This is a genomic window from Streptomyces sp. NPDC094032, from assembly GCF_040303965.1.
Taxonomy (GTDB): Bacteria; Actinomycetota; Actinomycetes; order Streptomycetales; family Streptomycetaceae; genus Streptomyces.
Genome location: NZ_JBEOUE010000006.1, coordinates 166,999 through 222,592 on the forward strand (window position 1 = coordinate 166,999; position 55,594 = coordinate 222,592).

General features: G+C 72.7%; 53 protein-coding genes, 1 tRNA gene, 2 pseudogenes and 1 riboswitch (2 of these 57 running past the window's edge). Of the genes and pseudogenes, 35 read left to right on the forward strand and 21 right to left on the reverse strand.

Annotated elements, in window-relative coordinates; genetic code table 11:
- Positions 1 to 199, reverse strand: the beginning of a protein-coding gene (locus ABTZ54_RS11855; RefSeq protein ID WP_351660455.1) for an SCO6745 family protein. 665 nt of this gene lie to the left of the window's left edge; the window shows 199 of its 864 coding nt (coding positions 1-199); the start codon lies at positions 197 to 199; its stop codon lies beyond the left edge, outside the window.
- Between the two features lie 138 nt (positions 200 to 337).
- Between ABTZ54_RS11855 and ABTZ54_RS11860 the strand changes: the two genes are divergently transcribed.
- Together ABTZ54_RS11860 and ABTZ54_RS11865 are read left to right on the forward strand one after the other, a co-directional pair.
- The gene (locus tag ABTZ54_RS11860; protein ID WP_351660458.1) at positions 338 to 1,309 is read left to right on the forward strand and encodes a GlxA family transcriptional regulator; all 972 of its coding nucleotides are present in this window, start codon (positions 338 to 340) and stop codon (positions 1,307 to 1,309) included.
- Positions 1,310 to 1,343: 34 nt separating this feature from the next.
- The gene (locus ABTZ54_RS11865; RefSeq protein ID WP_351660461.1) at positions 1,344 to 1,988 is read left to right on the forward strand and encodes a DJ-1/PfpI family protein; all 645 of its coding nucleotides are present in this window, start codon (positions 1,344 to 1,346) and stop codon (positions 1,986 to 1,988) included.
- Positions 1,989 to 2,012: 24 nt separating this feature from the next.
- Here the strand turns inward: ABTZ54_RS11865 and ABTZ54_RS11870 are convergent, their stop codons facing one another.
- The gene (locus ABTZ54_RS11870; protein WP_351660464.1) at positions 2,013 to 2,756 is read right to left on the reverse strand and encodes an enoyl-CoA hydratase/isomerase family protein; all 744 of its coding nucleotides are present in this window, start codon (positions 2,754 to 2,756) and stop codon (positions 2,013 to 2,015) included.
- Between the two features lie 219 nt (positions 2,757 to 2,975).
- On the opposite strand from ABTZ54_RS11870, the pseudogene ABTZ54_RS11875 reads away from it, so the two are divergent.
- Positions 2,976 to 3,443 (forward strand): annotated as a pseudogene (locus ABTZ54_RS11875) (ATP-binding protein); the annotation flags it as partial.
- A 103-nt stretch (positions 3,444 to 3,546) separates the two neighbouring features.
- Here ABTZ54_RS11875 and idi read toward each other — a convergent pair.
- From idi to ABTZ54_RS11890, 3 genes are all read right to left on the reverse strand, one after another.
- Entirely contained in the window at positions 3,547 to 4,155 is a 609-nt protein-coding gene (gene idi, locus ABTZ54_RS11880) for an isopentenyl-diphosphate Delta-isomerase (RefSeq protein ID WP_351660467.1), read from the reverse strand.
- Between the two features lie 142 nt (positions 4,156 to 4,297).
- On the reverse strand, positions 4,298 to 5,563 hold the full coding sequence (locus ABTZ54_RS11885; protein ID WP_351660470.1) for a bifunctional class I SAM-dependent methyltransferase/N-acetyltransferase: 1,266 nt from the start codon (positions 5,561 to 5,563) through the stop codon (positions 4,298 to 4,300).
- Positions 5,564 to 5,734: 171 nt separating this feature from the next.
- The gene (locus ABTZ54_RS11890; protein WP_351660473.1) at positions 5,735 to 6,676 is read right to left on the reverse strand and encodes a cation diffusion facilitator family transporter; all 942 of its coding nucleotides are present in this window, start codon (positions 6,674 to 6,676) and stop codon (positions 5,735 to 5,737) included.
- A gap of 391 nt (positions 6,677 to 7,067) precedes the next feature.
- On the opposite strand from ABTZ54_RS11890, the gene ABTZ54_RS11895 reads away from it, so the two are divergent.
- From ABTZ54_RS11895 to ABTZ54_RS11980, 18 genes are all read left to right on the forward strand, one after another.
- Complete coding sequence (locus ABTZ54_RS11895; protein ID WP_351660865.1) at positions 7,068 to 8,906, forward strand: DUF5941 domain-containing protein; 1,839 nt, start codon at positions 7,068 to 7,070, stop codon at positions 8,904 to 8,906.
- On the forward strand, positions 8,903 to 9,652 hold the full coding sequence (locus ABTZ54_RS11900; protein WP_351660476.1) for a phosphocholine cytidylyltransferase family protein: 750 nt from the start codon (positions 8,903 to 8,905) through the stop codon (positions 9,650 to 9,652). The genes ABTZ54_RS11895 and ABTZ54_RS11900 overlap by 4 nt, the downstream gene beginning before the upstream one ends.
- Positions 9,640 to 10,701, forward strand: a complete 1,062-nt coding sequence (locus ABTZ54_RS11905; protein ID WP_351660478.1) for an iron-containing alcohol dehydrogenase family protein — start codon at positions 9,640 to 9,642, stop codon at positions 10,699 to 10,701. Before ABTZ54_RS11900 ends, ABTZ54_RS11905 begins: the two co-directional genes overlap by 13 nt.
- Positions 10,679 to 11,458, forward strand: a complete 780-nt coding sequence (locus tag ABTZ54_RS11910) for a CDP-alcohol phosphatidyltransferase family protein (protein ID WP_351660481.1) — start codon at positions 10,679 to 10,681, stop codon at positions 11,456 to 11,458. Before ABTZ54_RS11905 ends, ABTZ54_RS11910 begins: the two co-directional genes overlap by 23 nt.
- 11 nt (positions 11,459 to 11,469) lie before the next feature.
- Entirely contained in the window at positions 11,470 to 12,354 is an 885-nt protein-coding gene (locus tag ABTZ54_RS11915; protein WP_351660484.1) for a glycosyltransferase family 2 protein, read from the forward strand.
- A 51-nt stretch (positions 12,355 to 12,405) separates the two neighbouring features.
- Entirely contained in the window at positions 12,406 to 13,335 is a 930-nt protein-coding gene (locus ABTZ54_RS11920) for an ABC transporter permease (RefSeq protein WP_351660487.1), read from the forward strand.
- A complete protein-coding gene (locus tag ABTZ54_RS11925; RefSeq protein WP_351660489.1) occupies positions 13,328 to 14,116 on the forward strand; it encodes an ABC transporter ATP-binding protein in 789 nt (262 codons plus the stop codon). Before ABTZ54_RS11920 ends, ABTZ54_RS11925 begins: the two co-directional genes overlap by 8 nt.
- Positions 14,117 to 14,246: 130 nt before the next feature.
- Entirely contained in the window at positions 14,247 to 14,903 is a 657-nt protein-coding gene (locus ABTZ54_RS11930) for a TetR/AcrR family transcriptional regulator (RefSeq protein WP_351660492.1), read from the forward strand.
- Between the two features lie 312 nt (positions 14,904 to 15,215).
- A complete protein-coding gene (gene hpnC / locus ABTZ54_RS11935) occupies positions 15,216 to 16,136 on the forward strand; it encodes a squalene synthase HpnC (RefSeq protein ID WP_502997234.1) in 921 nt (306 codons plus the stop codon).
- The gene (gene hpnD / locus ABTZ54_RS11940) at positions 16,133 to 17,083 is read left to right on the forward strand and encodes a presqualene diphosphate synthase HpnD (RefSeq protein ID WP_351660497.1); all 951 of its coding nucleotides are present in this window, start codon (positions 16,133 to 16,135) and stop codon (positions 17,081 to 17,083) included. Before hpnC ends, hpnD begins: the two co-directional genes overlap by 4 nt.
- A 190-nt stretch (positions 17,084 to 17,273) precedes the next feature.
- A complete protein-coding gene (gene hpnE / locus ABTZ54_RS11945) occupies positions 17,274 to 18,701 on the forward strand; it encodes a hydroxysqualene dehydroxylase HpnE (RefSeq protein ID WP_351660500.1) in 1,428 nt (475 codons plus the stop codon).
- On the forward strand, positions 18,698 to 19,798 hold the full coding sequence (locus ABTZ54_RS11950; protein WP_351660503.1) for a polyprenyl synthetase family protein: 1,101 nt from the start codon (positions 18,698 to 18,700) through the stop codon (positions 19,796 to 19,798). The genes hpnE and ABTZ54_RS11950 overlap by 4 nt, the downstream gene beginning before the upstream one ends.
- Positions 19,799 to 19,926: 128 nt before the next feature.
- Positions 19,927 to 21,909 carry a squalene--hopene cyclase gene (gene shc, locus ABTZ54_RS11955; protein WP_351660506.1) on the forward strand — a complete coding sequence of 661 codons (1,983 nt, stop codon included), beginning with the start codon at positions 19,927 to 19,929 and terminating at the stop codon, positions 21,907 to 21,909.
- Positions 21,909 to 22,571, forward strand: a complete 663-nt coding sequence (locus ABTZ54_RS11960; protein ID WP_351660509.1) for a phosphorylase family protein — start codon at positions 21,909 to 21,911, stop codon at positions 22,569 to 22,571. Before shc ends, ABTZ54_RS11960 begins: the two co-directional genes overlap by 1 nt.
- A gap of 7 nt (positions 22,572 to 22,578) precedes the next feature.
- A complete protein-coding gene (gene hpnH, locus ABTZ54_RS11965; RefSeq protein ID WP_351660512.1) occupies positions 22,579 to 23,601 on the forward strand; it encodes an adenosyl-hopene transferase HpnH in 1,023 nt (340 codons plus the stop codon).
- A 7-nt stretch (positions 23,602 to 23,608) separates the two neighbouring features.
- The gene (locus ABTZ54_RS11970) at positions 23,609 to 24,994 is read left to right on the forward strand and encodes an aspartate aminotransferase family protein (protein ID WP_351660515.1); all 1,386 of its coding nucleotides are present in this window, start codon (positions 23,609 to 23,611) and stop codon (positions 24,992 to 24,994) included.
- Positions 24,995 to 25,081: 87 nt separating this feature from the next.
- Entirely contained in the window at positions 25,082 to 25,720 is a 639-nt protein-coding gene (locus ABTZ54_RS11975; RefSeq protein ID WP_351660518.1) for a helix-turn-helix domain-containing protein, read from the forward strand.
- Positions 25,721 to 25,754: 34 nt separating this feature from the next.
- Positions 25,755 to 25,916, forward strand: a complete 162-nt coding sequence (locus ABTZ54_RS11980; RefSeq protein WP_351660521.1) for a DUF6126 family protein — start codon at positions 25,755 to 25,757, stop codon at positions 25,914 to 25,916.
- A 60-nt stretch (positions 25,917 to 25,976) separates the two neighbouring features.
- Here ABTZ54_RS11980 and ABTZ54_RS11985 read toward each other — a convergent pair whose 3' ends face one another.
- Positions 25,977 to 26,774 (reverse strand): tyrosine-protein phosphatase, encoded by a 798-nt coding sequence (locus ABTZ54_RS11985; protein ID WP_351660524.1) that lies wholly within the window; start codon positions 26,772 to 26,774, stop codon positions 25,977 to 25,979.
- Positions 26,775 to 27,147: 373 nt separating this feature from the next.
- A riboswitch (cyclic di-AMP (ydaO/yuaA leader) is annotated at positions 27,148 to 27,302 on the forward strand.
- 4 nt (positions 27,303 to 27,306) lie between these two features.
- On the opposite strand from ABTZ54_RS11985, the gene ABTZ54_RS11990 reads away from it, so the two are divergent.
- Positions 27,307 to 28,284, forward strand: a complete 978-nt coding sequence (locus ABTZ54_RS11990) for a peptidoglycan DD-metalloendopeptidase family protein (protein ID WP_351660527.1) — start codon at positions 27,307 to 27,309, stop codon at positions 28,282 to 28,284.
- A 161-nt stretch (positions 28,285 to 28,445) separates the two neighbouring features.
- A complete protein-coding gene (locus tag ABTZ54_RS11995) occupies positions 28,446 to 29,240 on the forward strand; it encodes an SGNH/GDSL hydrolase family protein (RefSeq protein ID WP_351660530.1) in 795 nt (264 codons plus the stop codon).
- Here the strand turns inward: ABTZ54_RS11995 and ABTZ54_RS12000 are convergent.
- From ABTZ54_RS12000 to ABTZ54_RS12020, 5 genes are read right to left on the reverse strand one after another with little or no spacing between them, the layout of a single operon-like run.
- A complete protein-coding gene (locus ABTZ54_RS12000; protein ID WP_351660533.1) occupies positions 29,227 to 30,096 on the reverse strand; it encodes an STM4011 family radical SAM protein in 870 nt (289 codons plus the stop codon). The genes ABTZ54_RS11995 and ABTZ54_RS12000 overlap by 14 nt on opposite strands.
- A gap of 11 nt (positions 30,097 to 30,107) precedes the next feature.
- Positions 30,108 to 31,451 carry an STM4012 family radical SAM protein gene (locus ABTZ54_RS12005; RefSeq protein WP_351660536.1) on the reverse strand — a complete coding sequence of 448 codons (1,344 nt, stop codon included), beginning with the start codon at positions 31,449 to 31,451 and terminating at the stop codon, positions 30,108 to 30,110.
- Positions 31,448 to 32,275, reverse strand: coding sequence for an STM4013/SEN3800 family hydrolase (locus tag ABTZ54_RS12010; protein ID WP_351660867.1), 828 nt, complete (start codon positions 32,273 to 32,275; stop codon positions 31,448 to 31,450). Before ABTZ54_RS12010 ends, ABTZ54_RS12005 begins: the two co-directional genes overlap by 4 nt.
- 35 nt (positions 32,276 to 32,310) lie before the next feature.
- Positions 32,311 to 33,441, reverse strand: a complete 1,131-nt coding sequence (locus ABTZ54_RS12015) for an STM4014 family protein (RefSeq protein WP_351660538.1) — start codon at positions 33,439 to 33,441, stop codon at positions 32,311 to 32,313.
- Entirely contained in the window at positions 33,438 to 34,397 is a 960-nt protein-coding gene (locus tag ABTZ54_RS12020; RefSeq protein WP_351660541.1) for an STM4015 family protein, read from the reverse strand. The genes ABTZ54_RS12015 and ABTZ54_RS12020 overlap by 4 nt, the downstream gene beginning before the upstream one ends.
- 212 nt (positions 34,398 to 34,609) lie before the next feature.
- Here ABTZ54_RS12020 and ABTZ54_RS12025 point away from each other — a divergent pair, with 212 nt between their 5' ends.
- Complete coding sequence (locus tag ABTZ54_RS12025; protein WP_351660544.1) at positions 34,610 to 35,728, forward strand: glycoside hydrolase family protein; 1,119 nt, start codon at positions 34,610 to 34,612, stop codon at positions 35,726 to 35,728.
- Between the two features lie 107 nt (positions 35,729 to 35,835).
- On the forward strand, positions 35,836 to 36,627 hold the full coding sequence (locus ABTZ54_RS12030; RefSeq protein ID WP_351660555.1) for an SIMPL domain-containing protein: 792 nt from the start codon (positions 35,836 to 35,838) through the stop codon (positions 36,625 to 36,627).
- On the opposite strand, the gene ABTZ54_RS12035 is transcribed toward ABTZ54_RS12030, so the two are convergent.
- Together ABTZ54_RS12035 and ABTZ54_RS12040 are read right to left on the reverse strand one after the other, a co-directional pair.
- Positions 36,612 to 37,319 (reverse strand): TetR family transcriptional regulator C-terminal domain-containing protein, encoded by a 708-nt coding sequence (locus ABTZ54_RS12035; protein WP_351660558.1) that lies wholly within the window; start codon positions 37,317 to 37,319, stop codon positions 36,612 to 36,614. The genes ABTZ54_RS12030 and ABTZ54_RS12035 overlap by 16 nt on opposite strands.
- 1 nt (position 37,320) lies before the next feature.
- Positions 37,321 to 38,499: a glutamate dehydrogenase gene (locus ABTZ54_RS12040; RefSeq protein ID WP_351660561.1), complete on the reverse strand. Its 1,179-nt coding sequence runs from the start codon at positions 38,497 to 38,499 to the stop codon at positions 37,321 to 37,323.
- A 119-nt stretch (positions 38,500 to 38,618) separates the two neighbouring features.
- Between ABTZ54_RS12040 and ABTZ54_RS12045 the strand changes: the two genes are divergently transcribed.
- From ABTZ54_RS12045 to ABTZ54_RS12070, 6 genes are all read left to right on the forward strand, one after another.
- Entirely contained in the window at positions 38,619 to 39,917 is a 1,299-nt protein-coding gene (locus ABTZ54_RS12045; RefSeq protein ID WP_351660564.1) for an MBL fold metallo-hydrolase, read from the forward strand.
- A 324-nt stretch (positions 39,918 to 40,241) separates the two neighbouring features.
- Positions 40,242 to 42,212, forward strand: coding sequence for a sensor histidine kinase (locus ABTZ54_RS12050; RefSeq protein ID WP_351660567.1), 1,971 nt, complete (start codon positions 40,242 to 40,244; stop codon positions 42,210 to 42,212).
- A gap of 7 nt (positions 42,213 to 42,219) precedes the next feature.
- A complete protein-coding gene (locus ABTZ54_RS12055) occupies positions 42,220 to 42,654 on the forward strand; it encodes a roadblock/LC7 domain-containing protein (protein WP_351660570.1) in 435 nt (144 codons plus the stop codon).
- 2 nt (positions 42,655 to 42,656) lie between these two features.
- Positions 42,657 to 43,028: a DUF742 domain-containing protein gene (locus tag ABTZ54_RS12060; protein ID WP_351660572.1), complete on the forward strand. Its 372-nt coding sequence runs from the start codon at positions 42,657 to 42,659 to the stop codon at positions 43,026 to 43,028.
- Positions 43,006 to 43,629 carry a GTP-binding protein gene (locus ABTZ54_RS12065; RefSeq protein WP_351660575.1) on the forward strand — a complete coding sequence of 208 codons (624 nt, stop codon included), beginning with the start codon at positions 43,006 to 43,008 and terminating at the stop codon, positions 43,627 to 43,629. The genes ABTZ54_RS12060 and ABTZ54_RS12065 overlap by 23 nt, the downstream gene beginning before the upstream one ends.
- Entirely contained in the window at positions 43,626 to 44,198 is a 573-nt protein-coding gene (locus ABTZ54_RS12070; protein WP_351660577.1) for a GAF domain-containing protein, read from the forward strand. Before ABTZ54_RS12065 ends, ABTZ54_RS12070 begins: the two co-directional genes overlap by 4 nt.
- A gap of 94 nt (positions 44,199 to 44,292) precedes the next feature.
- Here the strand turns inward: ABTZ54_RS12070 and ABTZ54_RS12075 are convergent, their stop codons facing one another.
- Positions 44,293 to 45,492 (reverse strand): acyl-CoA dehydrogenase family protein, encoded by a 1,200-nt coding sequence (locus ABTZ54_RS12075; RefSeq protein WP_351660580.1) that lies wholly within the window; start codon positions 45,490 to 45,492, stop codon positions 44,293 to 44,295.
- 549 nt (positions 45,493 to 46,041) lie between these two features.
- On the opposite strand from ABTZ54_RS12075, the gene ABTZ54_RS12080 reads away from it, so the two are divergent.
- Positions 46,042 to 46,404 carry an MmcQ/YjbR family DNA-binding protein gene (locus tag ABTZ54_RS12080; protein ID WP_351660583.1) on the forward strand — a complete coding sequence of 121 codons (363 nt, stop codon included), beginning with the start codon at positions 46,042 to 46,044 and terminating at the stop codon, positions 46,402 to 46,404.
- On the opposite strand, the gene ABTZ54_RS12085 is transcribed toward ABTZ54_RS12080, so the two are convergent.
- Together ABTZ54_RS12085 and ABTZ54_RS12090 are read right to left on the reverse strand one after the other, a co-directional pair.
- Positions 46,397 to 47,290: a transketolase family protein gene (locus tag ABTZ54_RS12085; RefSeq protein WP_351660586.1), complete on the reverse strand. Its 894-nt coding sequence runs from the start codon at positions 47,288 to 47,290 to the stop codon at positions 46,397 to 46,399. The two genes, ABTZ54_RS12080 and ABTZ54_RS12085, sit on opposite strands and share 8 nt — an antisense overlap.
- Positions 47,291 to 47,329: 39 nt before the next feature.
- On the reverse strand, positions 47,330 to 48,043 hold the full coding sequence (locus tag ABTZ54_RS12090) for a thiamine pyrophosphate-binding protein (RefSeq protein WP_351660589.1): 714 nt from the start codon (positions 48,041 to 48,043) through the stop codon (positions 47,330 to 47,332).
- Between the two features lie 126 nt (positions 48,044 to 48,169).
- Here ABTZ54_RS12090 and ABTZ54_RS12095 point away from each other — a divergent pair.
- Positions 48,170 to 48,243 (forward strand) — tRNA-Pro (locus tag ABTZ54_RS12095).
- Positions 48,244 to 48,379: 136 nt separating this feature from the next.
- Here the strand turns inward: ABTZ54_RS12095 and ABTZ54_RS12100 are convergent.
- Complete coding sequence (locus tag ABTZ54_RS12100) at positions 48,380 to 48,979, reverse strand: hypothetical protein (protein ID WP_351660592.1); 600 nt, start codon at positions 48,977 to 48,979, stop codon at positions 48,380 to 48,382.
- 34 nt (positions 48,980 to 49,013) lie between these two features.
- On the reverse strand, positions 49,014 to 50,261 hold the full coding sequence (locus tag ABTZ54_RS12105; protein WP_502997235.1) for an eCIS core domain-containing protein: 1,248 nt from the start codon (positions 50,259 to 50,261) through the stop codon (positions 49,014 to 49,016).
- Positions 50,262 to 50,561: 300 nt separating this feature from the next.
- On the opposite strand from ABTZ54_RS12105, the gene ABTZ54_RS12110 reads away from it, so the two are divergent.
- Both ABTZ54_RS12110 and bla read left to right on the forward strand, forming a co-directional pair.
- Positions 50,562 to 52,013, forward strand: coding sequence for a S53 family peptidase (locus ABTZ54_RS12110; protein ID WP_351660595.1), 1,452 nt, complete (start codon positions 50,562 to 50,564; stop codon positions 52,011 to 52,013).
- A gap of 132 nt (positions 52,014 to 52,145) precedes the next feature.
- Positions 52,146 to 53,121, forward strand: a pseudogene (gene bla, locus ABTZ54_RS12115) (class A beta-lactamase).
- Here the strand turns inward: bla and ABTZ54_RS12120 are convergent.
- The 3 genes in view from ABTZ54_RS12120 to ABTZ54_RS12130 are tightly spaced (at most 1 nt apart) and all read right to left on the reverse strand, a layout consistent with a single transcriptional unit that may run on beyond the window.
- Positions 53,110 to 54,156, reverse strand: coding sequence for a TolB family protein (locus ABTZ54_RS12120; protein WP_351660598.1), 1,047 nt, complete (start codon positions 54,154 to 54,156; stop codon positions 53,110 to 53,112). The pseudogene bla and the gene ABTZ54_RS12120 overlap by 12 nt on opposite strands.
- Positions 54,153 to 55,451, reverse strand: coding sequence for an MFS transporter (locus ABTZ54_RS12125; RefSeq protein WP_351660601.1), 1,299 nt, complete (start codon positions 55,449 to 55,451; stop codon positions 54,153 to 54,155). The genes ABTZ54_RS12120 and ABTZ54_RS12125 overlap by 4 nt, the downstream gene beginning before the upstream one ends.
- A gap of 1 nt (position 55,452) precedes the next feature.
- Positions 55,453 to 55,594, reverse strand: the end of a protein-coding gene (locus tag ABTZ54_RS12130) for an alkaline phosphatase family protein (protein WP_351660604.1). 740 nt of this gene lie beyond the right edge of the window; the window shows 142 of its 882 coding nt (coding positions 741-882); its start codon lies off the right edge, out of view; the stop codon is at positions 55,453 to 55,455.

Consider the following 55,594-nt stretch of genomic DNA (forward strand, 5'->3'; position numbering starts at 1 on the left):
TGTAGAAGGTCGCGGCGACGGTCCCGGCCCCCACGGCCCCGAGCGGGGCGCTGCGCGCGGCCAGCCGCATGGCGGCCGCGTCCTCGAAGCCGAGCTCCTTGAACTCCGTGTCCAGGTCGGGCGAGAAGAACAGCGGCGCGTGCAGCAGGTTCATCTGGTGGGCGCAGCGGCGGACCGAGAGGGGCGGCAGATTCGTCATGCGGCGCACCTTACCTACCGGCCGGTACGGAGGGAACGGCAGGATCGGGCCCTCCGTACTCCTTCAGGCCTCTCCATGGCAGAAAAGGTGGGCTGCCCGTCCTTGCGGCCGTGCGCGCGCCCGGCGAAGGATGGGCCCATGCCCCAACGACCCGTCCTCGTCGTCCTCTTCGACGGCGTGCAGAGCCTCGACGTCACCGGACCGGTGGAGGTGTTCTCCGGCGGCGGGCGGGTGGCCGGGGTCCCGGACGCCTATCCGATCCGCACCGCCTCCCTCGACGGCGGCCCGGTCCGCACGTGCAGCGGGCTGCGCCTGCTCCCCGACTCCGGTCTCGCCGAGGCCGTCGCCGACGGGCCCCCGCACACCCTCCTCGTCCCGGGCGGCGAGGGCACCCGCCACCCGGACCCCGCTCTGGTCGACTGGCTGCGCGCGCAGGGCCCGCGGGCCGAGCGGCTGGTCTCCGTCTGCACCGGGGCGCTGCTGCTCGCCGAGGCGGGCCTGCTCGACGGCCACCGGGTCACCACCCACTGGATCGCCTGCGCGCAGCTCGCCCGCGAGCACCCCGCCGTCGAGGTGGACCCCGACCGGATCTTCGTACGGGACGGGCGGCTCGCCACGTCCGCCGGCGTCACCGCGGGCATCGACCTGGCGCTCGCCCTCGTCGAGGAGGACCTGGGCCGCGACGCCGCCCTGACCGTCGCCCGTCACCTGGTCGTCTTCCTGCGCAGGCCCGGCAACCAGGCCCAGTTCAGCGCCCAGCTCTCCGCCCAGACCGCGCGCAGGGAACCGCTGCGCGAGCTCCAGCACTGGATCACCGAGCACCCCGACGACGACCTGTCGGTCGAGGCGCTGGCCGCCCGCGCCCGGCTGTCGCCCCGTCACTTCGCGCGCGCCTTCCAGGCCGAGACCGGCACCACCCCCGGCCGCTACGTCGACCGGGTGCGCGTCGAACACGCCCGCCGGCTCCTGGAGGAGACCACCCGCGGTGTCGAGGAGGTCTCCCGCGCGGCCGGCTACGGCACCCCCGAGGCCATGCGCCGCGCCTTCCTCAAGGCGCTCGGCACCGCCCCGGCGGAGTACCGCCGCCGCTTCCACGCACCCGTCCTCTGACCCGTACCGACCCCTCCCAGGAAAGGGAACGTTCATGCAGATCGCCGTCCTGCTCTACGACCGCTTCACCACGCTCGACGCCGTCGGCGCGTACGAACTGCTCGCCCGGCTGCCCGGGGCCGAGACCGTATTCGTGGCCAAGGAGGCGGGCCCGGTCCGCAACGACCAGGGCAGCCTCGCGCTCCTCGCGGACCGGACCCTCGCGGAGGTGCCGCACCCGGACATCGTCCTGGTCCCGGGCGGCCCCGACGCCCGCGAGGCCATGGCGGACCCGGAGATCCTGGCCTGGCTGCGCACCGCCGACGCCACCAGCACCTGGACCACCTCGGTCTGCACGGGCTCGCTGATCCTGGCCGCGGCGGGGCTCCTCACGGGCCGCCGGGCCACCAGCCACTGGCTCGCCCTCGACGAACTGGCCGCGTTCGGCGTCGAGTCCACCGGCGAGCGGGTGGTCTTCGACGGCAAGTACGTCACGGCCGCCGGGGTCTCCTCCGGCATCGACATGGCGCTGCACCTGCTCGGCCGGATCGCCGGCGACGAGACCGCGCAGACGATCCAGCTGCTCACCGAGTACGACCCGCAGCCGCCGTACGACGCGGGCTCCCCGGACAAGGCCCCGGCCGCGTTGGTCGCCCACTGGCGCGGCCAGGCGGCGAAGGCCCCGGTCCAGGGGCTGTAGGGCCGGTCCGAAGGACCCCGGGTGTCAGAGCCCGTACGTGAAGCGGGCCGCGCGGCCCTCCAGGAAGGCGGCGACCCCCTCGGCGGTGTCGCCGCTGCCGCGCGCCCGCTCCGCCCAGTGCGCGTCCCGGTCGGTGCGCCCGTCCGCGAACTCCTTGGCCGCCGCCTGGGTGAGCAGCGAGCGGGAGACGAGGGTCCGGGTGAACTCGGCGACCCGCTTGTCGAGTTCGCCCACCGGCAGGACCTCGTCGACGAGTCCGGTCCGCAGCGCCCGCTCGGTGTCGACGAACTCGCCGGAGAACAGCAGGTGCTTGGCGGCCGAGGGGCCCACCAGGGCGGCGAGCCGCCGGGTGGAGGAGGACGGGTAGACGATGCCCAGCTTCGCCGGGGTCACCCCGAAGCGGGCGCCCTCCTCGGCGAAACGCAGGTCGCAGGCGGCGGCGAGCTGGCTGCCGCCGCCCACGCAGAAGCCGCGGACCGCCGCCAGGGTCGGCTTGGGGAAGGCGGCGAGCGCCTCCTCGGCCCGTACCGCGAGCGTCTGCTGCTCGTCGCCCGGCTCGCGCAGCGTGGAGATGTCGGCCCCGGCGCAGAAGGTCTCGCCCGCGCCCGTCAGGACCAGTGCGCGCACGGCGGGGTCGGCGGCGAGCGGGCCGAGCAGCTCCGGCAGCGCCCGCCACATCGCGGCGGTCATGGCGTTGCGCTTGGCCGGGTTCGCGATGACGACGGTGGCGACCTCGTCGGCGACGGTGACGGTCAGCTGGGGCTCCATGCGCCGGATGCTATCCGGGCGGCAGTATCGTCACACCGGCGCACCCTCCGAAGGTGTCAGCAGTGCGTCAAGAGCAGTCGAACAACTGACGTTGGCATACTCACCCGATCAGAACGTGGCCGATAAGTGTCGACTTCTGGTCAGTAGCCCGGGGGACCCCGGCGGATTATCAAGACTCGACCCGTGGCGACAATCGAGCACGAGGGCGGGAGCCGGATGATGGACAGCCGCGGGAGCGTCCCCGCCCGGCCACCGTCCTACGAAGGGGTCTGGCGCTTCACCGCTCCCGCGGTCGACGTGTCCGTGCCGCAGGCCCGGCACGCGGTGCGCGACCTGCTGGCCCGTCAGTCCGTACCGGTCCACGAGGACACCCTCCAGGGGCTGCTCCTCATCGTTTCCGAACTGGTCACCAACGCGGTCAAGCACGCCGCGCTGCTCTCCCCGGAGATAGCGGTGGAGGTGGCGATCGGGGCGGAGTGGATCCGGGTGTCCGTCGAGGACAACCATCCGTACCGCCCCAAGGCGCTGGAGGCCGACTGGGGCCAGACCGGCGGGCGCGGGCTGCTGCTCGTGCGCGAGATCGCCCTGGAGTCGGGCGGCGCCTGCGACGTGGAGCACACCGCGACCGGCGGCAAGATCATCTGGGCCGCGCTGCCGCTGAACCCGTTCGTGCCCGGCCAGGCGCCGACGGGTCCTGTGGCACCCGTCGGAGCGGCGCCGGGCCCGCGGCCCGACGCCGTCCAGGGGGGCCCGGGACCCGCTCAGGGGTTCCCGGGCGCCCGCCCCGGGATCACCAGCCCCCGGCCGGACCCGTCAGCTCCCTGATCGCCGGACGCGCCGCGTCGAGCACCGTCATGAACCAGGCGGAGAACGGCGCGGACGCGTGGCGCTCGGCCAGCTCGGCCGCGGTCACGAAGTCGGTCTCGCCGACCTCCTCCGGATCCGGCCGCGGCCCGGACTGCACCAGGCCGACGAAGAGATGGTTGAACTCCTGCTCCACCAGGCCCGAGGCCGGGTCCGGGTGGTTGTAGCGGACCGTGCCCGCCTCCGCCATCAGCGAGGGCGAGACGCCCAGCTCCTCGAAGGTGCGCCGGGCGGCGGCGGCGAACGGTGCCTCGCCCGGGTACGGGTGGCCGCAGCAGGTGTTCGACCAGACGCCGGGGGAGTGGTACTTGCCCAGCGCCCGGCGCTGGAGCAGCAGCCGGCCCGACTCGTCGAAGAGGAAGACCGAGAACGCCCGGTGCAGCTGCCCCGGCGCCTGGTGAGCGGCCAGCTTCTCCGCCGTACCGATCGTGACGCCGTCCTCGTCGACCAGTTCGAGCATGATCGACGCGTCGGCCGCGGTCGGCTGCGTGCCGTTCGACGCGCTCTGGTCCACGGTGGCTGATGTGGTCGGCATACCCATCCTTCGCTTCGGTCCTCGCCCTCGCGGGGCGACCTCAGTCTGCCGCACAAAAGCGGCTTGTCCGTACTTCGGCGGCCTGACATGACCGCTCCCACCGCACCGGAGTACACCCGGTGCGGCGGGAGCGGCCGGCGGGTCAGACCCCGAAAGCCGCCGGATAGGAGATCGTGCCCCTGGTCACGGCCCCGGAACCGTCGAGATCCAGAGCCATCATGGCCTCGTCCGGAACCTCGAAGGTCGGCCGGATTCCATACTCGGACGCACGTACGAACCCGAACCGGGGGTAGTACTCCGGATGGCCCAGCACCAGGACGAGCCGCTCCCCACGCAGCCGCGCCGCGTCGAGCACCGCCCGCACGACGGCCTGCCCGGCACCCGTGCGCTGGTACGCGGGGGCCACCGCGACCGGTGCCAGGGCGGCCGCCGGGACACCGTCCACCCGGCAGCGGGTGATCAGCGCGTACGCGGCGACCGTGCCGTCCGGCGCCTCGGCCACGTGACTCAGCCCCGGCAGCCAGGCGTCCGGGTCCTCGCGCAGGGCGTCGACGAGACCGGCCTCGTCCGGCGTGGCGAAGGCCGCCGCGTTGATCTCCCGTACGAGGGGGATGTCGGCCGCGGTCTCCTCGCGGGTCCGCCACCTCGGGTCGGCGGGGCGCAGCACGAACCCGGCGTAGCCGTAGTCCGAGCCGTGCGCGCGGCGCAGCGCGATCTCGGCGCGGGCCCCGGCCACGGCCTCGGCCATGCCGGGCACCGTGAGGTCCGCCGCGTCGGCGTGCGCGGCGAGCGGACCGTAGTACTCGTCCCAGTCGCCCTCCGGCTGGAGGTGGGTGCCCAGGACGTGGAAGCCGGCCCCGACGGCCGCCGCCGCGTTCCGGGCGACGGTGCGGAGCCGGTAGTGCTCCTCCCAGAAGGCGCGGGCCTCGTCGCCCGGCTCCTCGGTGGTCCAGACGCACTCGGTGAGCACCAGGGTGCCGCCGGGGGCGAGGAGCCGGCGCCACTCGGCGAGCGCCCGGTCGAAGCCGATCACCCAGGCCGAGCTCTCGGCCCAGACGAGGTCGAAGGAGCCGTCGGGCAGCTCCTCGAGGGCGCCCATGTCGGCGCGCAGGTTGTGGATCCGGTCGTCGAGGCCGCGAGCGGCGGCCGTGCGGCGCAGCTCGGCCAGGAACGGCTCGTGCAGGTCGACGGCGGTCACCTCGGCGTCCGCCTCGGCGGCGAGCAGCAGCGCGGAGCGGCCGGGACCGCAGCCCAGGTCGAGCACGCGCGGGCGCTCGGGCAGCGGGCCCGCCAGGGAGAGCAGACGGCGGGTGGTGGCGTCGGAGCCCGGGCCCTGCCGCGGCAGACCGTGGTGCAGGGCGAAGAAGGCGTCGTGGAGCGCGGTGGTGGTGATGTCGTTGTCGGACAACGTGGGAAACCCTTTGGATGTGAGGGCCCCGGCCGACCGGAGGATCAGGTCAGCCGGAGACCCGGAGGCTGAGGGACGACCGGGCGCTGCCGCTGCGGGCAGCCTCCATCGCGACGGTCATCAACCTCAGCTCCTCTCCACACTCACGTTCGTACCCCGCCAGGCTAACAGTCAGAGGCAGAGCTTGGCCTCGTGCTCGGCGTGGCCGGCCGGCTCCAGCTGGAAGGTGCAGTGCTCGACGTCGAAGTGCGAGCCCAGGCAGCCCTGGAGGTCGTGCAGCATCTTCTCGTGGCCGATCGCGTCCAGGGTGTCCTGGCTCACGACCACGTGCGCCGAAAGGACCGGCATGCCCGAGGTGATCGTCCAGGCGTGCAGGTCGTGCACGTCCTCGACGCCCGGCAGGGCCAGGATGTGCGCCCGCACCTCCGCCATGTCCACGCCCTTGGGGGCCGCCTCCAGGAGCACGTCCAGCGTCTCCCGCAGCAGCTTGACCGTGCGCGGCACGATCATCAGGCCGATCACGATCGAGGCGATCGGGTCCGCGTAGGACCAGCCGGTGGCCAGGATGATGCCCGCCGCGACCAGCACCGTCACCGAGCCGAGGGCGTCGGCCAGCACCTCCAGGTAGGCGCCCCGGACGTTCAGGCTCTCCTTCTGGCCGCGCATCAGCAGCGACAGCGAGATGATGTTGGCGACCAGGCCGATCAGCGCGAAGACGATGGTCAGCCCGCCCTTGGTGGCGGCCGGCTCCATGAAGCGCTGGATCGCCTCGTACAGCACGTAGCCGCCGACGCCGAGCAGCAGGAGACAGTTGGCCAGCGCGGCGAGGATCTCGGCGCGGGCGTAGCCGTAGGTGCGGTTGACCGACGGCGGCCGGTTGGCGAAGTGGATCGCGAGCAGCGCCATTCCGAGGCCGAGCGCGTCCGTCGCCATGTGGGCCGCGTCGGCGATCAGCGCGAGCGAGTCGGACAGGATGCCGCCGATGATCTCGACGACCATCACGGAGAGCGTGATGCCGAGTGCGATCCGCAGTCGGCTCCGATAGGCCGCGGCCGCGGTGCCGGTGGGCGGCGGCCCCCCGTGACTGTGTCCGTGGTCGTGTCCAGCCCCCATGGCCATGCCTCCCGATGCGTCGTCCGCTGTGCCCCGATTCGCAAGTGAACTACGGGTGGGGGGTATGTGCAACACGGCACTGAACACCGTTGTCATATGCTCTGACCTGCGACGATGTGGCTGGGATCCGATCTTGACCACGGCTGCTCCACGGACGGTTTGTGAGGCGGGCCGCCGATCGCCCATGATGATCTCCGCAGGGCGCGACGCACCGGCACGGACGCTAGTGGACCCGGGGGAGTCCGCACCGCGAAACCTCGGTGAACTCGCCCTTCCGTCATCCGATAGCCTCAGCCGACGTGCCGCGCCCGGTGCCGGGCCGCACCGCCGCGCCCGGGCCGTGCCCCGGGCCCCGCCGGCCCGTCCGCCAGCTCCAAGGAGTGAGTCCGTCCTGTCGACCGCCATCCTCACCGGTCCGCCGGTACCCGGATCGTCGCTCGACGCCGATCTGCGCTCCCTCGGCTTCCACGTCGAGGTCGCCTCCGGTCCGCACGGGACGAGCGGCCTGCTCGCCGCCGTACCCGCCGGGCAGCGCGTCGCCGTCGTGGACCCCCGCTTCGTCGGCCACGTCCACGCCCTGCGGCTCGCCCTCACCGACCCCCGCTTCCCGGCCGCCGCCGCGCCCGGCGCCCTCACCGCGCAGCCCGAGGCCCGCCCGGCCCTGGTCCGCGCGCTGGCGGCCGCCGAGGCCGGAGCGCCGGCGGTCGTCGCCGGGCCCGCCGCCACCGCCCCGTACGACGTCGTGGACAACCTCCCCGACACCCTCGCCACCGCGCTCGACGCCGACGGCGTCGCCGTGCACCGGCCGGCGCTCGGCACCCTCGTCGCCGCCGTCCCCGAGGACGCCGAGGCCCGCCACCAGGCGCGGGCCGGCGTCGCGGCCGTCGACGACGAGGCCGTACGGCTGCGCAACGCCGTGAAGGCCCACGACGGCTTCTTCACCACCTTCTTCATCAGCCCGTACTCCCGGTACATCGCCCGCTGGTGCGCGCGCCGCGGACTGACCCCCAACCAGGTCACCACCGCCTCGCTGCTCACCGCGCTGATCGCGGCCGGCTGCGCCGCCACCGGCGAGCGCACCGGCTACATCGCCGCGGGCGTCCTGCTCCTGGTCTCCTTCGTCCTCGACTGCACCGACGGGCAGCTCGCCCGCTACGCGCTGAAGTACTCGACGATGGGCGCCTGGCTCGACGCCACTTTCGACCGCGCCAAGGAGTACGCCTTCTACGCGGGCCTCGCCCTCGGCGCGGCCCGCGACGGCGACGACGTGTGGGCGCTCGCGCTCGGCGCGATGGTCCTGATGATCTGCCGGCACGTGGTCGACTTCTCGTTCAACGAGGCCAACGCCGAGAGCACCGGCGCCGCCGCCAAGACCAGCCTGTCCGTCTCCAGCAGGCTCGACAGCGTCGGCTGGACCGTCTGGGCCCGGCGCATGATCATCCTGCCGATCGGCGAGCGCTGGGCGATGATCGCGGTCCTCACCGCTGTCACCACCCCCCGGATCGTCTTCTGGGCCCTGATCGTCGGCTGCGCCTTCGGCGCCTGCTACACGACGGCCGGGCGCGTGCTCCGCTCGCTGACCCGCAAGGCGCAGCGGACGGACCGGGCGGCGCGGGCGCTTGCGGACCTCGCGGACTCAGGCCCGCTGGCCGAGCTCGCGGGCCGACTGGCCCGCCGCACCGGGCTGACGGCGATGCCCCCGCTGGTCCTGGCGTTCATCGCCGCGGGCGTCCTGCTCCCCGCCGTCCTCGGCCGCCCCTTCGGGGACGGAGGGACCGTCGTCGCCGCCGTGCTGTACGTGATGTTCGCCGGCGCGGCCGTCGCCCGCCCCCTCAAGGGCGCCCTCGACTGGCTCGTCCCGCCGCTCTTCCGCGCCGCCGAGTACACCACCGTCCTCGTGCTGGCCGCCAAGGCCGACTCCGCCCAAGCGCTCCCCGCCGCATTCGGGCTGGTCGCGGCGGTCGCCTACCATCACTACGACACGGTGTACCGCATTCGCGGCGGCACCGGCGCGCCGCCCGCCTGGCTGGTGCGCACCGTCGGCGGCCACGAGGGACGCACGCTCGTGGTGGCCGTACTCGCCGCCCTGCTGGCGAACCGCGGCAACGACTTCACCTCGGCGCTCACCGCACTCGCGGTCGCCGTCGGCCTCGTGGTCCTCGTGGAGTCCATCCGCTTCTGGGTCTCCTCCGGAGCACCCGCCGTTCACGACGAAGGAGAAACAGCATGATCGGCCTCGTACTGGCAGCCGGTGCCGGACGCCGTCTGCGCCCCTACACCGACACGCTTCCGAAGGCCCTCGTGCCCGTGGACCGCGAAGGTGACGGCTCGCTGACCGTCCTCGACCTCACGCTGAAGAACTTCGCCGAGGTCGGCCTCACCGAGGTCGCGATCGTCGTCGGCTACCGCAAGGAGGCCGTGTACGCGCGCAAGGAGGCCCTGGAGGCCAAGTACGGCGTCGAGATCACGCTGATCGACAACGACAAGGCCGAGGAGTGGAACAACGCCTACTCCCTGTGGTGCGCCCGTGACGTCCTGAAGAAGGGCGTCATCCTCGCCAACGGCGACACCGTCCACCCGGTCTCCGTCGAGAAGACCCTGCTCGCCGCGCGCGGTGAGGGCCAGAAGATCATCCTCGCCCTCGACACGGTGAAGAACCTCGCCGACGAGGAGATGAAGGTCGTCACCGCCGAGGGCAAGGGCGTCCAGAAGATCACGAAGCTGATGGACCCGGCCGACGCGACCGGCGAGTACATCGGTGTCACCCTCATCGAGGCCGAGGCCGCCGAGGAGCTCGCCGACGCCCTGAAGGCCACCTTCGAGCGCGACCCCGACCTCTACTACGAGGACGGCTACCAGGAGCTCGTGAACCGCGGCTTCACCGTCGACGTGGCGCCCATCGGCGACATCAAGTGGGTGGAGATCGACAACCACGACGACCTGGCGAAGGGCCGTGACATCGCGTGCCAGTACTGACCCGGCTCATTCCCTCGCCGGTCGTCGTCGACATCCGCGGAGGAGCGCTGGACGACCTGTCCACGCTCCTCGCGGACCAGCGGATCTCCAGCAACGGCCGGATCGCCGTCGCCATCAGCGGCGGCTCCGGCCTGAAGCTGCGTGACCGCTTCGCCCCCGAGCTCCCGGACGCCGACTGGTACCCGGTGTCCGGCGGCACCATCGACGAGGCCGTGAAGCTGGCCGACGCGATGCGCGGCAAGCGGTACGACGCGGTCGTGGCCCTCGGTGGCGGCAAGATCATCGACGTCACGAAGTACGCGGCGGCCCGGGTGGGCCTGCCGCTCGTCGCCATCGCCACCAACCTGTCGCACGACGGCATCTGCTCGCCGATCTCCACCCTGGACAACGACAACGGCCGGGGCTCCTACGGTGTGCCGACCCCGATCGCTCTCGTCATCGACCTGGACGTGATCCGGGACGCCCCGGCGCGCTTCGTGCGCTCCGGCATCGGCGACGCGATCTCCAACCTCTCCGCCATCGCCGACTGGGAGCTCTCCCACCGCGAGACCGGCGAGAAGGTCGACGGCCTGGCCGCCGCCATGGCCCGCAGCGCGGGCGAGGCGGTGCTCCGGCACCCCGGCGGCGTCGGCGACGACGACTTCCTCGTCACGCTCTCCGAGGGCCTGGTGATGTCCGGCATCGCCATGTCGATCAGCGGCGACAGCCGCCCCTCCTCGGGCGCCTGCCACGAGATCAGCCACGCCTTCGACCTGCTCTTCCCGACCCGGGCGGCCAGCCACGGCGAGCAGTGCGGCCTCGGCGCCGCCTTCGCCATGCACCTGCGCGGCGCCGCCGAGGAGTCCGCGCAGATGGTCGCCACGCTGCGGCGGCACGGCCTGCCCGTGCTCCCGGAGGAGATGGGCTTCAGCGTGGACGAGTTCGTCCGGGCCGTGGAGTTCGCCCCGCAGACCCGGCCCGGCCGGTTCACCATCCTTGAGCACCTCGACCTGTCCACAGACCAGATCAGGGACGCGTACGCCGACTATGCAAAAGCCATCGGTAGCTGAGCTCCGCCCGGTCGTCCACCCCCCGGGTGTGAAGGACCGGCGGAGCGGCGAACACTGGGGCGGCCGCCTCTACATGCGGGAGATCTCCCTCAGGATCACCCGGCACCTGGTGACCACCCGGATCACGCCGAACCAGCTCACCTACGTGATGACGCTCGCCGGCGTCCTCGCGGCCCCCGCCCTGCTGATCCCCGGGATCCCCGGGGCGCTGCTCGGCGTGCTCATGGTCCAGCTCTATCTGCTGCTCGACTGCGTCGACGGCGAGGTGGCCCGCTGGAAGAAGCAGTACTCGCTGGCCGGTGTGTACCTGGACCGGGTCGGCGCCTACCTGTGCGACGCGGCCGTCCTGGTCGGCTTCGGCCTGCGCGCCGCCGACCTGTGGGGCAGCGGCCGGATCGACTGGCTGTGGGCCTTCCTGGGCACGCTCGCCGCGCTCGGCGCCATCCTGATCAAGGCCGAGACCGACCTGGTCGGCGTCGCCCGGCACCAGGGCGGACTGCCTCCGGTCAAGGAGGCGGCGTCCGAGCCGCGCTCCTCCGGCATGGCGCTGGCCCGCCGGGCGGCCGGGGCGCTCAAGTTCCACCGGCTGATCCTCGGGATCGAGGCCTCCCTGCTGATCCTGGCGCTCGCGGTCGCGGACCAGATCCGCGGCGACCTGTTCTTCTCGCGGCTCGGCGTCGCCGTCCTGGCCGGCATCGCGCTGCTCCAGACGGTGCTGCACCTGGTGTCGATCCTGGCCTCCAGCAGGCTGAAGTGAGGGCCGCGGTCATGGCGGAGCCGATGAAGCTGGGTGCCGTCGTCATCACGATGGGCAACCGGCCCGACGACCTGCGCGCGCTGCTCGACTCGGTGGCCCGGCAGGACGGCGAGCGGGTCGAGGTCGTGGTCGTCGGCCAGGGCGTCGAGATCACCGACGTACCCGAGGGCGTCCGCACGGTCTGTCTGCCGGAGAACGTGGGCATCCCGGCCGGCCGCAACGTCGGCATCGAGGCCTTCGGCCCCGGCGGCACCGACGTCGACGCGCTGCTCTTCCTCGACGACGACGGGCTGCTCGCCAACACCGACACCGCCGAGCTGATCCGCCAGGCCTTCACCGCCGATCCGAAGCTGGGCATCATCAGCTTCCGGATCGCCGACCCGGAGACCGGACAGACCCAGCGCCGGCACGTGCCGCGGCTGCGGGCCTCGGACCCGATGCGCTCCTCGCGGGTGACCACCTTCCTCGGCGGCGCCAACGCGGTGCGGACCAAGGTCTTCGCGGAGGTGGGCGGTCTTCCGGACGCGTTCTTCTACGCGCACGAGGAGACCGATCTGGCCTGGCGGGCGCTCGACGCCGACTGGATGATCGACTACCGTTCCGACATGGTGCTGCTGCACCCCACCACCCCGCCGTCCCGGCACGCGACGTACCACTTCAACGTGGCCCGCAACCGCGTGTGGCTGGCACGTCGCAATCTGCCCGCGCCCCTGGTGCCGGTCTATCTCGGCGTCTGGCTGCTCCTCACCCTGGCACGGCGACCCTCCGTATCCGCCCTCAAGGCCTGGTTCGGCGGTTTCCGGGAGGGCTGGACGGCCTCCTGCGGGCCGCGGCACCCCATGAGGTGGCGTACGGTGTGGCGGCTGACCCGACTGGGTCGCCCGCCCGTGGTCTGACATCGTGGTACCCGACTTGCCGCGCATCTTGAACACGAAAGTTTTCGACTTGTGAGTGACACATCCCAGGACGGTGGGGTCGTGACGAGCACCCGGCCGTCCGCAGACGACGGCCTGAGCGCTGCCGAGCTGGCCGCCAAGCACGGCCTCTCGGTCAGCGGCGCCCGGCCGGGGCTCGCGGAGTACGTCCGCCAGCTGTGGGGCCGCAGGCACTTCATCCTCGCGTTCTCCCAGGCCAAGCTCACCGCGCAGTACAGCCAGGCCAAGCTGGGCCAGGTGTGGCAGGTGGTGACCCCCCTGCTCAACGCGGCGGTCTACTTCCTGATCTTCGGCCTGATCCTGAACGCGGACCGGGGCATGTCGCGCTCCGTGTACATCCCGTTCCTGGTGACGGGCGTGTTCGTGTTCACCTTCACGCAGAGCTCGGTCATGGCCGGCGTCCGCGCGATCTCGGGCAACCTCGGCCTGGTGCGGGCCCTGCACTTCCCCCGCGCCTCGCTGCCGATCTCGTTCTGCCTCCAGCAGCTCCAGCAGCTGCTGTTCTCGATGATCGTGCTCGTCCTCATCGCGATCGCCTTCGGCAGCTACCCGTCGGCGTCCTGGCTGCTGCTCGTCCCGGCCCTGGTGCTCCAGTTCGTCTTCAACGCCGGTCTCGCCATGATCGTGGCGCGGATGGGCGCCAAGACCCCCGACCTGGCGCAGCTGATGCCTTTCATCATGCGCACCTGGATGTACGCCTCGGGCGTCATGTTCTCCATCCCGGTGATGCTGGAGGACAAGCCGGCCTGGCTCGCCGACCTGCTCCAGTACAACCCGGCCGCCCTGCACATGGACCTGGTCCGGTTCGCGCTCATCGACGGCTACGGTGGGTCCAACCTTCCGCCGCACGTCTGGTTCGTGACCCTCGCCTGGGCCGTGGTGATCGGCGCGGGCGGCTTCGTCTACTTCTGGAAGGCCGAGGAGAGGTACGGCCGTGGCTGACCACGACACCGAGGGCCGGGTGCCCACCGTCATCGCGGACGACGTCCACATCGTCTACCGGGTCAACGGCGGAGGCGGCGGCAAGGGCAGCGCCACCGCCGCCCTGAGCCGCATCATCAAGCGCCGGAAGGGCGACGCCGAGCGCGGCGTCCGCAAGGTGCACGCCGTGCGCGGTGTCTCCTTCACCGCGTACCGGGGCGAGGCCATCGGCCTCATCGGCTCCAACGGCTCGGGCAAGTCGACCCTGCTGCGCGCCATCGCGGGCCTGCTCCCCACCGAGAGCGGCAAGGTCTACACCGACGGCCAGCCCTCGCTGCTCGGCGTCAACGCGGCGCTCATGAGCGACCTGACCGGCGAGCGCAATGTGATCCTCGGCGGCCTCGCCATGGGCATGAGCCGCGAGGAGGTGAAGAGCCGATATCAGGACATCGTCGACTTCTCCGGGATCAACGAGAAGGGCGACTTCATCTCGCTCCCGATGCGGACCTACTCGTCCGGCATGGGCGCCCGGCTCCGCTTCGCCATCGCGGCCGCCAAGCAGCACGACGTCCTCATGATCGACGAGGCGCTCGCGACCGGCGACCGCAAGTTCCAGATCCGCTCCGAGCAGCGCATCCGTGAGCTGCGCAAGGAGGCCGGCACGGTCTTCCTGGTCAGCCACAGCAACAAGTCGATCAGGGACACCTGCGACCGCGTGCTCTGGCTGGAGAAGGGCGAGCTGCTCATGGACGGCCCGACCGACGAGGTCATCGCCGCCTACGAGCGGGAGACCGGCAAGTAGTCCCTCACCCGGACCCCCGGGACACGCCTCGGCCGCCCACCGGTATGACCGGTCCGGGCGGCTGACGCTTTTTGCGCGTGGCGGGACCGCCCGGAATGTTCATGCGGTCAACATCGGGCAGGATGAACGCATGTCAGCGATCTCGGGAGGCAAGACCTACCACCACGGCGACCTGCGCAACGCCCTCATCTGCGCGGCCGTCGACCTCGCCACCGAAGGAGGCCCCGAGGCGGTCGTGCTGCGCGAGGCGGCCCGCCGGGTCGGCGTCTCGCCCACCGCCGCCTACCGGCACTTCGAGGGGCGTGGAGAGCTCCTCGCGGCGGTCCGGGAGCACGCCCGCCGGGCCCTCGCCGACTCCATGGAGCGGGCCGCCGTCCGCGCCCCCGGCGCCGACGACCCGGCGCTCGCCGCCGAGGCCCGGCTCGCCGCCCTCTGCCGCGGCTACGTGGCCTTCGCCGTCGACCAGCCGGGTCTCTACCGGTCGGCCTTCAGCACCCCCCGTACGGCCTCCGCCGCGGGCTCCGGGGAGCTCGGCGCCGAGACCGGCCAGGACTGCCCCGAGGTGCGTGCCTTCACCCTGCTCGGCGGCGCCCTCGACGCCCTCGCGGCGACCGCCCGCCCGCCGCGGCCGCCCCGCCCCGCCGCCGAGGCCGCCGCGTGGTCGGCCGTGCACGGACTGTCACTTCTGCTGCTGGAGGGGCCGCTGCGGCGGCTGCCGGCCCAGCGCCGGGCCGACGTCGTCGAGTCCACCCTCGCCATGGTGGTCTCCGGGACGCGCGCCCAGTGAGGGTCAAGAACGCGTCAACTACCGCCGCGTACGGGAAGGTTGGCGAAACGCCGCGCGTTGTCGCGGAGCGCCCGGCCCCCGGTCGCGGCCCGGAGTCCCTTACGACGTAAGCTGTACCGGTCTGTTTCGCGGCAAGTGGGGTGATACCCCTCGGCGCCCCGACCGCCGGGCGGTGAGCCACGGGCAGAGGTCGGCGGCGTGTCCGAAATAGGATGGATTGGATCCGCAGTGTAGAACGGGAGATGTGACGGCCATGACGCAGAATCTCCAGCTCCACGAGGGTGTCGCCGTCCCCGCGTCGGGCAGCGGCCGGTGACGGGAACCCGGCAGGTGCCCCCTGACGCCTCCTCGCGCACCACGCTCGGCAAGGCCGCGGACGAGAACTTCCCCGTGGCCCCCTTCTTCCTGCCACGCGCCTGGCGTGACGACCTGATGGCCGTCTACGGCTTCGCCCGGCTCGTCGACGACATCGGCGACGGCGACCTCGCCCCCGGCGGCGCCGACGCGCGCCACCTCGGCGTCGCGCCCGAGCGGGCCGACGACCGGGTCGCGATGCTCGACGCCTTCGAGACCGACCTGCGGCGCGTCTTCGACCCCGCCGACGGCGAGCCGCGCCACCCGCTGCTGCGCGCCCTCGGCCCCACCGTCGAGCGGTGCCGGCTCGGTCCCGAGCCGTTCCTCGGCCTCGTCGCCGCCAACCGGCAGGACCAACTGGTCCGTCGCTACGAGACCTACGACGACCTCCTCGCCTACTGCGAGCTCTCCGCCAACCCCGTCGGCCGGCTCGTCCTGGCCCTCACCGGCACCGCCACCCCCGAACGACTGCGCCGCTCCGACGAGATCTGCACCGCGCTGCAGATCGTCGAGCACCTCCAGGACGTCGCCGAGGACCTGGGGCGCGACCGGATCTATCTGCCCGCCGAGGACATGAAGCGCTTCCACGTCACCGAGGACGACCTGGCCCGGCCCACCGCCGGCGCCTCCGTGCGCGCCCTGATCGCCTTCGAGGCCGACCGGGCCCGCGCCCTGCTCGACGCGGGCGCCCCGCTCGTCGGCAGCGTCACGGGGCGGCTGCGGCTGCTGCTCGCCGGCTTCACCGCCGGGGGATACGCGGCACTCGACGCGATCACCGACGCCGGGTTCGACGTCCTGCCCGGGCCGCCCAAGGCCACCAGACCGAGTCTGATGCGCCGGGCGGGCGCCGTCCTGCTCACGGCGCGGAGAGAGGGGTGAGCCGGACCGTGGAGGCACAGCCGCAGCCGACCGCACCGGTACAGGCCGCGTACAGCTACTGCGAGGCCGTGACCGGGCAGCAGGCCCGCAACTTCGCGTACGGGATCCGACTCCTGCCGATCGAGAAGCGGCAGGCCATGTCGGCGCTGTACGCGTTCTCGCGCCGGGTCGACGACATCGGCGACGGGCCGCTCGCGCCCGACGAGAAGGACCGGCGCCTGGAGGCGACCCGCGCGCTGCTCGGCCGGGTGCGCGCCGGGGAGGTCGAGGAGGACGACACCGACCCGGTCGCCGTCGCCCTCGCCGACGCCGCCCGCCGCTTCCCGATCCCGCTCGGCGGGCTCGACGAGCTCATCGACGGCGTCCTCATGGACGTGCGCGGCGAGACGTACGAGACCTGGGACGACCTCAAGGTCTACTGCCGCTGCGTCGCCGGGGCGATCGGCCGGCTCTCGCTCGGCGTCTTCGGCACCCAGCCCGGCGCCCACGGCGCCGACCGCGCCGCCGAGTACGCCGACACCCTGGGGCTCGCCCTCCAGCTGACCAACATCCTCCGGGACGTACGCGAGGACGCCGGCAACGGGCGCACCTACCTGCCCGCCGACGATCTGGCCAAGTTCGGCTGCTCCGACGGCTTCGGCAGCGACACCCCGCCCGCCGGGGCCGACTTCGACGGCCTCGTCCACTTCGAAGTGCGGCGCGCCCGCGCCCTGTTCGCCGAGGGCTACCGACTCCTTCCCATGCTGGACCGGCGCAGCGGCGCCTGCGTCGCCGCCATGGCCGGGATCTACCGCCGCCTGCTCGACCGCATCGAGCGCGACCCCTCGGCGGTGCTGCGCGGCCGGGTCTCCCTGCCCGGCCGAGAAAAGGCCTACGTGGCCGTGCGGGGGCTTTCGGGCCTCGACGCCCGGCACATCTCCCGGCGTACGGTCCGGAGGCCGGCGTGACGCGGGCCGGTGGCCGCGCGGCGGCGCGCGGTGCGGAGGCCGGTGTGGCGTCCGCCGGGGTCCGTGCGGCGCGGCTCCAGGTGACCCGTCCGGCAGCCGGGCCGTCCCCGCGCGCCGGAGGCCCGGCGGGGACAACCCGAGCCGTCCGTTCCGCGTCCCTGATCATGACGTCCGCAGGGGAGGCCGCCGGATGACCGCCGACGAGCGCTGTGCCACGACCGGGGACCCCGCCCTCCACGGCGGCGGCTCGCGGCCGCGTGCCGTCGTCGTCGGGGGCGGTCTCGCCGGGGTGACCAGCGCGCTCCAGCTGGCCGACGCCGGAGTCAGGGTCACCCTGCTGGAAGGGCGGCCCCGGCTCGGCGGGCTCGCGTTCTCCTTCCAGCGCGGCGAGCTCAGCGTCGACAACGGGCAGCATGTCTACCTGCGCTGCTGCACCGCGTACCGCTGGTTCCTCGACCGCGTCGAGGGCGCGCACCTCGCGCCCGTGCAGGACCGGCTCGACGTGCCCGTGCTCGACGTCGGCCACCCGGCCGGGCCCCGGCTCGGACGGCTCCGGCGCAGCGGCCTGCCCGTGCCCCTGCACCTCGCCAGGAGCCTCGCCACCTACCCGCACCTCTCGCTCGCCGAGCGCGCGAGCGTCGGCCGCGCCGCGCTCGCCCTGAAGAAGCTGGACCCCGCCGACCCCGCCCTGGACGGCATCGACTTCGCCACCTGGCTCGGCCGCCACGGGCAGTCCCCGCGCACCGTCGAGGCCCTGTGGGACCTGGTCGGCGTCGCCACCCTCAACGCCACCGCGCCGCACGCCTCCATGGGGCTCGCCGCGATGGTCTTCAAGACCGGCCTGCTCTCCGAGCCCGGCGCCGCCGACATCGGCTGGGCGCACGTCCCGCTCGGCGAGCTGCACGACACCCTCGCCCGCAAGGCCCTGGACGCGGCCGGCGTCCGCGTCGAGACGCGCACCAAGGCCGAGCGGATCGCGCGCGGCGAGGACGGGCGCTGGACCGTCCACACCCCCGGGGAGCTCCTGGAGGCCGACGCCGTCGTCCTCGCCGTACCGCAGCGCGAGACCCGCGAGCTGCTGCCCGAAGGGGCCCTCGACGACCCCGACCGGCTGCTCGACATCGGCACCGCGCCCATCCTCAACCTGCACGTCGTCTACGACCGCAAGGTCCTGCGCCGCCCCTTCTTCACCGCCCTCGGCTCCCCGGTCCAGTGGGTCTTCGACCGCACCGAGTCCTCCGGGCTCACCGGCGGCGGCCAGTACCTCGCGGTCTCCCAGTCGGCCGCCCAGGACGACATCGACGAGCCCGTCTCCGTCCTGCGCGAGCGCTACCTCCCGGAGCTGGAGCGCCTGCTGCCCGCGGCCCGCGGCGCCGGGATCCGCGACTTCTTCGTCACCCGGGAGCGCACCGCCACCTTCGCCCCGACCCCCGGCGTCGGGCGGCTCCGCCCCGGCGCCCGCACCCACGCCCCCGGCCTGTACCTGGCCGGCGCGTGGACCGCCACCGGCTGGCCCGCGACCATGGAGAGCGCCGTCCGCAGCGGCTTCAGCGCCGCGGGCGCCGCGCTCTCCGCCCTCGGCCGCCGTTACGACCATCCGCTGCAGGAGGCGGCATGAGTGTGAGTACCGGAACTAGAGGAGAAACCGTGCCGACTGTGCCCCCGGGGAATCCGGCGGTCGACACCGCGGACGTCGCCGCGCTGCTGGAACGCGGCCGCGCCCTGTCCACGCCCGTCATGCGGGCGGCCGTCGACCGCCTCGCGCCGCCCATGGACACCGTGGCCGCCTACCACTTCGGCTGGATCGACGCCCACGGCAACCCGACTGCGGGCGACAGCGGCAAGGCCGTCCGCCCCGCGCTGGCCCTGATCTCCGCCGAGGCCGCCGGCGCCGCCCCCGAGGTCGGCATCCCCGGCGCCGTCGCCGTGGAGCTGGTGCACAACTTCTCGCTGCTCCACGACGACCTGATGGACGGCGACGAGCAGCGCAGGCACCGCGACACCGTCTGGAAGGTGCACGGCCCCGCCCAGGCCATCCTGGTCGGCGACGCCCTCTTCGCCCTCGCCAACGAGCTGCTCCTCGAACTCGGCACCGTCGAGGCCGGCCGGGCCACCCGCCGGCTGACCACGGCCACCCGCAAGCTGATCGACGGGCAGGCCCAGGACATCTCGTACGAGCACCGCGAGCGGGTCACCGTCGAGGAGTGCCTGGAGATGGAGGGCAACAAGACCGGCGCCCTGCTCGCCTGCGCCGTCTCCATCGGCGCCGTCCTCGGCGGCGCCGACGACCGCACCGCCGACAAGCTGGAGGAGTACGGCTACCACCTCGGCCTCGCCTTCCAGGCCGTCGACGACCTGCTCGGCATCTGGGGCGACCCGGAGGCCACCGGCAAGCAGACCTGGTCCGACCTGCGCCAGCGCAAGAAGTCCCTGCCCGTCGTCGCCGCCCTCGCGGCCGGCGGCCCGGCCTCCGAGCGGCTCGGCGAGCTGCTCGCCGCCGACGCCAAGAGCAGCGACTTCGACACCTTCTCCGAGGAGGAGTTCGCCACCCGCGCCGCCCTCATCGAGGAGGCCGGCGGGCGCGAGTGGACCTCCCAGGAGGCCCGCCGCCAGCACGCCATCGCCATCGATGCCCTGCACGACGTGGACCTGCCGGCCCACGTCCGGGCCCAGCTCACGGCGCTGGCCGATTTCGTCGTCGTACGGAAGAGATGATCACCATCACTCTGATATGAGTGCGCAGTCGCCGGCCGGTGCCTCCCGGCACCGGCCGACGGCAGACCCGAAGAAGCAGATCAACGCGGAAGTACTCCGAAGTACACCGACTGCACGAAGGGGAAGCCATGACAGCGACGACCGACGGAAGCGCCGGGGCCGTGGGACCCCGGGCAGCCGCGGCCAGCACGACCGACAGCGGCACGGGCGGACTTGAGGAGTCCGCCGCCGAGGCCGCGGAACGCTCCGTACGGCACCTCCTCGGCCGCCAGGACGCCGAGGGCTGGTGGAAGGGCGACCTGGAGACCAACGTCACCATGGACGCCGAAGACCTCCTGCTGCGCCAGTTCCTGGGCATCCTGGACCCGGCGACCGTCCGCGCCGCCGCCCTCTTCATCCGGGGCGAGCAGCGCGAGGACGGCACCTGGGCCACGTTCCACGAAGGGCCCGGCGAGCTCTCCGTCACCATCGAGGCCTATGTCGCCCTGCGGCTGGCCGGAGACCTCCCCGACGCCCCGCACATGGCGCGCGCCGCCGCCTGGATCCGGGAGCGGGGCGGCATCGCCGCGGCCCGGGTCTTCACCAGGATCTGGCTCGCGCTCTTCGGCTGGTGGCGCTGGGAGGACCTGCCCGAGCTGCCGCCCGAGCTGATCTACCTGCCCTCCTGGTTCCCGCTCAACATCTACGACTTCGGCTGCTGGGCCCGCCAGACGATCGTGCCGCTGACCGTCGTCTCGGCCAAGCGCCCGGTGCGGCCCGCGCCCTTCCCGCTGGACGAGCTGCATGTCGACCCGGCCCGGCCGAATCCGGCGAAACGTCTTTCTCCCGTCGCCAGTTGGGACGGCTTCTTCCAGCGGGTCGACAAGGGCCTGCACCTCTACCGCAGGCTGGCCCCGCGCCGGCTGCGCGGGAGCGCCATGGACGCGGCCGCCCGCTGGATCATCGAGCGGCAGGAGAACGACGGCTGCTGGGGCGGGATCCAGCCACCCGCCGTCTACTCGGTGATCGCCCTCCATCTCCTCGGTTACGACCTGGACCACCCCGTCATGCGGGCCGGGATGGAGTCCCTCGACCGGTTCGCGGTGTGGCGCGAGGACGGCGCCCGGATGATCGAGGCCTGCCAGTCGCCGGTCTGGGACACCTGTCTCGCCACCATCGCCCTCGCCGACGCCGGGGTACGCCCCGACCACCCGGCGCTGGTCAAGGCGGCCGACTGGATGCTCGGCGAGGAGATCGTCCGCACCGGCGACTGGGCGGTGCGACGGCCCGGACTCCCGCCGGGCGGCTGGGCGTTCGAGTTCCACAACGACAACTACCCGGACATCGACGACACCGCCGAGGTGATCCTCGCGCTGCGCCGGGTCAAGCACCCGGATCCGGAGCGGGTCGACGCGGCCGTCGCCCGGGCCGCCCGCTGGACCGTCGGCATGCAGTCGAGGAACGGGGCGTGGGCCGCCTTCGACGCCGACAACACCAGCGCCTTCCCCAACCGGCTGCCGTTCTGCGACTTCGGCGAGGTCATCGACCCGCCCTCCGCCGACGTCACCGCCCATGTGGTGGAGATGCTGGCGTACGAGGGGAAGGCCGCCCATCCGCGCACCCGCCGGGGCATCGAGTGGCTGCTCGCCGAACAGGAGCCGAGCGGCGCCTGGTTCGGCCGCTGGGGCGTCAACTACGTCTACGGTACGGGCTCGGTGCTGCCCGCGCTGACCGCCGCCGGGCTGCCCGTGGGCCACCCGGCGATCCGGCGGGCCGTCGCCTGGCTGGAGTCCGTGCAGAACGAGGACGGCGGCTGGGGCGAGGACCTGCGCTCCTACTCGGAGCGCCAGTGGATCGGCCACGGCACCTCCACCGCCTCGCAGACCGCCTGGGCGCTGATCGCCCTGCTCGCGGCGGGCGAGCACACCTCGGAGGCGGTCCGGCGGGGCGTCGCCTGGCTCGTCGGGACCCAGCGGGAGGACGGCTCCTGGGACGAGCCGTACTTCACCGGCACGGGCTTCCCCTGGGACTTCTCCATCAACTACCACCTGTACCGGCAGGTCTTCCCGCTCACGGCGCTCGGCCGCTATGTGAACGGGGAGCCGGTGCTCCACGGCCCCGGGGGCGCCTGATGGCCCGGGACCCCGGCACGCCCGCCGTGCCGCCGCTGCTGATCGCCTGCGCGCTCGGCATCGAGCAGCTGGCGCTGCGACGCGGCGCGCGCGGAGCCGCCCGGGCGGGGGCGCCCGCGCCGGTGACCGTGGTGCGGACCGGCATGGGCCCGGCGCACGCGCGCCGGGCCGTCTCGCGGGCCCTGGAGGACGCGGCCTGGCGGGACGCGGCCGTCATCGCCTCCGGCTTCTGCGCGGGGCTCGCGCCCGGGATGCACCCGGGTGACCTGATCGTCGCCGACGAGACCCGCGGCCCCGACGGCGTCACCCCCTGCACGGGTACGGATCTCCTGGTGAAGGCGCTCGCCAGGGCCGTACCGGGGCGGACCGTGCACACCGGCCCGCTGACCGGCTCCGACCATGTGGTGCGCGGCCCCGAGCGGGCCGCGCTGCGGGCCGGCGGGGCCGTCGCCGTCGACATGGAGTCCGCCGCCACCCTGCGTACGGCGGTGGCGGCCGGCCCCCGCCCGGTTGCGGCCGTACGGGTGGTCGTGGACGCTCCAGAACATGAACTGGTCCGGATCGGCACGGTCCGCGGTGGAATATCGGCTTTCCGTGTTCTCCGTGCCGTCCTTCCCGCATTCTTCGAATGGCACCGTTCTTTGCTGCTCCCCAGGAGGTGAGCGAGTTATGGCCATGCCGCTCCGTCAGTCCATCAGGGTCGGGACCTACCTCTTCGAACAGAAGCTCCGCAAGCGGGAGAAGTTCCCGTTGATCGTCGAGCTGGAGCCGCTGTTCGCCTGCAACCTCAAGTGCGAGGGCTGCGGCAAGATCCAGCATCCGGCGGGCGTGCTCAAGCAGCGCATGCCGGTCGCCCAGGCGGTCGGCGCCGTCCTGGAGTCCGGGGCGCCGATGGTCTCCATCGCCGGCGGCGAACCGCTGATGCACCCTCAGATCCACGAGATCGTGCGCCAGTTGGTGGCCAAGCGCAAGTACGTCTTCCTCTGCACCAACGCGATGCTGCTGCGCAAGAAGCTGGCGGACTTCACGCCCTCCCCGTACTTCGCCTTCGCCGTCCACATCGACGGACTGCGCGAGCGGCACGACGAATCCGTCGCCAAGGAGGGCGTGTTCGACGAGGCGGTGGCGGCGATCAAGGAGGCCAAGCGGCGCGGCTTCCGGGTCACCACCAACTCGACCTTCTTCAACACCGACACGCCCCAGACGATCATCGAGGTGCTGAACTACCTCAACGACGACCTCCAGGTCGACGAGATGATGATCTCGCCCGCGTACGCCTACGAGAAGGCCCCGGACCAGGAGCACTTCCTGGGCGTCGAGCAGACCAGGGAACTCTTCAAGAAGGCCTTCGCGGGCGGGAACCGGCGCCGCTGGCGGCTCAACCACTCGCCGCTCTTCCTCGACTTCCTGGAGGGCAAGGCCGATTTCCCCTGCACCGCGTGGGCGATCCCGAACTACTCGCTCTTCGGGTGGCAGCGCCCCTGCTATCTGATGAGCGACGGCTACGTCCCCACGTACCGCGAGCTCATCGAGGAGACCGACTGGGACGCGTACGGCCGCGGGAAGGACCCCCGCTGCGCCAACTGCATGGCGCACTGCGGCTACGAGCCCACCGCCGTCCTCGCCACCATGGGCTCGCTCAAGGAGTCCCTGCGCGCGGTCCGGGAGACCGTCCACGGGGGCAAGGGGTGAGCCGGTCATGACGGGCGGGTTCGATCTGCGGGCGCTGCTCGCCGAGCGCGGGGGCGAGCGGTACGAGCTGCACGCCCGGTACCTCAACCACCAGCTCCCGCGCATGCTCCACACCATCGGCTTCGACAAGGTGTACGAGCGGGCGGAGGGCGCCCACTTCTGGGACGCGGACGGCGCGGACTATCTGGACATGCTCGCCGGCTTCGGCGTCATGGGCCTGGGGCGGCACCACCCCGTCGTCCGCAAGGCGCTGCACGACGTCCTCGACGCGCAGCTCGCCGATCTCACCCGCTTCGACTGCCAGCCGCTGCCCGGACTGCTCGCCGAGCGGCTGCTCGCCCACAGCCCCCACCTCGACCGGGTCTTCTTCGGCAACAGCGGCACCGAGGCCGTGGAGACCGCCCTCAAGTTCGCCCGGTGCGCCACCGGGCGGCCGAGGGTCCTCTACTGCTCCCACGCCTTCCACGGGCTGACCACCGGCTCGCTCTCGGTCAACGGCGAGGACGGCTTCCGCGACGGCTTCGGCCCGCTGCTGCCGGACACGGCGATCGGCCTCGGCGACCTCGACGCCCTGGAGCGGGAGCTGCGCAAGGGGGACGTGGCCGCCTTCGTCGTGGAGCCGATCCAGGGCAAGGGCGTCCACGAGCCCCCGCCGGGCTTCCTGCGCGCCGCCCAGGAGCTGCTGCACCGGCACGGCGCGCTGCTGATCGCCGACGAGGTGCAGACCGGCCTCGGCCGGACCGGCGACTTCTACGCGTACCAGCACGAGGAGGGCGTCGAGCCCGACCTGGTCTGCGTCGCCAAGGCGCTCTCCGGCGGCTATGTGCCGGTGGGCGCGACCCTGGGCAAGGACTGGATCTTCAAGAAGGTCTACTCGTCCATGGACCGGGTCCTGGTCCACTCGGCCAGCTTCGGCGCGAACGCGCAGGCCATGGCCGCCGGGCTCGCGGTGCTCTCGGTCATGGAGACCGAGGGCACCGTCGCCCACGTACGGCGGATCGGCGACCTGCTCGCCTCCCGGCTGAGGGAGCTCGTACCGCGCTACGAGCTGCTGAAGGAGATCCGGGGCCGCGGGCTGATGATCGGCATCGAGTTCGGCCGGCCGTCCTCGCTGGGCCTGCGCAGCCGCTGGACCATGCTCCAGGCGGCCCGCAAGGGCCTCTTCGCCCAGATGGTCGTGGTGCCGCTGCTCCAGCGGCACCGGATCCTCACCCAGGTGTCGGGCGACCATCTGGAAGTGATCAAGCTGATCCCGCCGCTGGTCATCGACGAGGCGGACGTGGACCGCTTCGTGACCGCCTTCACGGCGGTGATGGACGACGCCCACGGCGGCGGCGGGCTGATGTGGGACTTCGGGAAGACCCTGGTCAAGCAGGCGGTCGCGCAGCGCTGACCGGGGCGGCCCCGGGCCGCTCCCGCGGTCTTTTGCCTCTGGGGCAATAAATTTGCCTCAGAGGCACGATCCTGGCGGAATGGACGCATGGACCACGTCCCCGGGGAATCCTCCCCGGACCCTGCCGCCCCCAGCGCCACCGACATCCTGCCGGACGTCGCCCCGCAGCTGCGGGCCCTGCGCCGCCGCCGGGGGCTCACCCTGGAGGCCGCCGCCCAGCGGGCCGGTCTCTCCCCGGCCCATCTGTCCCGGCTTGAGACGGGCAACCGGCAGCCCTCGCTCCCGATGCTGCTCGCGTTGTCCCGTATCTACGGTACGACGGTCTCCGAGCTGCTGGGCGAGACCCCGCCCGAGCGCGACCCGGTCGTCCGGGCCGGCCGCTCCGAGCCGGTCGAGGCCGACGGCTGGATCTACCGCCAGGCCGGCGGCGCCGGGCGCGCCCTCCAGTGCCTGCGCGTGCACGTGCCCTACGCCACCCGCGCCGACATCGTGCGGGTCCACCCGGGCGAGGAGTGGATCCACGTCCTGGAGGGCCGGGTGCGGCTCGCCCTCGGCGACGCGGTGCACGTCCTCGATCCCGGGGACAGCGCGCACTTCGACTCGCTCACCCCGCACCGGATCGGCGCCGCCACCCGTACCGGGGCCGAGCTGCTCTTCGTCCACACCCTGATGCAGAGTCCCGTGGCCGAGCTGTGTCTCGGTGACGGCACCCCGCACCGGCGCTGACCCTTCGAGTCTCACGACCGTGGAAAGGATCGACATGTCTGACACGTCTGGGAGCTCCGTACCGGACACCGGCGAGGAGCGCGGCAACGGCAAGTTCCCCAAGGGGCTGGTGCTCCGGCTCTTCGCGTACCTGATCGCCGGCCACCTCTTCGCCGGCTTCCTCTACCTGCTGTTCGAGATGGGCGGCGGTCAGTAGGCGCCCGGTCGACCATGCGAAAGGGCCGCGGGGCACACTGCCCCGCGGCCCTCGCCGTTCCTACGCCTCGACGAGCAGGCGCTCGCGCAGCCGGTCCCGGGTCTCCGGGGTGAGCCGCAGCCCCTCCGTCAGATAGGCGTCGACCGAGCCCCAGGTCTCCTCGATGGTGTCGAAGGCGGCCCGCAGATACTCCACCCGCGCGTCGAAGAGCGGGCTCAGCAGCTCCATCACCTCGGGCGACAGGGCGTCCGCCGCGCTGGAGTCGCGCCGCACCTTGTAGCGGCGGTGCGGCTCGTTGGACTTCACGTAGTCCTCCTCGATCGCCTCGCGCTCGACGCCGACGGCGAGCAGCGTGATCGCGATCGACAGACCGGCGCGGTCCTTGCCGGCCGCACAGTGCATCAGGGCCGGGACGCTCTCCTCGGCCATGGCGTGCAGGACGCGGCTGTGCTCGGCGGTCCGCTCCACGATCATCTTCCGGTACGAGTCGGACATCCGGGCCGCGGCCTTGCCGTCGCCCAGGATCTCGCGCAGCTGCGTCAGGTCGCCGCCCTGCACCAGCTTCCAGAACTCCTTGCCGTCGGCCGGGTCGTTGAGCGGTATGTTCACGTTCCGCACGCCGGGCAGCTCGACGTCCGCCCCCTCCATGCGCCGGTCGGCCTCGTTGCGGAAGTCGAAGACGGTGTGCAGGTCGAGGGTGGCGAGAAACGTCGCGTCCTCCTGCGTGGCGTGCGCCAGGTGACCGCTGCGGAAGAGGCGTCCGGCGCGCACGCTCCGGCCGTCCACCGTCGGCAGCCCGCCGAGGTCGCGGAAGTTGCGTACGCCGGTCAGCTCGGGCTCGGTCGTCGTCTGCGTCACGGATGCTCCTGGTCTCGAAATGGGTTCCTGGGGCAATCATCCAGGTGAGAGGCCCCGACCGCACCCCCTCGGGCTGGAATGGGCGATCTGTCCGAATTAAACCCTTAGGGGTAACGCGCCCTGATACCGGGGGAGATGGGATTCGGGGCGTGAGCAGCGTCATAGACGTGACGGACCGTGGCTGATCGTCTTTTCCAAATTCCCTTCCGGAAAGGGAAATCGAGGGACCGTCATCCACGGAGGGTGACCGGAATTCCGGCCGGAAATCGCGCCCGCACCGCTGTCGTGAAAACGGTGGCTTGTTCGTGCCCACCCGCCTCGCATAGCGTCGCGCTCAATCCGGACGGACCGCCTAATCCTGCCGCCGACCGGAATCCGCACACCACCCGTACAAGGCAGGAGCGGGGGACCCAGGTACTACGCCGATCCCTCGAAGAAGGACGGCTCGGGGTGAAGCCGCGCGACCACGCGGCCGGACATCTCCAGTCCGAACCCGACAGCTCACCTCGCAGGCGACGGAGAGGAATCCGCCATGCCCGCGAAGGGTAAGCACCGCCGTCCCAAGGCCAACCCGATCACCCGCGGATTCGTCGCCGCAGGCACCGGTGGCGCCGTCGTCGCCCTGCCGCTCATCGGCGCGACCGGCGCGCACGCCGCCGAGCAGGCCGCCCCGGTCGCGAAGGCCCCGCAGGCCGTCACCGTCGCCGCCGCGACCCCCGCCCAGGCCCCGGCCGCCGCTCCCGCCGCCGCCCCGAAGGCGTACACCGTCGTCCGTGGCGACTACCTGTCCAAGATCGCCAGTGAGCACAGGCTCACCGGCGGCTGGCAGAAGCTCTACCGCGACAACCGCCAGGTCGTCGGCGAGGACCCCTCGCTGATCCTCCCCGGCATGAAGCTCACCCTCGGCGCCAAGGGCACCGCCACGGCGCACACGCCGAAGGCCGCCGCCCCCGCGCAGAGCACCGGTGACGACACCCGCGCCTCGCGCGGCAGCGAGCGCGCCTCGGCGTCCTCCTCTTCGTCTTCCTCGTCGTCGTCCTCCTCGGCCGCTTCCTCCTCGTCGTCGTCCTCGGCGTCCTCCTCGGCCGGCCAGACCTCCTCCACCGGCTGGGTCACCCCCATCGCCGGCGGCGGCGTCTCCACCCCGTACCGCGCCTCCGGCTCGATGTGGTCCTCCGGCTACCACACCGGCGTCGACTTCATCGCCTCCACCGGCACCACCGTCCGCGCGGTCGGCCCGGGCACCGTCTACTCCGCCGGCGACGGCGGCGCGTACGGCAACCAGGTCGTCATCCAGCACGCCGACGGCACCTTCTCGCAGTACGCCCACCTGTCCTCGATCTCCGTCTCCGCCGGTCAGACCGTCACCGGCGGCCAGCAGATCGGCCTCTCCGGCGCGACCGGCAACGTCACCGGCCCGCACCTGCACTTCGAGATCCGCACCGGGCCGGAGTACGGCTCCGACATCGACCCGCTGGCCGCCCTGCGCCAGCACGGCGTCAGCGTCTGACCCCGGAATTGCACGGATTCACCCCGGAGGCCCGGCACCCATGTGCCGGGCCTCCGGCGTATTCCGGCTTGGCGGAATCTTTATCGGTGGCATATGTCACCCGCCGTCAACCCCTCCTTACGGTCGCGTAGGTCACATCCGTAAGGGAAAGATGAGCTCCCGTGGCAGACGATTCGAGAACAAGAGACAAGAACGCATTCGGGTCGTACGCGGCGATCGGTGACAGCTTCACGGAGGGCGTCGGAGACCCCGGCCCCGACGGGACGTACGTCGGATGGGCGGACCGCTTCGCGGTGCTGCTCGCCGACCAGCTGCCGGAGAACGACGCCTTCCGCTACGCCAACCTGGCGGTGCGGGGGCGCCTTCTGGACCAGATCGTCGCCGAGCAGGTCCCGAGGGCGAAGGAACTCGCCCCCGACCTGGTGACCTTCTGCGCCGGCGGCAACGACATCATCCGCCCCGGCACCGACCCCGACGACGTCGCCGAGCGCTTCGAGCGCGCCGTCGCCGACCTGACCTCCGCCGTGGGCACCGTCATGGTGACGACCGGCTTCGACACACGTGACGTGCCCGTCCTGAAGCACCTGCGCGGGAAGATCGCCACGTACACCGCCCATGTCCGGTCCATCGCCGACCGCTACGACTGCCCGGTGCTCGACCTGTGGTCGCTGAAGTCCGTCCAGGACCGGCGCGCCTGGGACGACGACCGGCTCCACCTGTCGGCCGAGGGGCACACCCGGGTCGCGCTGCGCGCCGCCCAGGTCCTCGGCATGCCGGTGCCGGCCGACCCGGACCAGGCGTGGCCGCCGCGGCCGCCGCGCGGCACCCTGGAGGTCCGCAAGGACGACATCCACTGGGCGAAGGAGTACCTGGTCCCGTGGATCGGGCGCCGCCTGCGCGGCGAGAGCTCGGGGGACCACGTCGAGGCCAAGCGCCCCGACCTCATGCCCCTGTAGGCGGCGGCTCCGGGCGGCCGGCCGGTATCCGCTCCAGGACGCCGCCGGCGAACACGTCGTACAGCGGCAGCGTCTCCAGATGGACGTAGCCGATGTGGCAGTCGCAGACGGCGAGCGGGCAGGGGCGCGGGCGCAGCGCGGTCCGGTACGAGCCGTCGTAGAGGTTGCCCAGCTCGGCCCTGACGAAGTGGCAGCGCCGCACCGTCCCGTCGCCGTCCACCGAGACGACCGACTCGCCGGTGCGGCACGGCAGCCCGGCCGAGCGGTGCGGATGCCGGCTGTACGGGAAGAGGGGGTCGAGGGCCGTCCAGTCCTCGGCCTCCCCGTCGGTGTAGGTGTGGCCCTCCGCCGCGTTCACCCACAGGTAGACGCCGGCCGGCAGCTCGGCGCGCAGCCGCCGCGCGGCGGCCAGGTGCTCCGGCAGGCCGACGATCCCTACGCTGAAGCGGATGCCCTGCTCCGCGAGCGCGCGGCACTTGCCGAGGAAGCGCTCGTACGGGGTCTGACCCGGGTGGTACGTGCACCAGAGCGCCACCGTGTCCGGGTCGGCCTCCGCCAGCCACTCCGTACGGCAGCTCAGGTTGGTCTGGATCGCCACCCGCTCCACGTGCGGCAGCCGGGAGAGCTCGACCAGGGTCCGCCGGTACCAGGAGCGCACCAGGCCCTCGCCCCACGGGGTGAAGAGGATGCGCAGCCGGTCCTCCCGCCGGTCCGCCGCCCAGCCGGCGAAGCGCTCCAGGGCGGCCCGGTCCGCCGTCAGCGTCTCGCGGCTGTCGCGGCGCTTGGCGAACGGGCAGTACGGACAGTCGTAGTCGCAGGAGGCCAGCGGGCCCCGGTAGAGCAGGGTCAGATCCATCCCGGGCCCCGCTACTTCGCCTCGTACGCGGCCATCGCGGCCCGCACCGCCGGGGAGAACAGCTCGGGGCCGAGCCCGTCCGAGTGCGCGAGCCCCTCCGGGGAGAGCCGCAGCAGCCCGCCGGGCGCGTCCGTGTCCAGCCAGCCCAGCTCCTCGAAGCGGGCGAGCTCGGCCGGGAAGTCCGCGAAGGGCGAGCTGCCGAAGCGGTCCGCGTAGTCGGCGCCCGCCATGCCCTCGGCCTGGAGCAGCGACTGCAGCAGATGGCGGCGGCGGGCCTCGTCGGCGTCGGTCGGGCGGCCCACCTCGGCCCGGGAGAAGTCGGCCGTCTCCGTGTACGCGTCGATGATCGAGCGGATCTCGCGGGTGCCGACCGCGTAGTCGAAGGAGTAGTGCAGCCGCGAGGTGTACGAGCGGGCGCCGCAGCCGAGGCCGATCATGCCGTCGGTCTGGCAGGCGTGGTCGTCGGGTCCGAGCGCGGGCGCGTCCGCGCGCCGGAACATGCGCATCGACACCTGCCGGTAGCCGCGGGCGAGGAGGTGGTCCCGGCCGTACCGGTAGAGCCGCAGCCGCAGCTCGTCCCACTCCCGGTCGGCGTCCAGGCCCCGCGGCTGCCGGCCGAGGCCGGTGAGCGGGCGGACGTACAGCGGGTAGAGATAGAGCTCCTCGGGCCGCCAGCCGAGCGCGGCGTCGAGCGAGCGGCGCCAGGACGTCTCGGTCTGGCCGTCGATGCCGTAGATCAGGTCGATGTTGAGGACCGGGACGCCGGTGTCCCGGATCCGGCCGAGGGCCGCCTCGACGTCCGCCCGGCGCTGCGGGCGCACGGCCGCCCTGGCCTCCTCCTCGACGAAGCTCTGCACCCCGATGCTCAGCCGGGTCGCGCCCCGCTCGGCGAGGACCGCGAGCCGGTCGGCGGTGGCCGTGGCCGGGGAGGTCTCCACGGACAGCGGCACCGCCCGCAGATCGGCCCCCATCCGCAGCTCGGCGATGTCGCACAGCCGCTCCAGCTCGGCGGCGCTCAGATACGTGGGCGTGCCGCCGCCGAACGCCGCCGTGGCGAACCGCACCGGCGCCGCGTCCCCCAGCGCCTCGCGCACCGCCACGGCCTGCCGGTCCAGCGCGTCGAGATAGCGGGTGGTCAGCTCGCCGGGGGCGCCGATCCGGGTGAAGAGGTTGCAGAAGCCGCAGCGGACCTCGCAGAACGGTATGTGGGCGTAGAGGGAGAGCGCGTCCTTCGGCTCGTCGGCCCAGAGCGCGTCGAGCGGGGGCCGCTCGGGCAGCGGGCGGTACGCGGTCTTGTGCGGGTAGGCGTAGACGTAACTCCGGTAGGGGCGCGGGGTCTCGGTCGAGCGGGTCATGCGGTGTTCTCCATGCTGTCCGGGCCAGGCAGGATGAAATGTGCATACGGCACATTCCATACGCTCTCATGGCCGAGCCGGTGCCCGGTGAAGCCGTCGTCCCCGTACGCGGTGCCATGGTCCGAGCAGACGACGGCGAAGCAGTCGCGGCGGCTGCTCATGGCGGCGAACAGGCGCCCGATGTGCCGGTCGACGTACTCCAGGGCGGCGGCGTGGGTGGCCCGGGAGTCGCCCGCCTCGCTGGTCGCGCCCGGCTGGTGGAACCAGTTCGGCTGGTGCAGGGCGGCGACGTTCACGAAGAGGAAGAGGCGCCGGTCGTGGGGGAGGGCGGCGACGATCTCCTCGGCGCGCGCCACCTGGGACTCGAAGGAGGTCGGCGAGGCGACCCCGAACGAGGGCTCCCAGTGGCTCTCCTGGAAGAGCCCCGGCAGCACCGTGCCGAGCGGCGGCCGCCGGTTGAAGAAGCCGACCCCGCCCACGCACACGGTCCGGTAGCCCTCGTGGGCCAGCGCCGACACCAGGTCGGGCGTCTCGTGGAAGACATAGGTGCCGTCGGCGGTGGTCTCGCTGCCGGCGAACGACGCGGCGAAGAGCCTCGGGTGCGGTCCCGGCGAGGCCGGGGTGGGCAGGAAGCCCGCGAAGATCGCCTGGTGGGAGGCGTAGGTGAAGCTGCCGGGCGCGTGCCGGCGCTCCCAGACGCCGCCGGGCAGATGGCGCGCCAGGTTCGGGATGCGGCCCTCGGCGGCGAGCTCGGCCGCCACGTCGTACCGCAGGGTGTCCAGGGTGACGAGGAGCAGATCGTGACGGCCGACGATCCGGTTCATGTCCAGTGGGGGTGGGGGCGTGGGCGTGGGCGGGGTCACGGTCGGGGGCTCGTTCCTGTCGGGCGGGGGGTGCGTACGTAGGCGGCGACCTGGGTCGCGTAGGTGTCCAGGCCCTCCGCCCCGCTCCCGGGGAGGCCGGTGAGGCCGGGCAGCAGGTCGCCGAAGGCGTTGACCTCGCCCACCGCGAAGCGGCGCCAGCCGGTGGCGGGCAGCAGGTCGACGCCCACGCAGCGGGTGCGGGGGAAGGCGGCGGCGGCCCGCTCGCAGACCTCCAGGGCGTCGGCGAAGCGCCCGCCCGCCGCGCCGATCGCGGCCCGCGCCGCGTCCAGGTCGCCCCGGGCGCCGCCCAGATGCAGATTGGTCATGGGGGAGCGGCTGGTGCGCACGACGGCGTGGGTGGCGCGGCCGTCGACGACCACGACCCGCAGGTCGGCCGAGCGCCCGCCGAGCGAGGCCTTGGGCAGCCAGCGCTCCACGTGCAGGCCGTCCGGGGCGAGCGCGTCCACGGCGGCGGCGACCTCGCGCTCGGTCGTGTAGCGGCGCACCCGCAGCGAGTTGTGGAGACGCCCGTCGGCGCGCAGCTCGACCGAGGTGGTGGCCTGGATCCGGCCCGAGGCGGCCGTCTCCAGGGCGAGCACCCCGGAGGCCGAGGAGCCGTGCGCCGGCTTCACGAAGACCCGGCGCATCCCCTGACCGGCCGTCAGCGCGCGCACGTCCGCCCAGCCCCGTACGGGCGGGGCGGCCGCGCCCGAGGTCGGCGCGTGCGGCACGGGGACGCCGGCGGCGAGGAGCCGGGCGTGCCCGAGCCGCTTGTCGAAGAGGACGGCGAGCTCGTCCGGGTCGCCCAGGAGGACGGCGCCGTCCTCGCGCACGGTGGCGGCGAGCCCGCGCACCGCCGCGACGAAGCGCGCGTACCACCGTCCCGTGCCCTCGACCCGGGTCGGCTCCGGCACGCCCCTCAGCAGCCGGTCGACCTCCGGCTCCTCGCCGGGCGAGTCGAGCCGCACCAGCTCCCCGGGGTGGAAGCGGGCCCCGCCCCGCAGCACGTCGAGCCACGGCACGACCCGCGGCCGGGGCAGCCCGGCGGCGAGCGCCGCGTCCAGGAAGAGCCGCACCCGGCGGCCCTCCGGGTTGCCGACGACGGCGAGGGGCGGGGCGGTGCTCACTCGGCGACCGCCACGTACCGGTAGAGCTCGCCGTCGCCGTCGTCCTCCGGCACCTGCGCGTCGTCGAGGTCGACCGTCACCCCGTGCGGGGCGAGCGCGGCGGTCAGCCGCTCGGCGGTCTCCGGCGACAGGTAGTGGTGGGCCAGTCCGAGGCGGCGTAGATGGGTCAGCGGCTGCCCGGCGAGCAGCGCCTCCGCGCCCGCGTCGGTGAGCACGCCCAGGGACAGGTCGAGCTCCTCCAGGCGGGCGACGACCGGGGCGGTGGCCACGGCGGCGGCGACCACGTCCTGGATGTGGCTGTCGCGCAGCCCGAGCCGCCGCAGCGCGGGCAGCCGGGCCCCGGTCAGGATCGGCTCCAGGTCGGCGGGGGTCGCGTCCGCCCCGTACTCCTCGGTGCCGAGCCACAGCTCCAGATGGACCAGGGCGGGCAGCTCGCTGGCCGCGACGCCCCGCACGACCTCGGCGCCCAGGCCGCCGGACTCCAGCACCAGGGCGCGCAGCGCGGTGTGCCGCACGGGCGGGAACACCAGCCCGCTGCCGCCGCGCACGCCGAGCGCCAGCAGGCCCGGGTAGGCGGCGAGCAGCGGGGTGACGTCGGACTGGATGATCCAGGAGATCTCGCACTCCTCGCTGGTCATGTCGCCGAGGAACACCGCCTCCAGTCCGGTGAGCCGGTCGTTCGCGCCGATCAGCGCCTTCACGATCGACGCGGAGGAGGTGTCGTACGCCTCCTCCCAGCCGCCGACGACCACGGCCCGCACCCGGCCGGTGTCCACCGTCGCCAGGAAGCGCTCGAACAGCGGCTCCCAGGTCTCGTCCCCCGGGTCGGCGTACGTGGGCGCGGAGAGCCGCCAGGCCACGGTCGCGGGGTCGGGCAGCTCGACCGCGACGTCCGGCTCCGGGAACTCGAACACGGGCAGGCCGTGGAACTCCTGCAGGTGAACCCCAATGGTCATGAGCGCTCCATACTCCGCACGCCGGGCAGGCGTTGATCGGCTGATGCGAGAAGTTCTACCAAGGGGCACTGACAACGGGGGTGGCGGGATGACGTCCGTGGACGCGGGCGTGTCAGGGACGACATCCGATGATTCGTCAGATAATCATCGGAACTGATCTTCCTGTTGAGTGTCGACCGGTGTCCCCGGCCCGAGAGGAGGGGAGGCCTTCCGTGCCCGTCCGTCACGCCCTCACCGCCCTGCTGTTCGTGCTCGCCGTGGCCGCGCTGCTCGCCCCGGCCCCCGCCGCGGGCGCCGCGCCCGCGCGCGCCCCGCTCCCGCCCTCGTTCACCATCTCGGGGGTCGACCTGCACGACACCCAGATCGCCCGGTTCGGCGACACCTACTACATGTACGGTTCCATGTACGCCTGCGGCTTCGAGTGGAACGTGGCCAACACCCCCTGGTGCGGCTTCGGCGTCTCCACCGCGCCCACGCCGCAGGGGCCGTGGAGCACCCCCAAGGCGCTGTTCGACCCCACCACGATCGACCCGTGGACCGACGACTCCTGGCAGACCACCTGCGGCGGCACCGGCCAGGGCTGCTTCAACCCGCGCATGGTCCGCCGCACCGGATGGGGCCCCGACGACGGCGTCTTCGTCCTCTGGTTCAACAGCCCCCGGCACTACTCCATCAACGGGGCGAACGCCTACAACACGATGGGCTGCGCCTCCGCGGCCGGACCGTGCGGACGCGGCGTCAGCCCCAACGGCTCGTACCACAAGCCCGCGCTCACGATCTGCGTCGGCAACGGCGACTTCGGCTTCATCCAGTCCGGCAGCCCCGGCGGCCGGCCCGCCCTCGTCTGCACCCTGCCCGGCACCGCGCAGCTCAACATCGAGGAGCTCGACCAGTGGGGCAACGGCGGCACGGGCCTCGGCGTCCGCAAGGTCGCGGGACTGGGGCACATCGAGGGCCCGGGCGGCTGGTGGGACCCCCTCGCACGCCGGTACGTCCTCACCTACGCCGACCCCGCCTGCGGCTACTGCGCGGGCACCCCGATCGGCTACGCCACCGCGCCCTCGCTGTACTCGGGCTGGACCGCCCCGCGCAACGTGGGCTGGGGCGCGCCCGCGAACGGGCGCCGCGTCTTCAACGGCAACAGCTGCGGCGGCCAGCCGCGCACCGTGACCGTCCTCGACGGACAGCCCTGGCAGATCATCGACCTCTGGCTCGGCACCCGCAACGAGGCCACCGCCCCCACCCACCTCGTCCCGCTCTCCTACACCCCCGCACCCGGCGTCGCGGGCGACGGAAAGGTGTGGCGCCCGCCGCTCGCGCTCGCCTGCTGACGTCCGGAGAGGTGAAGGACGCGGGCGCCCAAGGAGTGGCGCTGCGCCCCTGGGGGCGGGGCCTGGTGGGATGTGCGCGCCGACAACCATCCCCGAAGGGACCGCCCATGACGCCCCGTCGCCCCGGAAGCACGACCGCCCGCACCCGCGTCCGTACCGTGCGCGCGCTCGCCGCCGGCGCCGCCCTCGGCGGACTGCTGCTCGGCGCCGCGGCCCCCGCCGTCGCCGCCGCGCCCGGGGGGACGGCCCGCCCCACCGCCGTACGGGCCCCCGCGCCCACCACCGTCACGGTCGGCGGGAGCGGCCGGGCGGCCGCCGCGCCCGACATCGCCGTGGTCTCGGTCGGCGTCGAGGCGACCCGCAAGACCGCCAAGGAGGCGATGGCCGCGCAGAACACGGCGGCCAAGGCGCTCCTCGACGCCCTGCGGCAGCAGGGCATCGCCGACCGGGACGTCCGCACCGAGAGCCTGTCCCTCTCGCCGGTCTACACCCAGACCGCCGAGGGCGAGAGCAAGGTGACGGGCTATCAGGCCGGCCAGAGCTTCTCGGTGAAGGTCCGGGACATCGACAAGGCCGGGCAGGTCGTCGGCGCGGTCAGCGACGCCACCGGGGACGCGGGGCGCGTCAACGGCGTCTCCTTCGACGTCTCCGACCCGACCGCCCTGCGCGCCAAGGCCCGCGAGGCCGCCTTCCGCGACGCCCACGACAAGGCCGCCCAGCACGCGAGCCTCAGCGGCCACCGCCTCGGCCGGCTGGTCTCCCTCACCGAGGGCGAGAGCGTCCGCCCCGGCCCCGGCGCGGCCCCGAGCGCCCCCGCCGACGGTGGCGACAGCGTCCCTCTCGCGCCCGGCGAGATCGAGGAGCATGTGACGGTCACGGCGGTCTACGAGCTGGTCTGAGGCGGGGCGGGAGGGGCGGCGTCGCGCCGGGGCGGATGGCTGGGGAGGGCCGGCGCCGGGGGCGCGCCCGTTCCCGCCCCCGCACCCGCCCCGTCGAGCGACCCGAGCCCCAGCTCCCGCGCGAGCGCCCCGTCCGCCCACTCCAGCATCGTCGCGCGGGGGAGCGAGCCGGCGTACGCCGTCGTCTGGACCGCCAGGCCGTCCAGGAAGGCGGTGAGGCGCCAGGCCGACGCGGCCGGGTCGGGGCAGGTGAACTCCCCGGACGCGGTGCCCTCGGCGATCACCCGGGCCAGCGCGGCCTTCCACTCCCGGTCGAGCGACGCGGCGACCTCGCGCAGCGCCGGGTCGCGCAGGGACGCCGCCCAGCCCTCGATCCACAGGCGCCAGCCCTTGGCCTGGCCGGTCGGCGCGTACCAGCGGACCGCCGCGCGCAGGCGGCGCACCGCGGTGGTCCGGCGGTCCAGCACCCTGCGCAGCCGGGCCAGGTCCCGCTCGGCCGCGTGGGCGAAGGCCGCCGCGACCAGCTGTTCCTTGGTCGCGAAGTGGTACAGGACCAGCGCGCTGCTGACCCCGAGCTCCGCCGCCACGTCCGCGACCCGCACCGCCGCGACACCCTTGGCCTCGATCCGGCCGACCGCCGCCCGCAGCAGCGCCTCGCGCCGCTCCGCCACGTCCCACCGCGCCCTCGCCACGTCAGTACCAGCCGTACCGCTCGGCGATCACCGGCAGCCGTTCCTCCACCAGCGCGTGCGCCGCGGCGCGCGGGGTCGTGCCGTCCGCCTCCGCCCGGTCCAGCATCAGGCCCACGAGCTCCCGCATCGCCCGCCTGACCCGGTCGAAGGCCGCCTCCGCGTCCGCCTCGACGTCGCCGAAGAGCGTCCACCACCACCAGGCGTTCGTACCGGAGTTGACGACGACGTCCGGCAGGACGGTGACCCCGCGCGCCGCGAGCAGCCGCTCGGCCTCCGGGAGCACCGGCATGTTGGCCGCCTCGACGATCAGCCGGGCCCGCACCCGCTCCTGGCCCGCCGCGTCCACGGCGTACGAGACGGCCGCCGGGACCAGCACCTCCGCGTCCGCTGCGAGCCACGCGTCCCCGGCCTCCTCGCGGTCCCCGGGCCGCAGCACCGCCCGGTCCACCGCGCCGTGCGCGTCGCGCGCCGCGAGCAGCGCCTCGACGTCCAGGCCGTCCGGGTTCACGATCGTGCCCTTCACGTCGGCCACGGCCACCACCCGCAGGCCCGCCCGGGCCAGGAAGCGCGCGGTGGCGCCGCCCATCGTCCCGAAGCCCTGCACCGAGACCCGCGCGCCGGCGTACGGCGTCCCCGCGCGGTCCAGGGCCGCCAGGGCCGCCTCGGCGACGCCGCAGCCGCCGACGAGCTCGTCCAGGCCGATCCCGTCCACCTCCAGGGCGAACGCGTCGGCGAGCCGTGCGCGGGCCGCGGCCTCGTCGTCGAGCAGCGGGTACACCGCCTGGATCGAGGAGACGAGCCCCGCCTCGGCCGCCGCCCGGTCCACCAGGTCCTGCGTCAGACCCAGGTCCTCGCCGGTGGTCCAGAAGCGCTCGATGTACGGACGCATCGCCCGCAGGTAGCGCACCAGCACGCCGTACGCCTCGGGGGACCGCGGATCGCAGTCGATGCCGCCCTTGGCGCCGCCCAGCGGCACGTAGCGGGCCGACGGGTCGTAGTGCAGGGCCTCCTTCATGGTCATTCCGCGCGCGAGCCCGGCGACCTCCTCGGCCGTGCACCCCTCGCGCATCCGCAGGCCGCCGCTGGCCACCCCGCGCACCAGCCGGTCCACGACCAGATGGCCGCGGCGGCCCGTCACGTGATCGGTCCATCCGACGCTCAACAGCGGGGCGGTGCTCATCGGCGTACTCCTCGGTACTCCCGGTCCTACTGAATGGCCGTTCAGTATCGCCGATCGTCCGGGCGCCGGATGCCACGGGCCGCCCATAATGAAAAGATCCTCGACTTTCAGGAGGTCCTGTGACCGGCACTGGCCCCGACCACTCACTGCGGGCACGGCTGCGCGCGCTGCGCCCCGAGGCCTTCGGCGCCGACCCGACGGGCGAGCGCCTGGCGCGCATCCGCCGGTCCCCGAACTTCGCGGACGGCGTGTTCCGGAACCCCGAGGAGGCCCGGCACCGGCCGTCCGGCTCCACGATGGAGTTCGCGAAGATCTATTTCGAGAAGGAGGCGCGGGCGCGCCGAGCCCCCACCGGCGCGATCCCCGTCCACCCGACCACCCTCGCCGACCTGGCCCGGCCGCCCGCCTCCGGGCTCCGGATCACCTGGATGGGGCACTCCAGCGTCCTCGCCGAGATCGACGGCCGCCGGGTCCTCTTCGACCCCGTCTGGGGCGACCGCTGCTCGCCCTTCGCCTTCGCGGGACCCAAGCGCCTGCACCCCGTGCCCGTACCGCTGGCGGCCCTCGGTCCCGTCGACGTCGTCGTGATCTCCCACGACCACTACGACCACCTGGACCTGCCGACGATCAAGGCGCTGGCCGGCACGGACACCCTCTTCGCGGTGCCGCTGGGCGTCGGCGCCCACCTGGAGCACTGGGGCGTGCCCGCCTCCCGGCTGCGCGAGCTGGACTGGAACGAGTCCACCGAGGTCGGCGACCTGCGGCTCACCGCGACCCCCGCCCGCCACTTCTGCGGCCGGGGCCTGCGCAACCAGCAGCACACCCTGTGGGCCTCCTGGACCGTCGAGGGGCCCGCGCACCGGATCTACCACAGCGGCGACACCGGCTACTTCTCCGGTTTCGAGGACATCGGCGCCGCCCACGGCCCCTTCGACGTCACCATGATCCAGATCGGCGCCTACTCCGAGTACTGGCCCGACATCCACATGACCCCCGCCGAAGGCGTGCGCGCCCACCTCGACCTCCAGGGCGGCCGCCCGCACGGCGTCATGCTGCCCATCCACTGGGGCACCTTCAACCTCGCCCCGCACCCGTGGGCCGAGCCGGGCGAGGGCACCGTCGCCGCCGGTACGGAGGCCGGCCAGCCGCTCGCGCTGCCCCGGCCCGGCGAGCCCTTCGAGCCCGGCGCGGCGACGCTGCCCGACGCCCCATGGTGGCGGGCGGTCGCGCACGCCCCCGAGGGCGGCTGGGGCGCCGCGGGCGGCGCCGACCGGCAGGGGGCGCGCACCGGCGCGACCGGAGCGACCGGCGTGACCGACGCGAACGCGAACGCGGGCGGCGCCGACGGGGTCGACGTGACCGGCGGACGGCGCGCGGACAGCGGCCGGAGCGCGCAGGAGACCGCTCCCACTCCCTAGTCCGCGCCCCCGCATCGGATTCCGGTCGCGGGCGAATTCCACGGAGGGCGGAGGCGTGCACACGCCTCCGCCCTCTTCCGTTCCCGCCTCCGGTACCGGGTGCGGCGAGTTTCGGCCGACAGGTCTCGGCCTGTCGTGCGAGGGGTGCTAGCAGACTTGGGCTCCCGACGGGGTAAGTTTGCCAACTGCGCACCGCACATGAACGGTTGACCTCTACAGTGGGTGCTTGGTGATCATCGGTAGTCTCATCACACCCACGCAGCAATCCTCCCCCTAGCGCACCCCCGTAGTACGCCGATTCCTGGGCACGTACCAAGGACACTCATGTCTCAACTTCGCGCACCCGCCCCGCGGTCCGAACGCCGCGAGGGCGGGCGCCACGGCCGGCCGGGCGCCCGCAGCGCCGCCGGTCAGACCGGCGCCGGCTCCGTCTCGTCCCCCGCGCCGCTTTCCAGCGAGGCGCGCATACGCCCCCAACTCCTGCGTACCTCCGTGCTCCCGGCCGTCGCGGTCGCGCTCGGCGGCGCGGCCGCCGTGCTCTTCACCATCCGCTCCACCGGGGCCGAGGTCACGCCGGGCCTGTGGGCCGCGCTCACCGGAGCCGCCGCGCTCACCGTCGCCTCGGTGACCGCCGCCGCGCTCGGCGCCGACCGGGCCGCCAAGACGGTCCTCGACCGCGCCAACGCGCTGCGCCGCACCAGTGCCCGAGGGCAGAGCGAACTGCGTGCGGTCGTCGAACAGTTGCGCAGGGGCGAGACGCCGGAGACCCGCCCCGCGATCCCGGCCGGCACTGGATCGAGTGATGAATTCGACCTGCTCGCAGGGGAACTGACGCGCTCTCACGAAGCCGCCGTCAGCGCGGTGGTGCAGGCCTCGCGGCTCTCCAGCAGCGTCGGAAACGAACAGAAGGTCGAGGTCTTCGTGAACCTCGCCCGCCGGCTCCAGTCCCTCGTCCACCGCGAGATCCAGCTCCTCGACGAGCTGGAGAACGAGGTCGAGGACCCCGAGCTGCTCAAGGGCCTGTTCCACGTCGACCACCTCGCGACCCGCATCCGGCGGCACGCGGAGAACCTCGCCGTCCTCGGCGGCGCCATCTCCCGCCGCCAGTGGTCCAACCCGGTCACCATGACCGAGGTGCTGCGCTCCTCCATCGCCGAGGTCGAGCAGTACCCGCGGGTGAAGCTGGTCCCGCCGATCGACGGTACGCTGCGGGGCCATGCCGTGGCCGACGTCATCCACCTGCTCGCCGAACTGGTCGAGAACGCCACCCTGTTCTCCGCTCCGCACACCACGGTGCTGCTGCGCGCCCAGTACGTCACGGCCGGCCTGGCCATCGAGGTCGAGGACCGCGGCCTGGGCATGCCCGTCACCGAGCAGAACAAGATGAACGCCCTGCTCGCCGACCCCGACCAGGTCAACGTCGCGCACCTGCTCCAGGACGGGCGCATCGGCCTCTTCGTGGTCTCGGCCCTCGCCCGGCGCCACGGCATCGCCGTCCGGCTCCAGTCGAACATCTACGGCGGCGTCCAGGCCGTCCTGGTCCTGCCGCAGGGACTCCTCGGCGCCGACCCCGAGGGGCTGGCCCGCACCGAGAACCGGAGCGCGGCCGGCACCCCGGCCGCCGCCCCGCAGCCCCAGGCCGCGACCGCCCAGGTCCAGGCCGCGCACCCGCAGGTCCAGGCCGCCCCCGCGCCCGCTCCGATCCCGGCGTCCGCCCCGATCCCGGCGGTGGCACCGGCCGGGGCTCCGGCCCCCGTTCCGGTCCATGCCCCGGCCCCGGCCCCGGTGGCACCCTCCGTCCCCGCGCCCGCGTACCTGCCCCCGCCCGCTCCCGTACCGGCGCAGGCACAGGCGCACGCGTCGCACCACGGGCAGACGCATGGACAGGCGCACGGGCAGATGCACGCACAGGGGCACGGGCAGGCGCACGGAGCGCCGGTCCCGCCCGTCCCGGTCTACGCCGAAGCGGCCCCCGCCGCCCCCGGCCTGCCCGGTGTCCCGTCCCAGCCCGGCCACGCCGAGCCCGCCCGGCCCGGCGGAGCCTTCCCCGCCCCGACGCCCGAGGTCCCCCCGGCCCCGCGCGCCGGAGCATCGGGCAGGCCCGACCTCCCCAAGCGGCGCGCCCAGGAACACCTCGTCCCGCAGCTGCGCGACGAGCCCACGGCCCGCAAGCCCGAGGAGCACGCCCTGCACGACCCGGGCCTGATGGCCGCCTTCCAGCGCGGCATCGGACTCGCAGAATCCCAGCCCGCCCCCCGCGAACCGCTGCGTCCAGGCGACGCGCACAAGGAGTAGATGCACCATGGCGAGCAATGCGCCGCACGGCCATTCCTCGGATCTCGACTGGCTGCTGAGCGGTCTGGTCCAGCGGGTCCCCTACACCCGTAACGCCGTTCTGCTCTCCTCCGACGGCCTGGTCAAGTCCGTCCACGGCCTCGACCCCGACGCGGCCGACCACATGGCCGCGCTGGCCTCCGGGCTCTACTCGCTCGGCCGCAGCGCCGGCGCGCGGTTCGGCGACGGCGGCGAGGTGCGCCAGGTGGTGGTCGAGCTCGACTCCACCCTGCTCTTCGTCTCCACGGCCGGATCCGGCACCTGTCTCGCCGTCCTGGCGGGCCGCGAGGCGGACGCCGCCGTCCTCGGGTACGAGATGGCGATGCTCGTCAAGAGCGTGCGGCCGTATCTGGTCACCCCGGCCAGACAGGCCGCCGGCGCGGCGGGCAGTGCGGGACAGTGAGCATGGGGTCCCACCAGGAAGGACCCTGGCTCGACGACGCGGCCGGCCGGCTGATCCGTCCGTACACCGTCAGCGGTGGCCGGACCAAGCCGACCGCCGCGCTGGACCTGCTCTCGATGGTGATGGCGACCGGCACCAGCCCACAGCCGCACATGGGTCCGGAACACAGCCTCGCCCTCGGGCTGTGTGGCGGACCCACCTCGGTGGCGGAGATCGCGGCGCACTTACGGCTCCCGGCCGTCGTCACCAAGGTCCTGCTCTCCGACCTCGTGGACTGCGGGGCGATCACCGCCCGCGCGCCCCGCTTCCACGCCAATCCAACCGACCGTTCCTTGCTGGAGGCAGTGCTCGATGGCCTACGACAACGGCTCTGAGCGCCACGACAGTTTCGCCGCCGACTCCTTTCCCACCGCGCTGAAGATCCTGGTGGCGGGCGGGTTCGGGGTGGGCAAGACCACCTTCGTGGGCGCCGTCAGCGAGATCGAACCGCTGAGCACCGAAGAGCTGCTGACCTCGGTCAGCGCGGCCACCGACAGCCTGGAGGGCGTGGAGTCCAAGACCACGACCACCGTCGCCATGGACTTCGGGCGCATCACCCTCGACGACCGCAACGTGCTCTACCTGTTCGGCACCCCCGGCCAGGAGCGCTTCTGGTTCATGTGGGACGAGCTCTCCGAGGGAGCGCTCGGAGCGGTCGTCCTGGCCGACACCCGGCGCCTCCAGGAGTGCTTCTCCGCCGTCGACTTCTTCGAGCGCCGGGGCATCGGCTTCGTGGTCGCCGTCAACGAGTTCGACGGGGCCCACCGCTACGACCCCGACGAGGTGCGGTCGGCGCTCGACCTCAAGCCCACCGTGCCGGTCCTGCTCTGCGACGCCCGGATCTCCAGCTCCGGCATCCGCACCCTGCTGACCCTCGTCCAGCACCTCCTCACCACCATCCCGGCCGCCGTGCCGAGCTACGGAGCCACGACATGACCTACGACCCGACCGGTCATCTGCTGCTCACCCCCATCGACAACGAGGCGCCCACCCGGGTCCGCCGCCTGCGCGAACTGGGCCTGGGCGAGCAGCCCGACCCGGCCTTCGACGAATTCGCCCGCCGCCTCGCGGAGGTGACCGGCGCGCCCTTCTCGATGGTCAACTTCATCGACGAGAACCGTCAGTTCTTCGCCGGGCTGCACACCCCGGCGGGCACCCACTCGGGCTCCGACCTCGGCGCGGCCGCGGCCGGCAGTGGTGGTGTCGGCCGCTATATGGCCCGGGACCATGGCTACTGCCCCCATGTGGTGGTCCGCCGTAAGGCCCTGGTCCTGGAGGACGTCTGCGACTACCCGCGGTTCGCGGGCAACCCGGTCGTGGACGAGATCGGCATCCGCTCGTACATGGGCGCCCCGCTGATCGACCGAACCGGGGTCGCGCTGGGCACCATCTGCGTGGTGGACACCGACGCGCATCCCTGGGGGCGGGTCGGCCTGGAGACGATCAAGGCGATGGCGGCCGAGCTGGTGGAGCAGATCCACCGCCGTGAGGACGGCCTGATCTGACGGCACCGCCGTCACCTCGTACGGGTGCCCCGGCGTTCGGCTCCTTCGCCGGACTCCGGGGCACGGTTCTTCGGTGGACTCCTTCCGGACTCCTTCAGCAGCTCGCGGGCTCCATGCGGACCACGTCGGACAGGCGCTCCGACCAGCTGCCCTTGTCCTGTCCGAGGGCGACCTCGGCCAGGCGGAGGAGCTGGATGTCGGAGGTGCCGGCGGGGGCGAAGATGTGGTGCGCGTCGCGGAGGTACCGCTCGATGGAGCGGTCGGTGAAGAGTCCCGCGGCGGCGTGGATCTCCATGGCGTTGCGGCCGGAGTCGATGGCGGACTCGACGTTGACCAGCTTGGCGTTCATCAGCTCGGTGTCGCAGGACATTCCCTGATCGAGGAGATGGACGGCGTGGTAGGCGGCGAGCCGGGCCGTCATCAGACGCGACTGCATCTGGCCCAACTTGAGCTTGACGGTGGGGAGATCGGCGAGCGGGTTGCCGTAGCGGATCCGCTCGGTGGCGAACCGGGTGGTCTCCTCCAGGATGGCCTGATGGATACCGAGTGACACGGCCGTCAGATTGGCCCTGCCGTACAGAACGCTGGAGGAGTACGCGACGGCGAGGCCGTCCCCCTCGTCGCCGAGCCGGTTGGCGGCCGGTACGCGGCAGTTCTCGAAGACGAGTTCGCCGAAACTGAACCCGTGCAGGCCCATGGCCGACTGTTGGGGACCGGTCCTGAACCCCGGACGATCGGATTCGACCAGAAACGCGGTGAGTCCCTTCGATCCGGGACCGGTCCTGACCACGACACCGTGGAGATCGCCGACATGGCTGTTGCCGACGTACACCTTGCGGCCGTTGAGGATGTAGTCGTCGCCGTCACGTTCCGCGGTCGCGGACATGCCGAGGACGTGACCCCCGGATTCCGGTTCGGTGACCGCGATGGTCGGCAGGCACTCGCCGGCGGCGATGGCCGGGAGCCAGGTCTTGCGCTGCTCGTCGCTGCCGAAGTGCACGATCTTGGCCGTGCCGAGCTGCGAGGCCTGGACCATGGCGCCCATCGCGCCGCTGACCCGGGACAGCTCCTCGATGATGATGGTTTTGGCCAGATGGCCGGCGCCCATCCCGCCGTACTCATGGCTGATAGTCGCGCCCAGCCAGCCCTGTTCGGCGATCAGCCGGGACAGTTCGAAGTGGACCGAGCGTGACGCCTCCATCTCCGGTATCCGTGGCCGAACCTCACTCTCCGCGAAGTGCCTCACCGTCTCACGGAGTTGATGATGCAGTCGGCTGCTGAAGTAGCCGTCCATACGAGTCCTCCCCTGCGAAACTCCTGCTCGCCTAGTGGACCGAGCAGGTGGTGCATCGGCAGTGGTCCCGTCCCGAACAGGCCGACCACTTCATGGTGTTGATCTTTCTCAGAGGGATCAATATCGCCACCAAGTTTGTCCGAAACAGGGACCATTGACGATTCTTTCCGACTGTGTTGTGTGCGATGTTGGCCTGCTCAGTCCGGCCCGATGGTCATTCCCCGAGGGCATCTTTCTGCCACATGCCAATGGCAAAGGTTTCGTGGGCATATGGCGGCGAGGCCGGTCGGGTCACCTCATACGCCCCTTCTTCACCAAACGGGCGGCATTCCGGAACCACCCCCGAGGGGCGCTCGCCCCGGAAACACAAGGCCTCCGACGTGTAGGACGCCTTCCGGGCGCCTCCCGCGCGCCGCGATAGGGGCGCACGGAGGCATTGCCCGGCGCGGCGGCGCGTCACCGAGGGTAGGGGGTGCGAGTGACGGAGCGTGCGCGGGCGCGTACGCCGTTCCGCGCCCGTCGACCGCCGGGAGGCCGTACGGTCGGAACATGGCCACTTCCGAGGACGTGCGCAGGATCGCCCTCTCGCTGCCCGAGGCGGTCGAGAAGCAGGCCTGGGGCAAGCCCACCTTCCGGGCGGGCCAGGGCGGCCGGATGTTCGCCGCGCTCGACGACGACGATCAGGCGATGGGCGTGAAATGCCCGAAGGAGGACCGGGAGGAGCTGATCGCCGCCGAACCCGCGAAGTTCTTCCTGCGCGAGGGGCACGACGACGGATACGCCTGGATCAGGGTCCGGCTCGACGCCCTCGACGACGAGGAGGAGCTCCGGGCGATCCTCACCGACTCCTGGCGCCAGGCCGCGACGCGCGCGCTGCTGGACCGGCACCCCGAGACCGGCGGGATCACCTGAGGAAGGCGCCGATCCGCGCCCGCAGGGCCGCCGGGTCGAGGCCCTGCCCCGTCAGGTGCTCCTCGACCGTCCCGTACCGGCGCAGCTCGCGGCGCCCGATGCCGAGCCCCAGCACCCGGTGCGGCACCTCGGCCAGCGCGTCGTTCGCGGCCGCCGTCGAGGTCCCTTCGAGATACGGCTCCACCAGGACCACGTCCGGCCGGGCCGCGGCCGCCGCCCGGCGCAGCGTCGCCCCGTCGAAGGGGCGCACGGTCGTCGCGTACAGCACACTCACGTCGAGCCCCTCCGTGGCCGCCAGCACGTTGTCGAGCATCGGCCCGACCGCGACGACGACACCCCGCGCGCCCTCGCGCACCACACTGAACCCGCTCCGCGCGCGCGGCCGCGCCGAGGCGTTCGCGTGCACCGACAGGCGCACGTACACGGACCCCTCGCCCGCCACGGCCTCCCGCACCAGGGCCTCCGCCTCGTCGGGGTGCCCCGGCACGTGCACGGTCCACCCGTCCAGCGTGTCCATCAGCGCCACATCGCCGGGCGACATATGGGTGAACCCGCCGGCCGGCCAGTCGTACGAGCCGCCCGCGCTGACCAGGACGCCGTCCACCCCCTGGTGCCCGAAGTCCAGCTTCAGCTGCTCGAAGGGCCGCTCGACCAGGAAACTCGCGAAGGTGTGCATGAGCGGCCGCATCCCGGTGAGGGCGATCCCGCCGCCCGCCCCGATGAGCAGCTGCTCACGGATTCCGACGTTCAGCACCCGGTCGGGGTGCCGCTCCAGCGCGCGCTGGAACCCGTCCTTGCTGATCTCGGCGAGCACGATCGCGAGCCGCGGGTCCTCGTCGAGCAGGCGGCCGGCGGTGGCGATGAAACGATCACGCATGGTGTCCACGGAAGGGGTCTCCTCGGGGTGCCGGAAGGTGGGTGCGGGTCAGCCGCTCTTGGGCTCGACGCGGGCGACGACGGCGCGCGGCCGTCCCGGGTGCGGGGCGGTGAAGGCGGCGTACAGGGCCTCGTGATCGCGCCCGTCCACGGCCTCGGCGGACCACCCGGCGGCCTCGAAGCGGGCGACGATGCCGCCGGGCCGCCCGTAGCTGGCGGAACCGTTGTCGATCACCACCGTGTGCAGCTGCTCGAGCCCGGCCGGCCCGGCGTAGCCGATGGCCTCGTGGTTGCTGCCCTCGTCGAGCTCGGCGTCGCCGATCAGGACCCACACCCGGGGGTCGGTGAGCCCCTGCGCCCGCAGCCCCAGCACGCTCCCCACCGCGAGCGGCAGCCCGTGCCCGAGCGACCCGCTGCCGATCTCGGCCCCCGGCACGAGCGTCCGGTCCGGGTGATGCCCGAGCGGCGACCCGTACCCCCCGAACCCCCCGAGCAGCTCCTCCCCGAAGAACCCCTTGGCGACGAGCACCGCGTAGTACGCCATGGGCCCGTGCCCCTTGGACAGCAGAAACCTGTCCCGCCCCCGATCACCCACCGTCCCGGGCGAGACCCGCAGCACACGGTCGTAGAGGACCCACAGCGCGTCGAGGGTGGAGGTGGCGGCGGTGGAGTGCTTCTCGTCCCCGGTCATCAGGCCCATCAGCCGATGCAGCTCACGGACGGCGCCTTCCGGTGCCTGAGGCGCGTACGTCGAGTTCGTCATGACCTCCACGGTGCTACCTCAAGCGCACTTGAGGTCAAGGCTCGAACTGGTTCGTGACCACCCGGGGAAGTGCGGTATGGTTCTCATGCACGTCGGGCCGGGGAAACCCGCAGGTCAGACGGGCAACGGGACGTGGCGCAGCTTGGTAGCGCACTTGACTGGGGGTCAAGGGGTCGCAGGTTCAAATCCTGTCGTCCCGACTTGCGAGTACGCAGGTCGGAGGCCGTATCGGAAGAATCCGATACGGCCTTTACGTCGTTTTCGGGGACCAGTTGGGGCTGAGGGTGCCGGTGGCCGCAACCTCGCCGCGATCGAGGCCACGGCCACCGATGGAATTCAGCGAGGCTGGAACAGTGAGCTGTCGTAGTCGCTGAAGAGCAGAGGCATGTTCCGGTGGAAATCTGATGCCGTCGTGCTGGCGGTGAGGTCGGAGCAGAGTGTCGTCTGCCAGTACCAGTACCCGCGCGCGTTGATGAGGCGGTCCAGATATTCCTCTACGGAATAGTCGGTGTGATGCAGTTCCTCGCCGAAATAGTGGTAGGCGACAGTCGGGAGGATGTGGCCGTCAGCACCGCGAATAAGAGCCGCACATGCTTCCGATGTGAACTTGTCGAACGGCAGGACCGGTCGAAATTCTTCGTCACCCTGGAACCAGGTGACCCCCTGCCAGTCGCCGAGTACTTCCGCAAGGGGGAGAATGTTGATTGCGCCACGAACGTCAGGAACCTTGATGTGTTCCCATTCGAGGTGGAATGATCCTACCTCTGCGTAGAGGTCGACGAGACCCTGGGGCAGTCCCTCACTTGCCGTCTCGGCGCCTTGCTCCAGGTCATGTGAGGATGCCGGCTCTGTGAGGCTGTATTCAAGGACGCGGATGGCTGGGTCCTCGCTCAGTTCGGATGCGAGTGCCTGCAGGCGGCCGTGAATGCTCTCCATTGATTCTTTCTCCTGGCGTGCTGAAGGTGATGGGTTAGAAGTTGTCGATATCGATTGCGATCCAGCTCTTCTGGATCTGAAGCCTTGGGAAATCCGCAGGCTGAACCTCTCGGCCGGTTCCCGGAGAATAGAACGTCACCTCGGCGTGAATCTTCCCCGGGATGTACTGGCTGTACAGCTGGTCGAAATCTGTCGCGTCCTGTCCCGCAAGCCCCACTTGCGCACCCGTCGGGTGGGTTGTGTAATCGGCTGTGACGTGATATTCCGCATCGCAGAGCCCTCCGCCTACCAGCCTTTTCACCTCCTGCTCGATTTGCACGCTGTGCTGCCTGTTCCCTGACTGCGTCAACGGGACGAGATTGCTCAGGGTATTACCTGGACCGCCCAAGTTGTGGTTGAGTAGATGCCCCTGCACCATCTGCCGGGAGAACCAGCCCGCCAGGGGAGCATTTCCCGTGGGCCACCAAGCAGGCTTGGTCGAAGGCGGACCTCCCCCTGTCTGCTGTCCGGCTATGAGGTCCGCCCGCATCCCGCTACCGCTTCCACCCGGAGCCCACAGGGGGTCGTAGCTCACCGTGCTGTTCTGCTGCCCCAGCCTGGGTACGCGCTGGATCGTCACGTCCTGCCCGTAGTCGCCGGAAATGGCGGCCCGTTGAACAGCCTCCGTTTCATGCCCGCCCGCCGTGAAGCCTCCGCTCATGACGCGGGTGGCGTTGGCTTCGGCCTCCCTCTCGTACCGGTCGGACGGGTCGCTGACCCGAAGGCCGTTGCCGTTGTCGGTGCCGGCGACGGGCCCCTGCCGTTGCTGGATGACATGGGTCAGTTCGTGGGCAAGCGTGTGCTTGTCGGCGCCGCCGTCCCCGAGCACGACGTGGTGGCCACTGGTGTATGCGTGGGCCCCGATCTCCGCGGCCGAGGCGCGCGCACTTGAGTCGTCGTGGATGCGGACGTCGGAGAAGTCGGTGCCGAGGCGGGCTTCCATCTCCTCGCGCAGTGGCGCGTCGAGCGGGCGGCCGGTCTGGCCCAGGACGCTGTGGACGGCCGAACGCTGTACGGGAGCGGGTTGCTCGTGACCACATCCGGCACCGTGCTGATGTTGCTCCTCCCGCTGCACGGACGGCTGTGCGTACGGGTATCCCGAGAGCTGGAGAGCGTGCGTGACGGCGGAGTTCCCGGCGATCCGCTGCAGGGCGAGGAGACCGGTGGCGTCCAGCGGCGGTCGACCGCGGGGCGCCGGTGAGCTGTTGGTCGGCTGGTGGGTCTGGCGCTCACGTTGGGACAACTGCGTTCCTTTCGAGTAAAGGATCAGACAGAGTCACGAGACCCTTTGCTCGGATGTGTCACGAGGCGCGTTGGGGCAACCCTCGGGGCATGAGCTCATGCCCGTCCGACCGTGAAGCCTGTACGGGGCGCCAGGGGAGGCGGCGTGCCTCCGGGGCGAGTTGTGCTCCTCCGCGTCAGGCCCGGCCGGAACGACCTCGTTCCGGTCGGGCGTCGTGTGTGTGGGCCGAGTGGGGGGAATCGGGGGTGGCGCGTGTGCGTCGTGGCGACAGGGGGTGTTGGCGGCACGTGTATCGGAGGCATGCGTATTTCACGTTTCTTCGCCCGTACCGTCGGGTGGCCCCTCGGGCTGGTGTTCGTCGCGACGGCCTGTGCCGGCAGTAGCGCCGAGCCGGGGTGGTCCTCGGGGCCCACGGCCTCGTATCCCGCCCCGCTCAGGGACCTGCCGTCCCACGGCTCCTGTCCCTTGGCCGTGCCCGCGCACTGCTACACGCCCGACCAGGTCCGCAGGGCGTACGGCATCGACACGCTGGGCGCCGCGGGGCTGACCGGCAAGGGGCGGGTCATCGCCGTCTACGACACCGTCGTGCCGCCCACCCTGGAAGCGGACCTGAGGACCTTCAGCGCGCGTCTTGGACTCCCGGCGCCCGACCTGACCGTCAAGCGGCGGCCCCTCGAAGGCGGGGAGAAGCCCGGGAGGTTCGACCGCGACAGTCCCGCCGCTCTGCTCGCCGCGCTGGAGACCACCCTCGACGTGCAGATGGCGCACATGGCGGCGCCCGACGCCCGGATCGTCGTCACCGAACTCGTCCTGCCCGCGCCGGCGCACGCGCCGTCCCCCTCGCCGTCCGGCCGCCCCGTCCGCCCCGCCTCGAACAAGCCGCACTACACCGAGCCGAAGACCGCGAAGGAGACCGGGGAGGTGATCGGCGCCATGATCGCGGAAGGGGTCGAGGACAGTCTGCGGGACGACAGGCCGGACGTGCTGTCCCTCAGCTACGGCTTCCCCGAGTGGGTCGCCGCGGGGGACACCGGCGGGCCCGTCGAGATGTTCGAGCAGATGGGCCGGGCCTTCGCGGACGCCGCGAAGGCGGGCACCACCGTGGTCGCCGCCGCCGGGGACTGGGGCGCCGCCCCGCCCGTCGGCAAGGGCGGCGCCCCGGTCCGTACCGCCAACTGGCCTTGCTCCGCACCGGAAGTGGTCTGCGTCGGCGGGACACGGCTGCACCTCGACGCCGACGGGCGGCGCATCCGCCCCGACACCGTCTGGAACGACCTGGCCCTCGGCCACGGAGCCACCGGAGGCGGCCCCTCCCAGACCTTCGCCCGGCCCGCGTACCAGGCGGGGGTGGCGCGGACCGTCGGCGGGCGGCGCGGCACCCCGGACATCTCCATGGACGCGGCCTACGACGGGGCCACGCTGATCTACCAGAGCTTTCTTCCGGAAGGCGCCGGCTGGTACCCCGCCGCGGGCACCAGCGAGGCCGCGCCCTTGTTCGCCGCCCTCGTCGCCCTCGCCCACGAGAAGGCCGGCCGGCGCATCCCGAACCTCCACGAGAAGCTGTACGCGATGGCCGGCGAGCCCGGGTCGGGGATCGTCGATGTCACCGACGGCGACAACGGCGTCGACGGGCTCGGCTACCGGGCGACCGACGGATACGACCTGGCCTCCGGGCTCGGTACGGTGAACGCCGCCGTGTTCGTTCCGGCGTTGGCCGCGGGCTCCGGCGCCGCGCCGAGGGCCAGCCGGTGACGCCGACCTGCTCCAGCGAGTCCGCGAGCGAGCGCCGGGCGTGCTCGTGGTCGGCGTCCAGGAAGACATGCTGTAAGGAGGGGGAGGAAGGAACCGAGTAAGGGATGGAAGAAGGGTGAGGTGAGGGAAGAGATGACGGGGCGGAAGGCGCGGTATCCCCGTGCCGTCGCGCGGCGGCTTGTTCTCGGAGGGGGTGTCGGGATTGCCCTGCTTCCGCTGGCCGCCTGTGGAGACGGCGGGACCCCGGAGCCGCAGGGCTCGCCTGCCTCGCCGTCCGCCACTACGGCCCGCCCCGAACCGGCCGCCTCAGCCCGCGCCGCGTTCCGGAAGCTGGAGCGGGACTACCGTGCCCGGCTCGGGGTCTACGCCGTCGACACCGGCACCGGGCGGGAAGTGGTGCACAACGACACCGAGCGTTTCGCCTACGCCTCGACGTTCAAGGCGTTCGCCGCCGCCGCGGTCCTGCGGCGGTACTCCCCGGGCGGCATGGAGAAGGTGATCGCCTACTCCCAGGAGGACCTGGTCGCCAACTCGCCGGTGACCGAGAAGCACGTCGGTACGGGGATGTCGCTGCGCGAGCTGTGCGACGCCGCCGTCCGCTACAGCGACAATACCGCGGCCAACCTGCTGTTCGACGCGATCGGCGGGCCGAAGGGGCTTGAGGGTGTGCTGCGGGCGGTGGGTGACACCACGACCCGGGTCGAGCGGCGCGAGCCGGAGCTGAACCAGTGGGTCCCGGGGGCCACGCGGGACACCACCACGCCCCGCGCGTTCGCCGCCGACCTGCGGGCCTTCGTCCTGGGCGACGCCCTCGGCCGGGCCGAACGCGCGCAGCTCACCACCTGGCTGCGGACCAACACCACCGGCGGCGAGCTGATCAGGGCCGGGGTCCCGAAGGACTGGGTGGTCGGCGACAAGACCGGCGCGGGCGGTGTCTACGGGATCCGCAACGACATCGCCGTGCTGTGGCCCCCCCGACGGCGCGCCCCTCGTCATGGCGATCCTGTCGAACCGCGACGCCGAGGACGCCGACTACGACAACGAGCTCATCGCGCGCGCCGCGTCCGTCGCGGTCGGGGCGCTTCGGTCGGAGGGGTCAGCGGGCTGACGCGGCCGTCCCGCCCAGGACCACCGGCGCCAGGCCCGCCGTCAAGAAACGGGTCGGGGCGCCCGTACCGTCGGCGGGGGCCGTGTACAGGTCGGCGCCGTAGTCGCCCGGGAGGGAGTACGCGACCGTGCGGTCGTCCAGCCAGACCGCCTGGTCGTCGACGCTGCGCCGGTCGGCGAGCGGGGTCTCGTGGAAGGTGGCCAGGTCCAGGGCGTACAGCCGCCAGGGCGCGTCGGCGGGGGCGCCGGGCACGCGCTTCTTGTAGACGATCCGGGTCTCGTCGGGCGAGAGGGACGGGCATTCGACGTTCTGGTGGAGTGCGGTGACGGTACGCGCGCCTAGGTCGCCCCGTACGAGATAGGTCCTGCCGCCGGTCGCCATCGTGGCGTAGAAGTGCCGGTCGTCGCGGGAGAAGGTGACGCCCCAGAAGTTGGTGTCGGCGGCGTGCTGCTCCTTGCCGTCCTTCAGCACCTTGAACTCTTCGAGGGACGCCGTGAGGTGGTTCGTGCGGGTGTCGAGGATCGCGGTGCGGGTCGAGAAGTTCGTCCCCGCGTACGAGTCGCCGCCGACGAACACCGTCCACGCCACGAACCGGCCCGAGGGGGAGACCCTGGCCCGGGTGGGGATGCCGGGCAGCGCGTAGCGCGCCCGCTCCTTGAGGCCGGCGTCCAGGACGACGGCCCGGTAGGCGTCCTCCACCGTGCCGCGCTCGGCCTGGAGGCAGATCCCGGTCCCGGCGGCGGCGAAGAAGCGCAGGCACTTCACCCCGGACGCGGTGCGCGGGCCGCCCGGCGCGGCGGCCGGCACCGTCACCAGCTCGTCGCGGTGCGGACCCCAGGCCATGTTGCGGAAGACGATCCGGCGGGCCGCGCCGGGCGTGAGGGAGACCGGCCCGGAGGCGACCGCCGGGCCGCCCGCCTGGGCGCGGTCCTTCTCGGCGGCCCGGTCCGAGGCGTGCAGCAGCGAGGCCGCGGCCACGCCGCCGAGCACGGCCAGCGCCGTCAGCAGGACGAGCAGCTTGATACGCAGGGTCATGCGGGCCCTTCCCTCGATTCGTCTGATGCCGTGGTTGCCCTCGTGCCGGGCAGGAGCGCGAAGGCCGCCGCCGCGCACACCGCCAGCGCGCCCGTCGCCGTGCCGAGCGCGGTGCGGTCGCCCCACGCGCTCCAGGCGGCGCCGAACGCGATCGAGCAGCCGAAGCGGGCGAGCGCCTGGCTCGTCTGGACCAACGCGAGGCCGGAGGAGCGCAGTTCGGCGGGGACGTGGTCGGCGGTCGCCGCCATGAGGACGCCGTCGGTCGAGGCGTAGAAGCCGCCGTGCAGCGCGAGGACCAGATAGGGGAGCGCGCTGCCCTGCCATCCGCTGAGCAGCGCCACGTACGCCAGGAGCAGGGCGACATGGCCGCCTAGGAAGACACGGCGGCTGCCGACGCGGTCGGCGAGCCGTCCCAGCGGTACGGCGAGCAGCAGGAAGGCGGCGGCGGTGCCCAGCGGCAGCAGCGCGAACCACTGGTCGGAGACGCCGAGGCGCCGCTGGAGCAGCAGGTAGACGAAGGAGTCGCTGACCGTGGCGAGGCCCAACAGGAGTGCGCAGAGGGCGAGTCGGCGGACCTCGTGGACCCGGAGCAGGGCGAGCGCCGCCTTCAGGGACGCGCGCGGGGCGCCGGAGGCCTCGGCCGTCGCGGGCCGCCGCTGCCGCGACGGGACGAAGAGGACCAGGACCAGGACGCCCACCGCGGCCACGCAGAAACTGACGGTGAACACGGCGTCGTACCCGTCCACGGCCTGACGGAGGATCAGGAAGGCGACGAGCGGACCGATCAGGGCGCCCGCGGTGTCCATCGCCCGGTGCACGCCGAACGCGCGGCCCCGGGACTCGGGCGGGGAGGCCAGTGAGATCAGGGCGTCGCGCGGCGCGGTCCGCAGGCCCTTGCCGGTGCGGTCGGCGGCCAGTACGGCGCCGATCAGCGGCAGCGAACCCGCCACCAGGAGAAGGGGTTTGCACAGCGCCGACAGGCCGTAGCCGAGGACGGCCACCGTCTTGTGGCGCCCGCCGCGGTCGGCGAGGTGGCCGCCGACCAGCCGGACGAGCGCGCTGAAGCCGTTGTAGACGCCGTCGAGGAGGCCGAAGCCGAGCGGCGAGAGGCCGAGCCCGGTGACCAGATAGAGCGGCAGCACGGCCGTGACCATCTCCGAGGACACGTCCGTGACGAGGCTGACCGTGCCGAGGGTGAGCACGGTGGGGGCGACGGCGGCCCGCCGCCCGGAGCGGGTGCTCCGGGCGGCGGGCGCGGGCGTCGCGGGGGTGCTGCGACTGTCCGCTACGTACACGTCACGGAGTCCAGATGCCCGTGATCGGGGTCGCGTTGGCGGCCTGCCCGGCGTGCGAGGTGCCGTACATGTCCTCGATCGTGCGGAGCAGGTTGTAGTGGTTGTACGTCGTCGCGGAGGTCGATCCCGGGGTGACCTGCTGG

Coding starts and splice junctions, on each gene's coding strand:
- ABTZ54_RS12055 (WP_351660570.1), top strand. CDS start 42,220: ATGGCGAGCAATGCGCCGCACGGCCATTCCTCGGATCTCGACTGGCTG.
- ABTZ54_RS11950 (WP_351660503.1), top strand. CDS start 18,698: ATGAGTGTGAGTACCGGAACTAGAGGAGAAACCGTGCCGACTGTGCCC.
- ABTZ54_RS11930 (WP_351660492.1), top strand. CDS start 14,247: ATGTCAGCGATCTCGGGAGGCAAGACCTACCACCACGGCGACCTGCGC.
- ABTZ54_RS12100 (WP_351660592.1), bottom strand. CDS start 48,979: ATGGAGAGCATTCACGGCCGCCTGCAGGCACTCGCATCCGAACTGAGC.
- hpnE (WP_351660500.1), top strand. CDS start 17,274: ATGACCGCCGACGAGCGCTGTGCCACGACCGGGGACCCCGCCCTCCAC.
- idi (WP_351660467.1), bottom strand. CDS start 4,155: ATGCCGACCACATCAGCCACCGTGGACCAGAGCGCGTCGAACGGCACG.
- ABTZ54_RS11890 (WP_351660473.1), bottom strand. CDS start 6,676: ATGGGGGCTGGACACGACCACGGACACAGTCACGGGGGGCCGCCGCCC.
- ABTZ54_RS12040 (WP_351660561.1), bottom strand. CDS start 38,499: ATGAGCACCGCCCCGCTGTTGAGCGTCGGATGGACCGATCACGTGACG.
- ABTZ54_RS12000 (WP_351660533.1), bottom strand. CDS start 30,096: ATGGATCTGACCCTGCTCTACCGGGGCCCGCTGGCCTCCTGCGACTAC.
- ABTZ54_RS12120 (WP_351660598.1), bottom strand. CDS start 54,156: ATGACCCTGCGTATCAAGCTGCTCGTCCTGCTGACGGCGCTGGCCGTG.
- ABTZ54_RS11865 (WP_351660461.1), top strand. CDS start 1,344: ATGCAGATCGCCGTCCTGCTCTACGACCGCTTCACCACGCTCGACGCC.
- ABTZ54_RS11970 (WP_351660515.1), top strand. CDS start 23,609: ATGACGGGCGGGTTCGATCTGCGGGCGCTGCTCGCCGAGCGCGGGGGC.
- ABTZ54_RS12020 (WP_351660541.1), bottom strand. CDS start 34,397: ATGACCATTGGGGTTCACCTGCAGGAGTTCCACGGCCTGCCCGTGTTC.
- ABTZ54_RS11980 (WP_351660521.1), top strand. CDS start 25,755: ATGTCTGACACGTCTGGGAGCTCCGTACCGGACACCGGCGAGGAGCGC.
- ABTZ54_RS12030 (WP_351660555.1), top strand. CDS start 35,836: ATGACGCCCCGTCGCCCCGGAAGCACGACCGCCCGCACCCGCGTCCGT.
- ABTZ54_RS12005 (WP_351660536.1), bottom strand. CDS start 31,451: ATGACCCGCTCGACCGAGACCCCGCGCCCCTACCGGAGTTACGTCTAC.
- ABTZ54_RS12010 (WP_351660867.1), bottom strand. CDS start 32,275: ATGAACCGGATCGTCGGCCGTCACGATCTGCTCCTCGTCACCCTGGAC.
- ABTZ54_RS11900 (WP_351660476.1), top strand. CDS start 8,903: ATGATCGGCCTCGTACTGGCAGCCGGTGCCGGACGCCGTCTGCGCCCC.
- ABTZ54_RS12090 (WP_351660589.1), bottom strand. CDS start 48,043: ATGACGAACTCGACGTACGCGCCTCAGGCACCGGAAGGCGCCGTCCGT.
- ABTZ54_RS12060 (WP_351660572.1), top strand. CDS start 42,657: ATGGGGTCCCACCAGGAAGGACCCTGGCTCGACGACGCGGCCGGCCGG.
- hpnH (WP_351660512.1), top strand. CDS start 22,579: ATGGCCATGCCGCTCCGTCAGTCCATCAGGGTCGGGACCTACCTCTTC.
- ABTZ54_RS12110 (WP_351660595.1), top strand. CDS start 50,562: ATGCGTATTTCACGTTTCTTCGCCCGTACCGTCGGGTGGCCCCTCGGG.
- ABTZ54_RS12075 (WP_351660580.1), bottom strand. CDS start 45,492: ATGGACGGCTACTTCAGCAGCCGACTGCATCATCAACTCCGTGAGACG.
- ABTZ54_RS11960 (WP_351660509.1), top strand. CDS start 21,909: ATGGCCCGGGACCCCGGCACGCCCGCCGTGCCGCCGCTGCTGATCGCC.
- ABTZ54_RS11915 (WP_351660484.1), top strand. CDS start 11,470: ATGGCGGAGCCGATGAAGCTGGGTGCCGTCGTCATCACGATGGGCAAC.
- ABTZ54_RS12070 (WP_351660577.1), top strand. CDS start 43,626: ATGACCTACGACCCGACCGGTCATCTGCTGCTCACCCCCATCGACAAC.
- ABTZ54_RS11860 (WP_351660458.1), top strand. CDS start 338: ATGCCCCAACGACCCGTCCTCGTCGTCCTCTTCGACGGCGTGCAGAGC.
- ABTZ54_RS12065 (WP_351660575.1), top strand. CDS start 43,006: ATGGCCTACGACAACGGCTCTGAGCGCCACGACAGTTTCGCCGCCGAC.
- ABTZ54_RS11870 (WP_351660464.1), bottom strand. CDS start 2,756: ATGGAGCCCCAGCTGACCGTCACCGTCGCCGACGAGGTCGCCACCGTC.
- ABTZ54_RS11975 (WP_351660518.1), top strand. CDS start 25,082: ATGGACCACGTCCCCGGGGAATCCTCCCCGGACCCTGCCGCCCCCAGC.
- ABTZ54_RS12050 (WP_351660567.1), top strand. CDS start 40,242: ATGTCTCAACTTCGCGCACCCGCCCCGCGGTCCGAACGCCGCGAGGGC.
- shc (WP_351660506.1), top strand. CDS start 19,927: ATGACAGCGACGACCGACGGAAGCGCCGGGGCCGTGGGACCCCGGGCA.
- ABTZ54_RS12080 (WP_351660583.1), top strand. CDS start 46,042: ATGGCCACTTCCGAGGACGTGCGCAGGATCGCCCTCTCGCTGCCCGAG.
- ABTZ54_RS11910 (WP_351660481.1), top strand. CDS start 10,679: ATGCAAAAGCCATCGGTAGCTGAGCTCCGCCCGGTCGTCCACCCCCCG.
- ABTZ54_RS11990 (WP_351660527.1), top strand. CDS start 27,307: ATGCCCGCGAAGGGTAAGCACCGCCGTCCCAAGGCCAACCCGATCACC.